This is a genomic window from Yoonia ponticola (genome assembly GCF_014199395.1).
Classification (GTDB): Bacteria; Pseudomonadota; Alphaproteobacteria; order Rhodobacterales; family Rhodobacteraceae; genus Yoonia; species Yoonia ponticola.
Window position 1 is genome coordinate 171991 of the sequence record NZ_JACIJM010000003.1, and the last position, 56502, is coordinate 228492.

General features: G+C 56.0%; 57 protein-coding genes, 2 tRNA genes and 1 other RNA gene (2 of these 60 cut by a window edge). 26 read left to right on the top strand and 34 right to left on the bottom strand.

From position 1 onward, the window contains the following. The 6 genes from FHS72_RS18600 to FHS72_RS05910 all read right to left on the bottom strand — a co-directional run. Nucleotides 1–253: the start of an NUDIX domain-containing protein gene (locus FHS72_RS18600; RefSeq protein WP_183527033.1), read on the bottom strand. Its footprint begins 863 nt before the window's first position; only the first 253 of its 1116 coding nucleotides appear in the window; it begins with the start codon at nt 251–253; its stop codon lies off the left edge, out of view. Further along, nucleotides 254–694 (bottom strand): TrgA family protein, encoded by a 441-nt coding sequence (locus FHS72_RS05890; RefSeq protein ID WP_183527035.1) that lies wholly within the window; start codon nt 692–694, stop codon nt 254–256. Nucleotides 695–846: 152 nt separating this feature from the next. After that, the gene (locus FHS72_RS05895) at nt 847–2268 is read right to left on the bottom strand and encodes an FAD-binding domain-containing protein (protein WP_183527038.1); all 1422 of its coding nucleotides are present in this window, start codon (nt 2266–2268) and stop codon (nt 847–849) included. Nucleotides 2269–2322: 54 nt separating this feature from the next. Then, nucleotides 2323–3306 (bottom strand): acryloyl-CoA reductase, encoded by a 984-nt coding sequence (gene acuI / locus FHS72_RS05900; protein WP_183527041.1) that lies wholly within the window; start codon nt 3304–3306, stop codon nt 2323–2325. A 28-nt stretch (nt 3307–3334) separates the two neighbouring features. Beyond that, nucleotides 3335–4042, bottom strand: coding sequence for a DUF1326 domain-containing protein (locus FHS72_RS05905; protein WP_183527044.1), 708 nt, complete (start codon nt 4040–4042; stop codon nt 3335–3337). A 13-nt stretch (nt 4043–4055) separates the two neighbouring features. Next, nucleotides 4056–4727: a DUF2182 domain-containing protein gene (locus FHS72_RS05910; protein WP_246414518.1), complete on the bottom strand. Its 672-nt coding sequence runs from the start codon at nt 4725–4727 to the stop codon at nt 4056–4058. A gap of 142 nt (nt 4728–4869) precedes the next feature. Here FHS72_RS05910 and FHS72_RS05915 point away from each other — a divergent pair, with 142 nt between their 5' ends. Further along, nucleotides 4870–5622 carry a FadR/GntR family transcriptional regulator gene (locus tag FHS72_RS05915; RefSeq protein ID WP_183527050.1) on the top strand — a complete coding sequence of 251 codons (753 nt, stop codon included), beginning with the start codon at nt 4870–4872 and terminating at the stop codon, nt 5620–5622. Nucleotides 5623–5712: 90 nt separating this feature from the next. Then, on the top strand, nt 5713–6168 hold the full coding sequence (locus tag FHS72_RS05920; protein WP_183527053.1) for a DUF3617 domain-containing protein: 456 nt from the start codon (nt 5713–5715) through the stop codon (nt 6166–6168). Nucleotides 6169–6258: 90 nt separating this feature from the next. On the opposite strand, the gene ssrA is transcribed toward FHS72_RS05920, so the two are convergent. Then, nucleotides 6259–6612: a transfer-messenger RNA gene (gene ssrA / locus FHS72_RS05925) on the bottom strand. A 266-nt stretch (nt 6613–6878) separates the two neighbouring features. Between ssrA and FHS72_RS05930 the strand changes: the two genes are divergently transcribed. Next, entirely contained in the window at nt 6879–7562 is a 684-nt protein-coding gene (locus tag FHS72_RS05930; protein WP_183527055.1) for a Crp/Fnr family transcriptional regulator, read from the top strand. 3 nt (nt 7563–7565) lie between these two features. Here the strand turns inward: FHS72_RS05930 and FHS72_RS05935 are convergent, their stop codons facing one another. Both FHS72_RS05935 and cls read right to left on the bottom strand, forming a co-directional pair. Further along, nucleotides 7566–8279: an endonuclease/exonuclease/phosphatase family protein gene (locus tag FHS72_RS05935; RefSeq protein ID WP_183527056.1), complete on the bottom strand. Its 714-nt coding sequence runs from the start codon at nt 8277–8279 to the stop codon at nt 7566–7568. Next, complete coding sequence (gene cls / locus FHS72_RS05940) at nt 8276–9754, bottom strand: cardiolipin synthase (RefSeq protein ID WP_183527057.1); 1479 nt, start codon at nt 9752–9754, stop codon at nt 8276–8278. The genes FHS72_RS05935 and cls overlap by 4 nt, the downstream gene beginning before the upstream one ends. 96 nt (nt 9755–9850) lie before the next feature. Between cls and FHS72_RS05945 the strand changes: the two genes are divergently transcribed. Then, nucleotides 9851–11020, top strand: coding sequence for an AI-2E family transporter (locus FHS72_RS05945; protein ID WP_221235357.1), 1170 nt, complete (start codon nt 9851–9853; stop codon nt 11018–11020). A 6-nt stretch (nt 11021–11026) separates the two neighbouring features. Here FHS72_RS05945 and FHS72_RS05950 read toward each other — a convergent pair whose 3' ends face one another. From FHS72_RS05950 to FHS72_RS05975, 6 genes are all read right to left on the bottom strand, one after another. Further along, entirely contained in the window at nt 11027–11974 is a 948-nt protein-coding gene (locus FHS72_RS05950; protein WP_183527059.1) for a YihY/virulence factor BrkB family protein, read from the bottom strand. 63 nt (nt 11975–12037) lie between these two features. Beyond that, the gene (locus FHS72_RS05955) at nt 12038–13243 is read right to left on the bottom strand and encodes a DUF3618 domain-containing protein (protein ID WP_183527060.1); all 1206 of its coding nucleotides are present in this window, start codon (nt 13241–13243) and stop codon (nt 12038–12040) included. Continuing rightward, on the bottom strand, nt 13233–13631 hold the full coding sequence (locus tag FHS72_RS05960) for a phage holin family protein (protein WP_183527061.1): 399 nt from the start codon (nt 13629–13631) through the stop codon (nt 13233–13235). Before FHS72_RS05960 ends, FHS72_RS05955 begins: the two co-directional genes overlap by 11 nt. Next, nucleotides 13628–14170 carry a hypothetical protein gene (locus FHS72_RS18450; protein WP_246414520.1) on the bottom strand — a complete coding sequence of 181 codons (543 nt, stop codon included), beginning with the start codon at nt 14168–14170 and terminating at the stop codon, nt 13628–13630. Before FHS72_RS18450 ends, FHS72_RS05960 begins: the two co-directional genes overlap by 4 nt. A gap of 299 nt (nt 14171–14469) precedes the next feature. Then, on the bottom strand, nt 14470–14919 hold the full coding sequence (locus tag FHS72_RS05970; RefSeq protein ID WP_183527063.1) for an MgtC/SapB family protein: 450 nt from the start codon (nt 14917–14919) through the stop codon (nt 14470–14472). A gap of 79 nt (nt 14920–14998) precedes the next feature. After that, nucleotides 14999–17110 (bottom strand): catalase, encoded by a 2112-nt coding sequence (locus tag FHS72_RS05975; protein ID WP_183527065.1) that lies wholly within the window; start codon nt 17108–17110, stop codon nt 14999–15001. A gap of 380 nt (nt 17111–17490) precedes the next feature. On the opposite strand from FHS72_RS05975, the gene nhaC reads away from it, so the two are divergent. Further along, nucleotides 17491–18984: a Na+/H+ antiporter NhaC gene (nhaC, locus tag FHS72_RS05980; protein WP_183527068.1), complete on the top strand. Its 1494-nt coding sequence runs from the start codon at nt 17491–17493 to the stop codon at nt 18982–18984. 314 nt (nt 18985–19298) lie between these two features. On the opposite strand, the gene FHS72_RS05985 is transcribed toward nhaC, so the two are convergent. The 10 genes from FHS72_RS05985 to iscR form a co-directional block, all read right to left on the bottom strand. Then, nucleotides 19299–19375, bottom strand: a tRNA-Arg gene (locus FHS72_RS05985). Between the two features lie 141 nt (nt 19376–19516). Next, nucleotides 19517–20740 (bottom strand): cysteine desulfurase, encoded by a 1224-nt coding sequence (locus FHS72_RS05990; protein WP_183527071.1) that lies wholly within the window; start codon nt 20738–20740, stop codon nt 19517–19519. Continuing rightward, nucleotides 20737–21330: a Yip1 family protein gene (locus FHS72_RS05995; RefSeq protein WP_183527074.1), complete on the bottom strand. Its 594-nt coding sequence runs from the start codon at nt 21328–21330 to the stop codon at nt 20737–20739. Before FHS72_RS05995 ends, FHS72_RS05990 begins: the two co-directional genes overlap by 4 nt. Further along, the gene (locus tag FHS72_RS06000; RefSeq protein WP_183527076.1) at nt 21320–21829 is read right to left on the bottom strand and encodes a YIP1 family protein; all 510 of its coding nucleotides are present in this window, start codon (nt 21827–21829) and stop codon (nt 21320–21322) included. The genes FHS72_RS05995 and FHS72_RS06000 overlap by 11 nt, the downstream gene beginning before the upstream one ends. Next, nucleotides 21829–23112, bottom strand: coding sequence for a Fe-S cluster assembly protein SufD (gene sufD / locus FHS72_RS06005; protein ID WP_183527078.1), 1284 nt, complete (start codon nt 23110–23112; stop codon nt 21829–21831). The genes FHS72_RS06000 and sufD overlap by 1 nt, the downstream gene beginning before the upstream one ends. Beyond that, nucleotides 23112–23867: a Fe-S cluster assembly ATPase SufC gene (gene sufC / locus FHS72_RS06010; RefSeq protein ID WP_183527080.1), complete on the bottom strand. Its 756-nt coding sequence runs from the start codon at nt 23865–23867 to the stop codon at nt 23112–23114. The genes sufD and sufC overlap by 1 nt, the downstream gene beginning before the upstream one ends. Before the next feature lie 87 nt (nt 23868–23954). Then, nucleotides 23955–24374, bottom strand: a complete 420-nt coding sequence (locus FHS72_RS06015; protein ID WP_183527081.1) for a hypothetical protein — start codon at nt 24372–24374, stop codon at nt 23955–23957. 211 nt (nt 24375–24585) lie between these two features. Beyond that, nucleotides 24586–26109 carry a Fe-S cluster assembly protein SufB gene (sufB, locus tag FHS72_RS06020; RefSeq protein WP_183527083.1) on the bottom strand — a complete coding sequence of 508 codons (1524 nt, stop codon included), beginning with the start codon at nt 26107–26109 and terminating at the stop codon, nt 24586–24588. 25 nt (nt 26110–26134) lie between these two features. Next, nucleotides 26135–27166 carry a cysteine desulfurase family protein gene (locus FHS72_RS06025; RefSeq protein WP_183527085.1) on the bottom strand — a complete coding sequence of 344 codons (1032 nt, stop codon included), beginning with the start codon at nt 27164–27166 and terminating at the stop codon, nt 26135–26137. A gap of 90 nt (nt 27167–27256) precedes the next feature. Next, on the bottom strand, nt 27257–27721 hold the full coding sequence (gene iscR / locus FHS72_RS06030; protein WP_183527087.1) for a Fe-S cluster assembly transcriptional regulator IscR: 465 nt from the start codon (nt 27719–27721) through the stop codon (nt 27257–27259). 175 nt (nt 27722–27896) lie between these two features. Between iscR and FHS72_RS06035 the strand changes: the two genes are divergently transcribed. The 9 genes from FHS72_RS06035 (at nt 27897) to FHS72_RS06075 (ending at nt 34598) form a co-directional block, all read left to right on the top strand. Continuing rightward, nucleotides 27897–28550 carry an alpha/beta hydrolase gene (locus FHS72_RS06035; RefSeq protein WP_183527610.1) on the top strand — a complete coding sequence of 218 codons (654 nt, stop codon included), beginning with the start codon at nt 27897–27899 and terminating at the stop codon, nt 28548–28550. 3 nt (nt 28551–28553) lie between these two features. Beyond that, nucleotides 28554–28853: a hypothetical protein gene (locus tag FHS72_RS06040; protein ID WP_246414523.1), complete on the top strand. Its 300-nt coding sequence runs from the start codon at nt 28554–28556 to the stop codon at nt 28851–28853. Next, nucleotides 28850–29287 (top strand): hypothetical protein, encoded by a 438-nt coding sequence (locus FHS72_RS06045; RefSeq protein ID WP_183527089.1) that lies wholly within the window; start codon nt 28850–28852, stop codon nt 29285–29287. Before FHS72_RS06040 ends, FHS72_RS06045 begins: the two co-directional genes overlap by 4 nt. Further along, a complete protein-coding gene (locus FHS72_RS06050; protein WP_183527092.1) occupies nt 29284–29880 on the top strand; it encodes an HD domain-containing protein in 597 nt (198 codons plus the stop codon). Before FHS72_RS06045 ends, FHS72_RS06050 begins: the two co-directional genes overlap by 4 nt. A 172-nt stretch (nt 29881–30052) precedes the next feature. After that, the gene (locus FHS72_RS06055) at nt 30053–30916 is read left to right on the top strand and encodes a CPBP family intramembrane glutamic endopeptidase (protein WP_183527095.1); all 864 of its coding nucleotides are present in this window, start codon (nt 30053–30055) and stop codon (nt 30914–30916) included. A gap of 85 nt (nt 30917–31001) precedes the next feature. Next, nucleotides 31002–33191 carry a DEAD/DEAH box helicase gene (locus FHS72_RS06060; RefSeq protein ID WP_183527098.1) on the top strand — a complete coding sequence of 730 codons (2190 nt, stop codon included), beginning with the start codon at nt 31002–31004 and terminating at the stop codon, nt 33189–33191. Nucleotides 33192–33625: 434 nt separating this feature from the next. After that, nucleotides 33626–33949 carry a TfoX/Sxy family protein gene (locus tag FHS72_RS06065; RefSeq protein ID WP_183527101.1) on the top strand — a complete coding sequence of 108 codons (324 nt, stop codon included), beginning with the start codon at nt 33626–33628 and terminating at the stop codon, nt 33947–33949. A gap of 64 nt (nt 33950–34013) precedes the next feature. Beyond that, nucleotides 34014–34421: a DUF4112 domain-containing protein gene (locus FHS72_RS06070; protein ID WP_183527104.1), complete on the top strand. Its 408-nt coding sequence runs from the start codon at nt 34014–34016 to the stop codon at nt 34419–34421. Beyond that, on the top strand, nt 34422–34598 hold the full coding sequence (locus FHS72_RS06075) for a YqaE/Pmp3 family membrane protein (RefSeq protein ID WP_183527107.1): 177 nt from the start codon (nt 34422–34424) through the stop codon (nt 34596–34598). A 61-nt stretch (nt 34599–34659) separates the two neighbouring features. On the opposite strand, the gene ndk is transcribed toward FHS72_RS06075, so the two are convergent. After that, on the bottom strand, nt 34660–35082 hold the full coding sequence (gene ndk, locus FHS72_RS06080; protein WP_183527110.1) for a nucleoside-diphosphate kinase: 423 nt from the start codon (nt 35080–35082) through the stop codon (nt 34660–34662). A 124-nt stretch (nt 35083–35206) separates the two neighbouring features. Between ndk and FHS72_RS06085 the strand changes: the two genes are divergently transcribed. From FHS72_RS06085 to FHS72_RS06095, 3 genes are all read left to right on the top strand, one after another. Continuing rightward, nucleotides 35207–37057 (top strand): ABC-F family ATP-binding cassette domain-containing protein, encoded by a 1851-nt coding sequence (locus tag FHS72_RS06085; RefSeq protein WP_183527113.1) that lies wholly within the window; start codon nt 35207–35209, stop codon nt 37055–37057. A 70-nt stretch (nt 37058–37127) separates the two neighbouring features. Then, the gene (locus FHS72_RS06090; protein ID WP_183527116.1) at nt 37128–37760 is read left to right on the top strand and encodes a MarC family protein; all 633 of its coding nucleotides are present in this window, start codon (nt 37128–37130) and stop codon (nt 37758–37760) included. 16 nt (nt 37761–37776) lie between these two features. After that, nucleotides 37777–38352 carry a retropepsin-like aspartic protease family protein gene (locus tag FHS72_RS06095; protein WP_183527119.1) on the top strand — a complete coding sequence of 192 codons (576 nt, stop codon included), beginning with the start codon at nt 37777–37779 and terminating at the stop codon, nt 38350–38352. A 108-nt stretch (nt 38353–38460) separates the two neighbouring features. Here the strand turns inward: FHS72_RS06095 and FHS72_RS06100 are convergent, their stop codons facing one another. Next, complete coding sequence (locus FHS72_RS06100; RefSeq protein ID WP_183527122.1) at nt 38461–39225, bottom strand: HpcH/HpaI aldolase family protein; 765 nt, start codon at nt 39223–39225, stop codon at nt 38461–38463. Here FHS72_RS06100 and FHS72_RS06105 point away from each other — a divergent pair. The 3 genes from FHS72_RS06105 to FHS72_RS06115 are packed head-to-tail and all read left to right on the top strand — an operon-like array spanning nt 39224 to nt 41696. Continuing rightward, nucleotides 39224–39367, top strand: coding sequence for a hypothetical protein (locus FHS72_RS06105; protein WP_183527125.1), 144 nt, complete (start codon nt 39224–39226; stop codon nt 39365–39367). The two genes, FHS72_RS06100 and FHS72_RS06105, sit on opposite strands and share 2 nt — an antisense overlap. A 21-nt stretch (nt 39368–39388) precedes the next feature. Next, on the top strand, nt 39389–40720 hold the full coding sequence (locus tag FHS72_RS06110) for a GH1 family beta-glucosidase (RefSeq protein WP_183527128.1): 1332 nt from the start codon (nt 39389–39391) through the stop codon (nt 40718–40720). Between the two features lie 10 nt (nt 40721–40730). Next, nucleotides 40731–41696: a glucokinase gene (locus FHS72_RS06115; protein ID WP_183527131.1), complete on the top strand. Its 966-nt coding sequence runs from the start codon at nt 40731–40733 to the stop codon at nt 41694–41696. Here the strand turns inward: FHS72_RS06115 and FHS72_RS06120 are convergent. The 3 genes from FHS72_RS06120 to guaB form a co-directional block, all read right to left on the bottom strand. Beyond that, complete coding sequence (locus tag FHS72_RS06120) at nt 41693–44020, bottom strand: ATP-binding protein (protein WP_425511110.1); 2328 nt, start codon at nt 44018–44020, stop codon at nt 41693–41695. The genes FHS72_RS06115 and FHS72_RS06120 overlap by 4 nt on opposite strands. An 84-nt stretch (nt 44021–44104) precedes the next feature. Continuing rightward, a complete protein-coding gene (locus FHS72_RS06125) occupies nt 44105–45274 on the bottom strand; it encodes an RsmB/NOP family class I SAM-dependent RNA methyltransferase (protein ID WP_183527134.1) in 1170 nt (389 codons plus the stop codon). A 70-nt stretch (nt 45275–45344) separates the two neighbouring features. Continuing rightward, complete coding sequence (gene guaB / locus FHS72_RS06130) at nt 45345–46793, bottom strand: IMP dehydrogenase (protein ID WP_183527137.1); 1449 nt, start codon at nt 46791–46793, stop codon at nt 45345–45347. Nucleotides 46794–46945: 152 nt separating this feature from the next. Here guaB and FHS72_RS06135 point away from each other — a divergent pair, with 152 nt between their 5' ends. The 5 genes from FHS72_RS06135 to FHS72_RS06155 all read left to right on the top strand — a co-directional run bounded on the left by FHS72_RS06135 (nt 46946) and on the right by FHS72_RS06155 (nt 50935). Beyond that, nucleotides 46946–47605 carry a hypothetical protein gene (locus tag FHS72_RS06135; RefSeq protein ID WP_183527140.1) on the top strand — a complete coding sequence of 220 codons (660 nt, stop codon included), beginning with the start codon at nt 46946–46948 and terminating at the stop codon, nt 47603–47605. Nucleotides 47606–47745: 140 nt separating this feature from the next. Continuing rightward, complete coding sequence (locus FHS72_RS06140) at nt 47746–49785, top strand: ASKHA domain-containing protein (protein WP_183527144.1); 2040 nt, start codon at nt 47746–47748, stop codon at nt 49783–49785. Nucleotides 49786–50000: 215 nt separating this feature from the next. Next, a tRNA-Gly gene (locus tag FHS72_RS06145) sits at nt 50001–50074 on the top strand. Nucleotides 50075–50112: 38 nt separating this feature from the next. Next, nucleotides 50113–50463 carry a RidA family protein gene (locus tag FHS72_RS06150; protein ID WP_183527147.1) on the top strand — a complete coding sequence of 117 codons (351 nt, stop codon included), beginning with the start codon at nt 50113–50115 and terminating at the stop codon, nt 50461–50463. Between the two features lie 16 nt (nt 50464–50479). Continuing rightward, nucleotides 50480–50935 carry an acyl-CoA thioesterase gene (locus tag FHS72_RS06155; protein ID WP_246414526.1) on the top strand — a complete coding sequence of 152 codons (456 nt, stop codon included), beginning with the start codon at nt 50480–50482 and terminating at the stop codon, nt 50933–50935. On the opposite strand, the gene pgi is transcribed toward FHS72_RS06155, so the two are convergent. From pgi to zwf, 3 genes are read right to left on the bottom strand one after another with little or no spacing between them, the layout of a single operon-like run. Then, entirely contained in the window at nt 50932–52530 is a 1599-nt protein-coding gene (gene pgi, locus FHS72_RS06160; protein ID WP_183527154.1) for a glucose-6-phosphate isomerase, read from the bottom strand. The genes FHS72_RS06155 and pgi overlap by 4 nt on opposite strands. Nucleotides 52531–52533: 3 nt before the next feature. Next, a complete protein-coding gene (gene pgl, locus FHS72_RS06165) occupies nt 52534–53205 on the bottom strand; it encodes a 6-phosphogluconolactonase (protein ID WP_183527157.1) in 672 nt (223 codons plus the stop codon). 4 nt (nt 53206–53209) lie between these two features. Further along, a complete protein-coding gene (gene zwf, locus FHS72_RS06170; RefSeq protein ID WP_183527159.1) occupies nt 53210–54661 on the bottom strand; it encodes a glucose-6-phosphate dehydrogenase in 1452 nt (483 codons plus the stop codon). Nucleotides 54662–54955: 294 nt separating this feature from the next. Between zwf and FHS72_RS06175 the strand changes: the two genes are divergently transcribed. Then, entirely contained in the window at nt 54956–55948 is a 993-nt protein-coding gene (locus FHS72_RS06175; RefSeq protein WP_183527161.1) for an LLM class flavin-dependent oxidoreductase, read from the top strand. A gap of 43 nt (nt 55949–55991) precedes the next feature. On the opposite strand, the gene FHS72_RS06180 is transcribed toward FHS72_RS06175, so the two are convergent. Beyond that, nucleotides 55992–56502, bottom strand: partial view of an HNH endonuclease gene (locus FHS72_RS06180; protein ID WP_183527163.1) — the 3' portion only. It continues 74 nt past the right edge of the window; only the last 511 of its 585 coding nucleotides appear in the window; its start codon lies beyond the right edge, outside the window — the gene reads right to left on this strand; it ends in the stop codon at nt 55992–55994.

Genomic DNA, 56502 nt, shown 5'->3' on the forward strand with positions numbered 1-56502 from the left:
TGGCTGATATAGGGTTGTAATCAAACGGTATTTCATAAGCATCCAGCCGTGCGACTTCAGCAGCGGTCAGATCATCCAGCACCATCCCATCCACGGATGCGCCAACACGCGCTACAATCGCAGGCAATGGCGACCTGCGTTGTTCGACCAGCGCATAATCGTGCAAAATAGCAGGCGTGACCGCGACATTCCGCGCCAGCAACCGTTCCCGCAAGACAGGATCAAGCAGCGTTCCGTAAATAAAAACAGTCACTTATGACCACCGCTTCGCAACAAATTCGACCAACAATCCGCAGACGACAGCGCCCACGACCATCACGATACCCAAATCCATGCACGCAAACTGAACGGCATAGTCACCCATAATCTCGAACACACCGACGACGGCTTCAACGGGGCCGTCATACGCGTGGCGCATCGACTTTGAGATCATGTCACTGAAAGACATCAAGAAAAACACCCAGAACAACATCGCAACAGCCGTTGTGATCCCGTTGCTGACACCGGACGAGACGCCTTTGCCTGCCCGCGTACCTGCAAAAATCCACCCGACGAGCACCCCGATGCCGCCGTTTAACGGAAACCAATAGCTGGGCTGGCGGGCCTCCTCGAAATAGGCAGTCGCGGTATAGGCAAAGGCAAGGCCAAGCAGCCCAAAGCAAATAGCGGCCATAAGGCGAGCTGAGGTTGGCATGATCGGTGTCTCCCTGTGTGGCCCCGCCAATCGTTGCGGTCTTGTGCCGCTTTGGTCAGGGTCATCTGCGTTGGGATGTTTGTCCGCTATGACGGGGCGCAGCACAAGTGCGTCAGATAAAACTTCCCCATGCGTTGCCAGATCGCCAACCCTTAGAAATCGCGCGACTGATACGCATCCAGCGCACGTTTGCGGCCCACATCCACCGGAACAACCGGTTCAGGATACGCATCCGACGCTGACAACCCCCAAGCCTTTGGTATCGCGTCAAAATATGACAACGCGGTGTCCGATGGATCATCTTCACCTTCGGCAATCCACCGCGTCGCGTAGGTCCGGTTCTTGTCAAACTTGTCCAACTGCGTCACCGGATTGAACACCCGAAAATATGGCGTCGCATCAGGCCCCGACCCCGCCGACCATTGCCAGCCCATCGCATTGCTGGCCGGATCCCAGTCAATCAGGCAATCCGCAAACCAATCCAGCCCGATTTTCCAGTGGCACAACAGATGCTTCGTCAAATACGACGCCACAATCATCCGACCCCGATTATGCATGGTCCCCGTCACATACATCTCGCGCATCGCCGCATCGACAAAGGGAATTCCCGTCCGCCCTTGCTTCCACGCAATCACCTCTGGCGACGTTTCATCAGTATTCCATGCGAAACCATCCCAATCTTGCTTCCAATTCTCGCTCTCGATACGCGGCGTGTGGTGCGACAAATGATAGGCAAACTCGCGCCACACTAACTCTTTCAGAAAAACCTCAGCGTCCGATTTTCCATCGTGCAACGCCCGCCACCCCGCGTGCCAACACACAAGCGGCGAAATCTCACCATAGGTCAGATTTTCAGATAGCCCGGACGTGCCCTGCACCCCCGGAATATCCCGTTTTGCCTTATAATCCGCGACACGTTCCGCGATAAATTCATCCGACCGATCACGCGCCGCAGCTTCGCCGACGGTGCAATGCCCTGCTACAATGTCACCGCCACGATGCATCGCAGCACCCATATGCCAGTCGTCCAAATTATCCGATGCAGGCCAATCATTTGGTCCCAAAATCTGTTCTGGCGCAGGCAATGGCGCCGCTAATTCCCTTCCACGTACAGTCTTCCACATAGGTGTGAAGACTTTGTAAAAGCCGCCCGTTTTTGTCTCGACGGTCCAAGGTTCAAACAACAAATGCCCTGCGAAACTTTGTGCGTCGATCCCGTCATCCTTGAGCGCCGATTTCACTGCTGTATCGCGGGCCTTCGCCGTCACATCATACTGTCGTGACCAATAAACCGCATCCGCGCCTGTCTGAGAAATCACATTAAGTATGACCTCTAATGCATTGCCATGACGCAATATTAACCGACTTCCAAGTGCAGCCAGATCATCTGCCAAAGCACGCACCGACATCCCCAAGCGCATACGCGCCGCCGCACCCTGACCTGAGGCGACTTCATCATCAATAAACAACGGAATAACCGGACGGCCCGTGGCACAGGCCGCCGTCAGGGCGTTATGGTCGCCAAGCCGTAAGTCACGGCGGAACCATAGAATAATCGGGCGCAAGTCTGTCACAGCAATTCCTTCTTTTGCAACAAACTAGCGCCCCCAGAGAAACGTCAAGGCTCGCTAGGCGTTCACATCAACGACAACGCGGCCCTTGATCTGACCTTTCAAAATATCGCGCCCCAGCGCAGGCAGATCGCTCAGCGTCGCAGGCTGCACCATCGCTTCAAGCTTATCCATCGGCAAGTCTTTTGCGATCCGGCCCCATGCGCGCAGGCGGTTGTCATAAGGCTGCATCACGCTGTCAATGCCCAGCAAATTAACGCCGCGCAGCAAGAACGGGATCACCGTCGCGGGCAATCCGGCACCGCCCGCAAGGCCTACCGCGCTGACCGACGCGCCGTATTTCATCTGGCCCAGCACCCGCGCCAGCATCTCGCCACCGACGGCATCGACGCAGCCAGCCCATGTTTCGGCTTCAAGCGGGCGTTTTGTGGTCTCGTTCAAGTCCTCGCGCGCAACGATCTGCGTGGCACCAAGCGATGTCAGATAGTCCGCCGTTTCGGGCCGCCCCGTGACCGCCGCCACCTCGTGCCCCAAGCCCGCTAAGATCGCAGTCGCCACTGATCCCACGCCGCCAGCGGCCCCCGTCACCAGCACAGGTCCGCCCTTGATCCCGTGATCTTCCAACGCCATCACGGCCAACATCGCGGTTAATCCGGCGGTGCCAACGGCCATCGCGCGGCGCGTGTCCAAACCTGCGGGCAATGGCACGAGCCAATCGGCTTTCACGCGGGCTTTTTGCGCGTAGCCGCCCCAATGGGCCTCGCCAACGCGCCAGCCGGTTAACACAACTTTATCGCCTGCCTTGTAGCGCGGATCATCCGATGCCTCGACGGTGCCAGCAAAATCGATGCCTGGCACATGCGGATAATTGCGGACTAATCCGCCGCCCGGACCGAGGCACAGCCCATCTTTGTAGTTCACGGTAGAATATTCAACGGCGACCGTAACCTCGCCTGCAGGCAGGTCATCTAGGCCAATCCGGGTGATCTCGGCAGAGGTCTTACCCTCGTCATTTTTGTTCACTATCAATGCGTTAAACATCGTTCTTCCTTATCTTATATCCGGTGCGTTAGGCGCGCGGCCCTTTCCAATCAATCGGGCAAATTTCCGCGGATTTACCGCCAAAATCCCAGACACGACCATAGTCGCGGACCCGCGATTTTGTGCCTTGCGCGGCGATAATCTCAGACCCCATCCAGTATTTCGAGTTGCTGACAACCACCGGTTCATCAGGATTTTTACCTGTAATCATCTCGATTTCACCTTGGATTTTGCGTCCAATGTAGATGCCGCGTTTCGTGCCATCGCGGATAATATCGACCTTTTCACGCTCGGCCCCGATGATTTCAGAGACCAACATCGTGAACAGGCCCGTCGTGCCACCCGCCTGCCCAGAGAAGATTTTCAGCAGACCGTCGTAGGCTTTTTGTGTGGATCTTTCATCGACATATGCGGCGACCTTCCAGTTACCTTCTGCCATGCGACCCGGAATATCGACCAGCAAACCGACGTTCAGACCGGACAGGTCTTCGCCTTCGAAGTGACCGTCATCAATCGCGATGCCCATCCATGCGTGGCAATGCCCTTCGGTCGGGGGATGCGCGCCCAGCGACACGACGCAGGGGCAGAACGTCGTGCAGGAACAATTCAGGAAAAGCTCGCCTTTGATCGCCCAATCTGTGGGCTGCATTTTGCTGCGTTTGGGGTTGGCCATGCGTTGGTCAATCCGCTGCGAAATCGCAATCTGATCCGAAGGTTCTCTTGTCTTTTCAACCATGTCCGTCCCTTTCTTAAAGTAAAACGAGCAGCACGCCCGCCCCAATTAACACCACGCCCGCAGGTTTAATTAATCGATGACCAATCTGCGGTAGTTTCTCGAAAATCATGAATAATGTGGCAAGGCCCATCCACAGCAGGCTCATCACGCCGCCGACAAATCCCAGCGCCATAAAGCCCCAGCAGCAGCCCACGCAGAACGCGCCAAGGCCCAATCCCATGCGTACACCGCCAGCAAAACCGGTTTTCCAGTGGCCCAGAAAATAGGTCATCGGGCTGTGACAAACGCCGTGGCAGACTTCTTTTGCGCGGGTGAACTGGAATGCGCCGACGACAATCAACAGGCCAGATATAAACCACCCTGTTGTGGAAATCCCAAGGCTATCAACGACTTGCAAGCTGACAAGAAGGGTTTGCACGACACTGATCAGCGCCGCAAACCCGACCCAAGTCACAAAATACCCCAGCAGAACACCAATCCATCCGGCCCGCGTTCCGTCCGCACTGCGCATCAGGGCTTCATAGGTACGCAGCGTCGGGATCATCGTCGGCAACATCATCGCCGCCATCATGATCGCCCACATCGGAAACAGCGCCCCGAAACTGGTCATGACCATCATATTCATGCCCACAGGCCGCCCGATCACGTCAACACCGGACATCCGCGCAAACATGAACATCGTCATCCAAGATACTATTATTGCGGCAAAAAATAGAATCCAAAGGATTGATCTGAATGAAATCTGAAGTGGTGAAGTGGTCACGATTTGCCGCCTCCCAACGCAAATGCTTGCCAAAAGATATGTCAGACGTTTAATTGTCTGACAAATGAAAATTGACCCAAGCAGCAAAATTGATCTCTCTGCACAGATTGCCAAGGCGATCCGTGACGGCATTATTGCGGGCACTTTGCCTGTGGATGAACGGCTGCCGTCCGAGGCGGAATTGGCCGATCAGTTCGCCGTGTCCCGCCCCACTGTGCGCGAGGCGTTGAAACGTCTGGCGGCCCAAAGCCTGATCCGCACGCAGCGTGGTGCAACCGGTGGTGCCTTTGTAAACCGCTTGCGGTTTGAAGATGCTTACGGCCAGCACGTCACGACCTCTACCCTGCTTTTGTCAATGAATTCAGTCAGTTTCGAGACGGCCTGCGAGGCGCGGTTCGCGCTTGAACGTGCCTGTGCGCCGCTGTCAGCCAAGCGCCGCACCGCCGATCATCTCGCCACCATGCGTGCCGAAACCCACCGTCAGGCGCAGCCGGGTTTGAGCGATGAAGCGTTCTGCGCGTCAGACGTCGCCTTCCACCGTGCGTTGGTCGATGCTGCCGGAAATCCGGTGTTGTCCTACCAGTTAGCGGGCGCTGTTGAGGCGATGCAGCCGCTGATGAATATGATTACCTTTACCGCTCGAAATCGCGCGACCATCGTCGAGATTCACACCGAAATTGCAAATGCACTAGACGTGCACAATGCGTGCACAACCGATGCACTGCTGTGTCAGCTTGCAGATTACACGGAATCGCTGGGGAAACGGGTTTTTGCCACGCATAACGCCGCAAAAAGTGACGGATCGGCGGAGGCGTAATTCGATCTGCGCGCGGGTGCCATGTTTTTGGCTGATTTTGGCAATAGACCGACGGTGCTGCGTTTCACACATCAGACCGAGCCTGTCACTATGAAAATCGTTAACCATTATTTTACCGCTGTCATACTGCTTCTGAGCGCCAGCCAAGCTGCCGCAGATCGCGTCATTCAGGTCGAAGCGGGATTGTGGGAATACACGCACAGCTTGGAAATCCCCGGTTTGTTGGCTCCGATGGCAAACCCAAAAACCGAATGTATTTCCGCAACCGAGGCACGGCGCAATTTGTCGGACCTACTGGGTGAATTGTCGCGGGATGCCGGATGCACGGTCACTAATTTGAAAGACAATCTGAATACCGTGAAATTCGATCTGACCTGCGATCCGCACCTTGATCGTGTGACAGTTGGTGCGCGTGGGAATCTTGCGTTCAGATATGGCCGCACGGCGATCACGGGCAGTGCTACGGGCGTGATTTCAGTTGGCGGTGTTGAGGTGGACGTCAACGCAACAGCCCAGGCGCGTCGCGTTGGTCGGTGTGACGGCTGACTGGGTAGCAAATGCACAAGGTTTTGCGGCGTCTTAAGACACCTATCAGCGGCACGAGAACCAGCTAAACATTAACAATGCAGGGGTGTTAGTGCAGGTTTCTGTTGCCAGGTACCTGCGAACCCCGCCCTACGACGCTAATCGCAAGGAGTTAAGTTTCAATAGGTAGGACTGCTTACGCAGCCATCGCCATTGGAGCACGATTGTCATTTGCAATTGTACAGTTTGTACCGATATCGGTGGTAACTCACCGAGATAAAGACACGCCCGTTCACAGTCCGTCGATCCTAATTCAGCCCCATAATCCCCCAAATGAGAGGATGTATGGTGGAGCTGCGGGGAGTCGCACCCCGGTCCGGCCCGGCTAATAACACGCTCGTTTATATCCATAGTCCCCGAAGAGACATCTTAGATATGGGCCCTGTGGTCCGTTTGTGCAAGGTGGGCTGTGACTAATTTTTTCAATTTACGTGGTGCGGCACTGGAACTTTGCTGCCTTAGACTGGCCCAAACCCAGAATTTCGCCGGATTGTCGCGTAAGCGACAGGTGATTCATAAACCATTGTTATATTGATCAAACGTGAGTGAGTAAGACATTACACCATTGGTCGTATTGTCGGGTTCGTGTCTGTATATTTTAGTATAATACTTTTTAAAATTTCTAGCCAATGGCACAGGCGCGACCCCAACATACTCACACGGATTTGCCGATGAAAAACACGATCCGCTTCCCGCATCTACTCGATTGCGATATCTTTCATGACCTCAGCGAAGAGCATAAAGCGGACTTTTTGAACCAGTTTTCTGTGCGAACTTTTGCCAAGCGCACCGCGTTTTTGCATCAGGGCGAGCATCCGGGGGGGATGTTCCTGATTTCGCATGGCTCTGTTGAGGTGAGTTATCTCAGCGAAGACGGGTATCAGACGATCATTTTTCATGCGGGCCCCAAGGATATTCTGGGCGCGATAGAGGCGCTGGCCGCAAAGCCGTGTGCTGCGACCTGTGTCGCGATGCCGGATACTTGCGTGCTGTATTGCCCAACGCCCCTGCTGTTTCAAAAACTTCAGTCGCCCGTGATGATCCGCAATGTCGCGATGCTGGCGTTCAAGATGATCGAGCGCGACAATTCCAGCAAAGCGATTGACCAGCATTACACCGTCGAGCAGCGGATTTGCAGCCATCTGTGGCAGCTGTCAGCACAGGGCAACAACGACATCCGGCAAAGCCAAAGCTATTTGGCCACGATGGTCGGCTGTTCGCGTCAGACCGTGAACAAAGAGCTGGGTGCGTTGCGCGAACACGGCATTATCGCGTCAAGCAAGGGCAAGATCACGGTGCTGGATCGTGATGCCTTGCAGCGCCGCATTTCGAGCATGGCGCAGAATACGGGTTAACAATTATGCGACATGATCCGTGCCGAATTTCAGATCGGCCCAGATCGGGAGGTGGTCGGACGCGCGGTTCATATCGCCCGCGGGGACCACGCCCATGTCCAACACTTTGATCCCCGTATCCACCACAAAGCGGTCGAGGTTCAAACGCGGTCTGGCTGTGTGAAACGTCGGACCCGGTGCGATTTCATGCCAAGGCGCGTCGTGCGGCACCAGCTTGTCCTTGTCGCGCCCGCGCCATTCGTTGAAATCCCCGCCCAAGATCGCAGGCCCGCCGAAACTGCGCACGGCATCCAGCGTGTGGGCCATTTGGCGGATGCGATCCTTTTGGCGCAACCCCAGATGCAGTGACCCGATGGTAAAGTTCACATTGGCGCCCGAAATCGCGGCAAGCACACCGCCGCGTGGCTCTAACCCCGGCAGGTCCATTGTATGCAGCCGCGAGAAAGAGAACCCCTGCCCCAGCAAGATTGCGTTGCCGTGATGACCGATTGACGGTGTGAGCGGATCAGCGTCGATCGCCGTCCAGCCCGCCTGTGCCACCATATCCAGCGGCAGTGCGGGCCTGCGGGGGGCGAGCCGCTTGTCGCTTTCTTGGAGCAGGACGATATCGGCTTTGAGGCTGGCGATCACGTCGAGAATACGCTCGGGGGCGCGTTTCCAATCCAGCCCCACGGCCTTGCGAATATTCCAACTGACGACGCGAATTGATCCGGTCACAACAGCGGTCCGAACAGGCGTGCAACTGGCGCCAGCACCCGCACATGGCGCGGTGGTGGATTGGCGACGGGTGTTGCATTGGCGAAATCGGTTGTCAGCATGGCCTCAACTTGGTGTGCGAAATCTTTGTCTTCGATCAACGCGGTTTGTTCAAAGTTAAGCAAGGCCGACCGGATATCAAGGTTAACGGTGCCGATGGAGGCGACGTTGTCGTCGATCAACATGACCTTGGAGTGCATGAAGCCGGTTTGGTATTCGTAGACGTCGATGCCTGCGTTAATCAGGGTCATCGCCGCGTTGCGCGACGCGTACCACGCGAGAATATTGTCGGACGGTGCGGGGATCAGGATGCGGACGTCGACGCCGCGTAGCGATGCCAGTTGCAGCGCCGATAGCAGATCGGTGTGCGGCACGAGGTACGGTGTCGCGATCCACAGACGGCGGCGGGCCAGATTAACCATACCGCACAACAACAAACTGCCGCGTTCCAAGGTGTCGGTGGGGCCAAAGCCTGTGATTAGACCACGATGATCGCCTGCGGGTTGTGGTGGTGGCAGGTCCGCGAGGTCTTGTTTCGTGACACCCTTCCAGTCGGCGGCGAAAATGTCGCGCAACTGCGTGGCCATTGGCCCATCAACGCGGACATGGGTGTCGCGCCAACTGTCGAATTTATGGCCGCCGTCTATGTATTCCTGGCCGACATTCAGCCCGCCTGTGAAGCCGATCACGCCATCAACCACGACCGCCTTGCGGTGGTTGCGAAAGTTAATGCCGATCCGTCCCAAGGCCATATGCGGGCCGGGAATGCCGCGCAACTTGATGCCTTCGGCCTCTAGCACCTGCACGTAACGGTAGCCCAAAAACAGCGATCCGATGATGTCGCACAGGACATGGACCTGCACGCCACGACGGGCAGCCGCGATTAGATGTTCGCGCAGCGCAAGCCCGAGTTTATCGGCGCGCATGATGTAGAACTGGACGAGAATTTCATGCTCTGCGTCGTCAATCGCTGCAAAAATCGCATCAAATGTGTCTTGGCCGTCGATCAGCAACGTGACCTTGTTGCCTTCGGTGACAGAGGTGCCTGTGACGCCAGTCAACTGCCCTAAATGACCTTCGGACGGGACAGGCAACGGCATTGCACGTGGCAGTTTCGAGCGCGTTGAAAGGCGTGAAATCCCGCCAAACACTGCAAATGCCGGCAGTGCAAGCAACGGGAATGACACCAAGAACACCACCCACGCAGCAGCGCCTTGCGGTGTGCGGGCGGTTGTCAGTGCTGCACGCGCTACAAAAATTCCGACGATGACGAGCACGATTTGCGCCCAGATTGCGTACACTACCATTGCGCGAATACTATCATAGATACAGGGGCCTAAATACAGGGGCGTCACGCGGATCATACCGACATCAGTGGTGAAGGAAAGCGGTGTGATTTGGTGCATTTTGCGGTAAGCGGAGATCGCCCCGATCATCTGATTGCTTCTTTTTCACAGTGCAGACATAGTTCTATATAGGTTTCCTAAAGTTGTTATCAGTTTCGGCCAGTTGCTTTCTTATACCGCGCAAACATGACCAACATTTTAACACCAAAATTTGCGTATCATCCCGACGCCGGATTGATGCAGCAGTTAAAATCACAAATTGATAACAAGGGGCTACACGCGATGAATGACATTCAAAAAATCAAAAACCTTCTTGTTTTTATGTCGATCATTTTGGCGTTTGCGGCCCTGTATTTCGCGCGGGATATGTTTTTGCCCATCGTGATCGGGGTGATTGTGGCGCTGACGCTGAGCCCTGTCGTGCGCAGCTTGGCGCGGCTTGGTGTTCCGGAACCATTGACCGCGATTGTACTGATATTCGGGGCGGTTTTGGTGCTGTTAACGGGGACTTATCTGCTCAGCGGTCCTGTGTCGGAAATTATGGATAATGCCCCTGAAATGGGTCAAGAATTGCGCGAAAAATTGCGCGGACTTGCGGCATCGCTGGAAAGCGCACAGCGGGCGAGCGATCAGGTCGAGGACCTTGCAAACGGGAACGATACGACGCCGGTTGTGACGCTTGAGCAGCCCGGTTTGTTGGCATTTGCTGCGAGCAGTATTGCGAATTTTATGGGGCTGACGATTGTTGGTCTGATCTTGGCGATGTTCATTCTGGCGTCGGGAAATCTGTTCTACGTCAAACTGGTCGAAGCCTTTCCGAATTTCTCTGACAAACGTCGCGCGATCAAAACGGCACGCGATATTGAGCAACAGATTTCGCGGTATTTCCTAACGATTACAGTGATTAACGCGGCCCTTGGGGCGAGCATTGCTGCCGCGATGTATCTTGTTGGCCTGCCAAATCCACTGTTGTGGGGCGTTATCGCCTTTGCCTTGAATTTTCTGCCATTTGTGGGGGCCGTGGCGGGTGCATTTTTGGTGGCAGCGTTTGGCATCCTGAGCTTTGACACGCTATTGGCGGGCCTTTTGCCCGCCGCGATTTATCTGGTGCTGACGTCGATTGAGGGCCAGTTTGTCACGCCGAATATCCTTGGCCGCAGGCTAGAGATGAACACCGTTTCGGTTTTCTTAACCGTGATCGTCTGGAGTTGGCTCTGGAGCGTGCCGGGCGCGCTGATGGCTGTTCCGTTTTTGTTGCTACTCAAGGTTATCTGCAACAACGTGCCGAGCCTGTCCGTTCTGGGTAATTTTCTGGGGCCAAAACTGGCGCAGGATGTGGAAGCCGAAGCGGATTAATCCGGTTCACGCGCCTTCCGCGTGACCTAGATTGTCGGCCTTTTCAGCGCCGCGTGTGCCCATCTGCTGGTCCGGCCCAACAGTTGTGTCGTGGGTTGTCTGCGCTTCCATTTCCGCGTTCAACTCTGCACCCAGCAGCACGATGAAGGCTGAAATCCACAGCCACATCAGCAGGATAATGACGCCCGCCATGCTGCCAAAGGATTCGTTGTAGCTGCCGAAATTGCTGACGTAGATCGAAAATCCGACCGATGCGCCGATCCAGATCACGCAGGCCGCAATCGCACCTGTTGAGAGCCATGACCATTCGGCGTTGTCGCGTGACGGGCCGTAGCGATACAGCACGGCAAGGCCCGTTACTGTTAGCAAGGCGAGAAGCACCCAACGCGAGAACGCCAGCACCGTATCCAGCCACGCGGGAAGTGCCATGAGGTTGAGGATCGCGGGCACAGCAAGTGTCGCAAGCAAGCCTACAATAAGCCCGAGGATCAGGAAAAGTGTGAGGCCAAGCGTCCAGAGGGTTTTCTTGATAAACCCGCGTGTCTCGTTCTCGTCATAGGCGACGTTCAGCCCTTCCATCAGGCTGCCCATGCCTTTTGACGCCGAATAGATCGCCAGCAACAGACCGACGATAAACGCGATTCCTAACCCGGTTTGTTCGGACTCTGTGACAGCGACAGCTTGGTCGAGAATGATCTGCGCCGCCTCTTTGGGGATCATTGCGGTCAGAGTTTCGAGTTGTGCGGTGACTGCGGCGGGTTCTAAAATCAATCCGCCAAGCGCCATAAGCGCTGTAATTGCTGGGAAAATCGCCAGTAGCGCATAAAATGCAACGCCCGCCGCGATCAGACCGACGTGATCTGATGCCATCTCGTCCTTTACGCGCAGGACAATGTCTTTCCAGCCCTTGGCAGGAATTGCGGTTGGGCTTTCAGCGGTGCGACCACGCGTCATTTGGGGATCTCCTGTGAGTGGATCAGCCCGCGCGTGACGCGCGGGCTGATTGGTTTGGGCAGATTACGCTTGCGACTTTTTCACGTCGCCAACGTTCTGTTTTTTGGCTTCGGCCTCGGCTGCATCAACGACGCGTTGGCCTGCTGATTTGGCTTTGTCAGCCACCGCTTGGGCGGCTGTGTCCGCCGGAGCCGCATCATCAGCCGCTTTTTTGGCATCGCCGACGATATTTTTGGCCTCATCCGTCGCCGCTTTTGCGACGCGACCGAGTTTCTGCTTTTCTTCCGCAAAGATACGTTCCGCGTCGTGCATCAACTGGTCGCTTGTCTCGCCGAGGTACTGATCTTCGACGCGGCTACGTGGCAGGGCTGCACCCACTGCTGCACCCAAGGCTAGGGCAAGCGCACCCGCGATCAGCGGTTGGTCCTCGAAGATGTCAACTGCACGGTCACGGCCCTGACGGGCATAGTGAGACGCCGCATTGCGGGCCTCGATGGCCTTTTCACGGGCGGCGATGACGCGGTTGCGTGCTTCTTCGCTCAGGTTTTCGGTGCCTTCAGCCAAACGCGCACGAAGTGCTGCTGCACGTTCTGAAGCTGATGATGCGAGATCATGTGCGCCGTCTGCTACGGACTTTCCGGCATTCGACACGGCACTTGCAGCGTTCTTGGCTGTTTCAGCAGCCGATGAACCCGCGTTGCGTGCAGCCTGAGACGCGCCGGACGCTGCCCCTGCAATGCTTTCGCCTGCGCCGGATGCGGCATCACGGGCTTTGCTTGTCAGGCCCTGTTTGTCGTCATTATCAGCAGAGCGCATCCACGACGGCGCGTCATCGTGGCTTTCGTGACGGCCGGAATAATATGGCTTCGTGCTATCGCCCGGTTGTGGACCCATGGTGTGGCTTGGTTCGCCCACAGCACGGTTGGGATAGCCGCCGCGCACCTCGCGATCATAGTCGTAGCGATCATCATTGTAGCGTGACCGTGCGTAGCCGCGATCATAGCGGTCGCGTCCACCGGTCCGATCGCCCATCATCAGCCAAGCGAGGCCAGCACCCGTCACGGCAAGTGCCAGCGGATTGCGTTTCACCGCGTCGGACACAGAGCGTCCGATGTCGCCGCCATGTTCGCGGAATTGATCCGAAAACTGCCGTGCGACGCTTTCGATCGAAAACCGATCCTGAAGATCATCAAGCGTATCGGTTAAACCTGCGCGTTCACGTTCGATTTCGCGTTCGATTTCTGCGGGGCTGCGGGTATCATTTGTCATCGTAAACCTCCTTTACGGCCTGCGCGTCGCGCTTTACGTTTTTAGCGGTCCGCGACGGTGCAAGACTGCTGAGTTTCAGATCATTCGTGCCCTTGTTGAGCATCGCGTAGGCGATCAGTGCAAAGATCACACCGACGATCAGCGCGGACCAACCTGCAGCGATCCCCACTTCGGTCAGTGCGGCGACCAATGCTGCGGACAGCACGTTCAGCGCGGTCAAGGCGACAACAAGTGCGCCCACGATAAAGCCAATCGCCATGCCCGCCGTTTTGAGGTTTTCATTTACCTCTGCGCGGGCCAGATCGACCTCGCTGCGGACAAGGGAACTAACATGTGCCAATGCGTCACTGAGGAGCCCCCCAGTGGATTTATTTGGTGCGGTGGTCATACATTACCCCCCTCGTGTGGTCTGTTGATTGTCGGGCTTTGAACGGCACCTGTTGGTGCTGCCGGACGCGCGTTTTGATTGTGCGAGCTGGTGTTGCTTGCGTAGCCTGACTGGCTGTCGCTTGACGCTTTGGCAAAGCGGGTTGCGGCAAAACCGAGCAAGGCTGCACCACCGAGGAACACCATCGGGTTACGCTTGGCAAAGTCGCTGACTGCGCCAACCATTTCGCCCATGTCCTTGTCGCGCATCGCATCGGACGCATCCGCTAGACCGTCTGCAATCTGGCTGAATGTGCGTTCTTGCGGTGAGCCGCTACGCATTTCTTCGGCAGCAGTCCGCAGCGCAGAGGCTACCCCGCCGACTTCGTCGGCAGCAGCGCTTTTCGCCTGCCCTGCGTAGTTTTCAGCTTCGGCTGCGACGTTTTCTGCGACACCTTGTGCGCCAGCTTTGATTTCTTTTGTTGCGGCGTTTGTCGCCTCTTTGGCTTTTTCGCCAAAAGATTTATCAGCGCCGAAATTGGAATTATCCGTAGTCGTCATGATGACCTCCTTTGATTAAAATGCGAGATTGATGATGGCCAAAACGATCACGATCAGGCCGATAAGATAAAAGATGCGGTTCATTGAATTTCTCCTGATTGTTGATTTGTCTGTCGTTGGAAAATCAACACATTGGACCGCGTTAAGTTCCGTGTTTTTTTGACGAAAACGTGTTCGCAGTGCGTTTGACGCGCTCATTTGTGTGATGAAACGGTTTTGTTTTTATGGTGGTTTTTCATCGGAAAACGGAACGGCCAAGGCCGCGCGCATTGGCTTTGCGAGACTGCAAAATAACGCTGCTATTTCTTGTTGATGTTCCGAATATGCAGCCAGTCGAAAAAGTTAAGAACGATAAAGATCAGCGCCGAAATAAATGCCGCTTCTTTCAAAAACCCAAGCCCGCAAGCGATGCCAATTGCCCCCACAGCCCAAATCGCAGCGCCGCTGCGCACGCCTTTTAATCGTCCATCATCGCTGGGCGACATGATCGCGCCCGCGCCGAGAAATCCGATGCCGCCGACGATGCCTTGGATTAATCGTGTGGGGTCAATCGAGATTGCAGCGTCTTCGGCCATGCTGCTTAACGCGAAGCTGAGGGTCACTGTCATCAGCGCCGCTGATCCAATCGCGACAAGCACGTAAGCCCCTGCCCCCAATGGTTTTCCTTTGATCTCGCGATCTAGTCCCACGACAAGGCCACATCCGCTTGCAAACAGAACGCGCAGGACAAATTCGGAAAACTCGATCATTTGGTGGGCCTCGCGGTTGGGTTATGTGAAGGGCGACCGTGCTGGCCGCCCTTTTTAGATTTGGCTCGTTCCGGTTGCTTTATTGAACGCGATCCCAGAAACGCAGCGCACCACAGGTTTTGACGAAATCAGCGCAATCGTCGGATTTGCTGATCTCGATCACCCCGTCGTCGAGTTTATCGACGCCCGCCGCGCTAAACAGGTCTTTTGCGTCACCCGCCAACGCGATGTATTTCGCGTGGGCAAAGGCGTCAGCGGCAAACCCTTTTGCGGGGTGCATTGCGCTCAATTTCTTTGCGCCCTCCGCCGATGCCATCACCGCAACCGCATCGTATAACACGGAGGGTCCGCCATCTATTTTCTGGTCGGCTGGCACACGTTCGCCTTGGGATGTTTTGATGCCGCCGATGGTGGGGGCGATGATTTCGGTCATGCCGCCCGCATCTTTGACTGCCTCTTGCAGTGCCGAGAGCAGGTCGCCGTCGATCCCATCGGTCAGCAAAATGCCCAGTTTGCGGCCCTGAAAACTGTTCGGTCCGTTTTTGAGGATCGACAGCGCGTCTGATGTTTTCAAACCTTCGACGACCTTGCGCCGTGGCGTTTGTGCTTTGGGCAGCGTGTCGAAACCCAGCCCATCTGCTACAGCCTGAGCAAGATCAGCGTCGATATTCGGCAAATGTGCGACAACACGTTCGCGGATTTCCAGCACCTCGCATTTGGACAACTCGAAGATCAGCGCGTCTGCGATATGGCCTTGTTCGACCTTTGTTTGGCTTTCGTAGAATTGACGGGCTTGGCTGTAGTGGTCTGCAAAAAGCTCTGCGCGCACTTTGCGTTTTTCGCCTTCGACCTCTTCGGGATATGACTTAAATCCTGCGTCCTGATCGGCACGCGGGCCGCCGTCTTTCCAACTGTTCGGCTCGTAATTGGCGCGTCCTGCCGGATTATGCATCGCCATATGTCCGTCCTGCTGGAAGTGTGCATAGGGACATTTCGGTGCGTTAACAGGGATATGGGTGAAGTTCGGCCCGCCCAGACGTTTGATCTGCGTATCGAGGTAAGAGAAATTGCGGCCCTGCAGCAGCGGGTCGTTTGTGAAATCAATCCCTGGCACGATGTTCTGGGTGCAAAATGCGACCTGTTCGGTTTCAGCAAAGAAGTTATCGACAACACTGTCCAGCACAAGGCGGCCAATGATGCGGACTGGCACGTCTTCTTCGGGGATCAATTTGGTCGCGTCCAGCACGTCGAAATCGAATTTGTCGGCAAATTCGTCGTCGAAAACCTGTACGCCCAGTTCCCATTCCGGAAAATCGCCAGCTTGGATTGCGTTCCACAGGTCGCGGCGGTGGTAATCGGGGTCCGCGCCGTTAATCTTGACCGCCTCGTCCCAGAGGACCGATTGTAGGCCCTGTTTCGGTTTCCAGTGGAATTTCACGAAATGGCTTTTGCCGTCTGCGTTCACGAAACGGAACGTATGAACGCCGAACCCTTCCATGAACCGGAAAGAGCGCGGGATACCACGGTCCGACATGGTCCACATCACCATGTGCATGGCTTCGGGCATCAACGAGATGAAATCCCAAAAGTTGTCATGCGCGGATTGGGCCTGCGGGAAGGCGCGGTCGGGGGCTTCTTTGACGGAATGCACGAGGTCGGGGAACTTCATCGCGTCTTGGATAAAGAACACGGGGATGTTGTTGCCAACGATATCCCAATTGCCTTCTTCGGTATAAAGTTTCACGGCAAAACCACGTGCGTCACGCGCCAGATCCATCGATCCTTTGTTCCCCGCGACGGTGGAAAAACGGACGAAAGCCGGTACTTTGCGCCCTTTTTCCTGCAGCAAGTGCGCAGAGGTGAGTTCGGGGATCGCGTCTGTTGTCTCGAAATATCCGCGAGCCCCGTAGCCGCGCGCATGCACGACGCGTTCAGGGATGCGTTCATGGTCGAAATGGAACATCTTCTCGCGAAACTGGAAGTCCTCAAGCAAAGCCGGACCGCGCGCACCCGCTTTAAGAGTATTTTGATTATCGGAGACAGGCACGCCCTGTGCCGTGGTCATGCGCGGACCACCCTGTGCATGCTGGTGCGTCTCACCACCCTGCCCCACGGTTTCAGCTCGCTTGGCCGTTTGGTTCGTTTTTTGAGTTTCAATAGAAGGGCGGAATGAGGGCGTTTTGTCAGTCATCTATTTTCTCCAGCGATGCAGTTGGGTGCGCGATCATGCGTGCGGTTGGTAGAACGCATGGGGCGTCACGTGATCTTTTGAGGGCTTCAACTGGATTAATGCGTGGGAATAAAAAAGGTTCCCGACTTTGGGGTGAAGGGTTGTTTGGACGTTTTAAACGGGTCGCCACTTGACACGTTTTTGGACATATCTGTGGGCGAACTTTACGGTGAAGAACATAACGATTTGCTGAGAGTAGCTTGCTGCAAACCCACTCTCACCCAACCTGCTTGTTTTGACTCATTGGCGCGATATCATTAGGAATGATCGAGAATACAGCATGTTACGTATGAAAACGCCTGTCAGGCTAAGATAGGCAGAGACATAGGAATACAGACACGATGGATGACAAAGACCTCCCCCCTCTCCCATTAGCCCTTTTGCCAGTCGTTTTAACGCTGGGATTGCTGGCGCTTCAGCTATTTTATTATGGTGACTTTACACCGCACATCCCTTTGATTTTGGGCCTTGCGATCACCTCCTTGCTGGGGGTGCTGCGCGGACAGGGGTGGATGGATATTCGCGAGGGTATTTTCCACGTGATCCACGTCTCTATGCCGTCCTTGGCGGTGTTGATCGTTGTGGGCATGATTATCGGGGTCTGGATTGCATCCGGCACCGTGCCGACGTTGATTTACTACGGTCTGACCTTGCTCACGCCGTCGATCTTTTTGGCAGCGGCGATGATCCTTTGTGCGGTTGTCTCACTGTCGCTCGGCACAAGCTGGGGCACCGTAGGGACGATTGGTCTGGCGTTGATGGGCATTGGTGCGGGCTTTGGCATCCCCGCCTATTGGACGGCGGGCGCTGTTGTGTCCGGTGCGTTCTTTGGCGACAAGGTGTCGCCGCTGTCGGATACCACCAACCTTGCCCCTGCTGTGACGGGCACAAACGTCTTTGACCATATCAAGAACATGTTGCCGACGACGGTGCCTGCGATGCTGATTGCCTTGGTGATCTACGTCGTCGTGGGGTTCATGCTGATGGGTGACACTGTGGGTGATATGACGAGCATCAGCAGCATCACCTCTGGCCTGTCCGAGCGGTTCAATCTTGGGCTGGTGCCGCTGCTTCCCGCGCTTGTTGTGATTGCGTTGGCACTGATGAAAAAGCCGCCATTGCCGTCCTTGTTTGCGGGTGTGCTGGCTGGTGCGATTGTCGCGATTTTCTGGCAGGGTGCGGGCGTGCATGACGTGTTCGCTTTTGCGCAATCGGGCTATGCGATTGATACGGGCATTCCGGACATTGATAGCTTGCTAAATGCAGGTGGTATCCAGTCGATGATGTGGACCATTTCACTGATGCTGATTGCCCTCGGGTTTGGTGGCGCGTTAGAGCGCACGGGCTGTCTTGAGGCGATCATCATGGCGATTATCAGCCGTGTGAAAAGCTTTGCCGCCGTTCAGACGTCCGCGATTGGCACAGCCTTTGCGACCAATATGGTTGCTGGTGATCCGTATATTTCGATTGCCTTGCCGGGCCGGATGTTTGCGCCGCTCTACCGTGGTATGGGCTATTCGACGCTAAACCTAAGCCGTGCGGTTGAGGAAGGTGGCACAATGATGAGCCCGCTGATCCCATGGAATGCGGGCGGTGCCTTTGTCATCTCGGCGCTTAGTCTGGGTGTGATGGACGGAAACCTGACCAATCTTCTGTATATTCCGCTTGCTTTTGCATGCTGGACGGCCCCTGTGATCGGGATATTCTATGCCATGACGGGGATGTTTTCACCGATGGCCTCGGACGAAGATCGGGCTGAATGGTCAAAGCAGGATGAAGACGTCATGGATCTTGGCGATCACGAACTTGCTTACGACGAGACGGCTGCGACCTGATATGAAGACCAAGCGGGACTGCTGTGCGCATCGTCGCAATCACGGTCCCGCTGACCACATCGAACCTAGCATCACACGCACCCAACAGATGCCAGCACGATCCGCCTTGAGCAACGGCAGCTGACATTGCAAGCGGCCTTGGCTGATCGTAAAGAACCTCTTTGCCCGCGTGGCTAAACGAAGAAGTCCGAACCCATAAAAGGCAAGCACAATGTCTTACCCTCAGGATGCTTTCGCAGTGCAGCAAAAACAGGTCGTTTTATTGCGCTCGATTTAACGAGCAACAAAATATACGTCGATGAATTAAGGAAATGTGGTGCACCCAGCAGGATTCGAACCTGCGGCCTCTGCCTTCGGAGGGCAGCGCTCTATCCAGCTGAGCTATGGGTGCCTGACGTTGACGTAGCACCACGCGCCGCCCCTCGCAACAGTCAAAATCATGCATTGTGCGAAGTTTTGACAGGAACGTGCCGCGTGGGGCGGGATCGAATTTTCTGGAAAATTCGTCCGATTTTTCGCGAAAAATCGCGGCCTAGGCGAATAGGTCGTGGCAGAGTTCGAGCGCATCGACCAGCGCGTCAACGTCGCCAGTTGTGTTGTACATCCCCATCGACGCGCGGCAGGTCGCCGTGACGCCCAAGTGGTCCATCAGCGGCATTGCGCAATGGCTCCCTGCCCGCACCGCCACACCTTTTTTGTCCAAGACCGTCGAGATGTCATGCGCGTGCGCCGCGCCGTCCAGTGTGAACGAGAAAATCGCGCCTTTGGTAGCCGAATTGCCCTGCACTTGCAGCCAGTTCAACCCGCCCAATTTCGCGTTCGTGTAGTCGCGCAGCGCGTGTTCGTGGGCCGCGATGTTGTCCATGCCGACGTCCATCATGTAGTCCAGCGCCACGCCCAGCCCAATCGTTTGCACGATGCCGGGGGTGCCTGCTTCGAACTTCATCGGCGCGTCGTTGTAGTCGATTCCGTCGCGGCGCACGTCTTTGATCATGTCGCCGCCGCCCAAGAACGGGCGCATCTCGGCCATGCGCTCTTTGGTGACGTAAATGCCGCCAGAGCCGGATGGACCGTATAGTTTGTGACCTGTGATCGCGTAGAAATCGCAACCGATATCTTGCACATCGACCGGCAAATGCACGGCTGCTTGCGACCCGTCGACCAGTACCGGTACGCCTTTGGCACGCGCACCTGCGCAGATCGCTTTGACGTCAACAAGCGTGCCAAGCACGTTGGACATATGTGTCACGGCCACCAGTTTGGTTTTCGGTCCAATCGCGTCGATCACCGCCTGCGGGTCCAGATCGCCGTTCGCGTCCACATCGACCCATTTGATCACAACGCCTTGGCGTTCGCGCAGAAAGTGCCACGGCACGATATTCGCGTGGTGTTCCATGATCGACAGCACGATCTCGTCGCCCGCCTCCAAGCGCGGCATGGCCCAACTGTAGGCGACCATATTGATGCCTTCGGTGGTGCCGGAATTAAAGATGATTTCGTCTTCGGAACCCGCATTCAGGAATGTCGCCAGCTTGCCGCGCACGCCCTCGTATTTGTCGGTTGCCAGATTGCTGAGGTAGTGCAGCCCGCGGTGCACGTTTGCGTATTCTTCGGCGTAGCCCTTGGTGATCGCGTCGATCACGACCTGCGGCTTTTGCGCAGAGGCCCCGTTGTCCAGATAGACCAGCGGTTTGCCGTTCACTGTGCGTGACAGGATCGGGAAATCCGCACGGATCGCATTGATGTCATAGGTCATACCGGACCTCCTACAAAGGCGGCACCGCCGACGAGCAAAAGTATAAAGCTAAGCCCGAAGACAAAGCCAATGATTGAGACGGCAAAGAGGCCGAACGCTTTGCCCAGACTGTCAAACCCGTGCAGGACATTCAAGAAGTGCAACAAGCACCAAATTTGCAAACCAAAACCCACCAAACTGACGAGCGTTGCCACCGCTGGTGCAATCAGCACCGCGAAAAACTGGATCACCACGAGGAATAACACGATGGTCTGGAACCATGTCATCACCAAAAGGGTGCCGCCGAACGACCCCTTCCCGCCCATCGCGAGCCCTGCATAGTAGAGCACAAAGATGAACACGACCGTCATTGAGCCCATGAAGAGCGCATCAACAAACGGACTTCCGCCCAGATTGGACAGCATTTCAGGACGACCGGGGATCATGCGTTCTGCCGTGACCAGCATCACCGTCAGGATCGTCACAAGTGCCAACATCATCCAGCCCACAGAATGCGGCACACGTAGTCGCGTGATCTGATCGGCCATATTGGCCGGATCACGTAGCGATTGTCCGATGAGGGTCAGGATAGTGGGCAGATCAAAGCGCATGGGTTTCGCCTTCGGCCACGCGGAAACATTGCGACCAGATGACGAACAGTGCGACGCCCCAAATGACGCCTACGAGATTGGTCGCAGCCCCTGCCCCGATCAGGCCAGCGGTGAGGCCGTGTAGTAGACCGACGGGCGTCGTCGCCAGAAACGCCCAGAACAACGCAAGACGTGCGCTGTAATGTGTGCCTTTTGCCTTAAATATTTTGGCCACCAGATGCGTAATCGCCGCAATGATATAGAGCCCAAGCGGCCACACGATCAGCATTGCGAAGAACGCAATACCTGCGTTCATCTGAAATTCAGACGCTCCGTCTGGACCCAAAAGCTGAAGCTCTTCGACACGTTTCAGGCGCGGCCATTGCGCGACATAAAGGATCAGACAAGCGGCCATCACATAAGCGATGGCCCTGTCTTCACGTTGTCCATGCGCCAGCAGCTCGCGCATCACAACACGCGGGCTGCGCCATGTGCGCATGATGTCGGTCGTAACGGCCATCAGCCGTGCCGAGCCAACCAGCCTTCAAGCCGGTCGCGCAACTCTTCGGCCAAAGCCTCGTCTGCGATTTCGTCCAACGCTTCGGCCAAAAACGCCAATGTCAGCAAGGTTGTCGCCTGTTGCTCTGGCACACCGCGTGAGCGCAGGTAGAACAGTGCTGTCTCGTCAATCGCACCCGTTGTGGACCCGTGTGAACAGGCCACGTCATCAGCGTAGATTTCGAGTTCAGGCTTGGCGAGGAATTGTGCATCTTCGTCCAAAAGCAACGACTGGCTGATCTGGTAGCCGTCAGTCTTTTGCGCACCCGCTTTCACAAGGATCTTACCTTGGAACACGCCTGTCGCCGCGTTGCGCAGCACCTTTTTGAACACCTGACGGCTTTCACCGTTCAGCGCGTCATGGGTGATGAACACGGTGTCGTCGTGGTGAAAGTCCTTGCCGTCGCCGACACAGACACCACCAACATGCACAACAGCGTCGTCGCCGATTATATCGGCCACAAATTCGTTGCGTGTCATTTTACCGTTCATTGCAAGCGTGAAGGACTTCAGCGTAGCTTCGGTCCCGACACGCGCAAACAGATGCGTCGCAACCGCGCGGTTATGCGCACGGCCTTGTGGGCGGACATGGTGCAGGGTTGCGTTGTCAGCGACATCGACCTCAAGCACGACATTGCTGCGCGCACCCGGTGTGCCGGTTTCCAACAGCGTCAGTTCTGTGCCTGCGTCAAGTTTCACAACATGGTGCAGCACAACATCGGACGCATCCGACGACTGGCGGTAAGAAATATGCAGTGGTTTGCTAGGCTTACCCGTCACATGGAGACAGACACCATCTGTCGCAAATGCCGTGTTCATGATCGCCAAAGGACGGTCCACAGGGTTTTGTCCAGCGGTTTCCAACTGACCATAAAGCCCCTGCGCCCAATGCACATCAGCCGCTTGAGCATCAACCAACCGCGTGATTTCAACGCCTTCCAGCGTTGGATCATCGGATGCGTCGGCGTCAAACACACCATCAACAAAGATCAGGCGTACCTTGTCTTTGTCCATAAAGATCGGCGTGTCGGTCCGCAGGGCTTCACTCGGTGAAACCTCGGCGCCTACCAGCAAAGCCGGATCAGTATAGCGCCAGTATTCGTCGCGTTTATGCGGCAAGCCCATGGCGATCAGACGGTTCAGCGCGTCTTGGCGGGCCGTCGTGGCCCATGCACCGCAGGCGGGCATCGCCATGCCGATCAAGCGGTCTTTGGTCGCGTCTGCTTTGATTTGTGGCAAAGCCATTAGGACACCTCTGCCAAGATATCGGCGTAACCGTTGTTTTCAACTTCCAGAGCCAGCTCTGGGCCGCCTGTTTTGATGATACGACCGTTGGCCATGATGTGCACAACGTCCGGTTTGATGTGGTCAAGCAAACGCTGGTAGTGCGTGATCACGAGGAACGAACGGCCCTCGGAGCGCAGCGCATTCACGCCTTCGGACACGAGTTTCATCGCATCAACGTCCAAACCGGAATCGGTTTCATCCAGAACGCACATTTTTGGCGCAAGCATCGCCATTTGCAGGATTTCGTTGCGCTTTTTCTCGCCACCGGAAAAGCCCACGTTGACAGGGCGTTTCAGCATGTCAGCGTCGATTTTCAGATCTTTCGCACGGGCGCGGACTTCTTTCAGAAAGTCGCCAGCGGACATTTCTTCTTCGCCACGTGATTTGCGCTGTGCGTTTACGGCTGTGCGCAAAAACGTCATGTTACCAACGCCCGGAATTTCCACTGGGTATTGGAACGCAAGGAATAGGCCCGCGGCGGCGCGCTCTTCCGGGTCCATGTCGAGCAGGTCAACATCTTCCAATGTGGCGGACCCGTCGGTCACTTCGTAGCCGTCTTTGCCGGACAGCACGTAGGACAATGTGGATTTACCAGAGCCATTTGGCCCCATGATCGCGTGCACTTCACCAGCGCCGATTTTAAGATCGACACCTTTGAGGATTTGCTTGTCCTCTTCTTCGAGTTGGACGTGCAGGTTTTTGATCTCAAGCATAGTTATCTCCTTGGAAGACGTAGAAAGGCCGCGTCAGGACAGTGTCCTGCGCGGCGTGTTCGTGTGATGACGCAGATGCGCCAGATGTTAGATTGTAATGCTGGTGCCCGCGATGTTCAGCGACATCGGATCGGTTGCAGCGAGAATTTGATCCACAAAGTCCTGCGAAAAGACCATCGCGAATTGATCGGGTGCAAGCCAGACGGCGTTGTGCATCGTCATGGCGGCCAATGCGGCCCCCGCCATATGCCCGACCATGTGTTTGAACGACTTCTGACGGACGATGCCGCCAATCGTAAAGGCCATGACACCCGCCATGCCCAATTCGAAGATCAACGCGTTGGGAACGCTGGGTTTGATGTCCAGAAACGCGATCTGCAAATAGCGGGCGACAATCAGACACAACGCACCCAAGATCATCGCCATCAAAATGCGTGACACCGTCACTGGTGGCGTTTTGCCGTTTGCCAAGATGCGGTCGCGCCCGACCCGCTTGGGGATTTTCATGCCCGTTTCCGGATCCAAGTAAAACGTGTTGCGCGGATTGTTGATGCTCTTGACGCGAGCTTGAAAAATAGCCGTCTGTTCTTGCGTGGCCATGATATGTGACACCTGTCCCGTTTCGTCCCCACATCTGGCTAGCAGACAAAGTGGGGCAAAAACGGGGCAAGGCCGTGGCCGCGGTGCGGCTATATGTCAGGCAAGTGACAGTCATAATTTAGCCAACCGACCCTTCGAGGCTGATCGCAACCAAGGCTTGTGCTTCCATCGCGAATTCCATCGGAAGGGCTTGCAGCACTTCTTTGGCGAACCCGTTGACGATCAAGGCCACGGCCTCTTCTTCGTCCATACCGCGCGAGCGGCAGTAGAACATTTGATCGTCGTCGATTTTCGATGTGGTCGCTTCGTGCTCAACCCGAGACGAGTTATTCTTCACCTCGATATACGGCACCGTGTGTGCGCCGCATTTGTCGCCAATCAGAAGGCTATCACACTGGGTGTAGTTCCGGCTGTTCTTGGCTTTAGGGTGCATAGAGACCAGACCCCGGTAGGTGTTCTGTGCCACACCCGCAGAGATACCTTTGGACACGATCCGTGACTTGGTGTTTTTGCCAAGGTGGATCATCTTTGTGCCCGTGTCGGCCTGCTGGTGATTGTTAGCAATGGCAATCGAATAGAATTCGCCTTGGCTGTCGTCACCGCGCAGAATGCAGCTTGGATATTTCCACGTGACAGCAGAACCGGTTTCGACCTGTGTCCACATCACCTTGGAACGATCACCACGGCAATCGGCCCGTTTGGTCACAAAGTTATAGATGCCGCCCTTGCCGTTTTCATCGCCGGGATACCAGTTTTGAACGGTGGAATATTTCACTTCGGCGTCTTCTTCGATGATGATCTCGACCACAGCCGCGTGCAGCTGGGCTGTGTCGCGTTTCGGCGCAGTACAGCCTTCGAGGTAGGATACATAAGACCCTTTGTCAGCGATGATCAACGTGCGTTCGAACTGGCCTGTGTTTTCCGCGTTGATGCGGAAATACGTGGACAGCTCCATCGGACAACGAACACCCGGCGGGATGTACACAAACGACCCATCCGAGAACACGGCAGAGTTCAACGTCGCGTAAAAGTTGTCGGACGGCGGCACCACTGTGCCAAGGTATTTCTTGACCAACTCAGGGTGGTTCACAATCGCTTCGGAGATTGAACAGAAGATCACGCCAGCCGCTGCCAGCTCTTTCTGAAATGTCGTCCCGACGGACACGGAATCGAATACCGCATCAACTGCAACCTTGCGGCCCTCGGCAGGTGGGGCATCGGCGCCCTCAACACCCGCAAGGATCGCTTGCTCCTTCAAAGGAATGCCGAGTTTCTTGTATGTTTCCAAAAGCTTGGGGTCAACGTCGTCCAAAGACTTCGGCTTTTCCTCCATGCTTTTTGGACGGGCGTAGTAATAGATATCTTGGAAATCGATGTCAGGATAGTTGACCATCGCCCAAGTCGGTTCTTCCAACCCCTGCCAGCGTTCAAACGCGGACAGACGCCATTCGGTCATCCATTCCGGCTCATTATTCTTGCCCGAGATCAGCTTGACGATATCGGTGTTCACGCCTTTAGGGGCGTATTCCATCTCGATTTCGGTTTCCCAGCCGTACTTGTAATTTCCTGACAGCGCAGACACCGCATCTACGGTATCCTGATCCACACCATCTTTGACCTGAACTTCATCCAAAGCTGTCATCGCATCATCCTTTTCCCTACGGGCATTACGCCGCAGTCATCCGTCGTTTTTTCCGCGTCCATGCATCTGCAAAGCGCAAAATCTCATCTTCCGTCGTGTCAATTCCCAGCGAGACCCGCAAGGAACACGACGCCAATTCATCCGTATAGCCAAGTGCTGGCAGAACGCCGCCAACCTTGACCTTTCCGCTCGAACAAGCCGAGCCCGCAGACACCGCAAATCCAGCCAAATCCATCGCCATCACTTGCGTCTCACCCTTCCAGCCGGGGCTGAGGAAACACGAGGTATTTGGCAAACGCGCAGCATCCTGACCTACAAAGATAGTATCGGGGGCTGCGTCCTCAATGGCCTTTTCTAGAATATTTCTAAACTGCGCAACCTGATCCCAACGCCCGTCAGTCAAATCTTTTTGAGCTTCCTTAGCGGCAGCTGCAAAACCCGCAATCAAGATCAGATTTTCAGTGCCAGACCTACGACCCATTTCCTGACCGCCACCCTTGATTTGGGCCGGAACATCAGCGCCCGCGGGCACAACCAAGGCGCCAACACCCTTGGGGCCACCGAACTTATGGGCCGACAAGATCGCAGCCCCAACGCCGGACCAATCAAACGCAAATGCAAAACGGCCAAACCCTTGGGTAATATCCGTGACGGCCACGCCATCCACATTTTGTAGCAAACCGGTCTCGGAATTGGCCAGTTGCACAACCGACACCGCAGGATCAGTGACCTGCACAATACTGCCCGCAACAGGCAAACTCGGATCAATCCACGCCGCAACCGCCGCATGCTCTAATCCAGACCCCACCAGATCACGCCCAGCCAGCGCCAAAGCAGCAGCCTCGGTCGCCCCCGATGTGAACACGATATCAGCGCCAGCGGCACCTAACGTCTCGGATAAATCCGCGCGGCACTGCTCAAGCAACCGCTTGGCGGCACGGCCTTCGGCATGGACCGACGACGGATTACCGACCAAATCCATGGCCGCAATCATCGCGGCGCGGGCTTCGGCACGCACAGGCGTCGTCGCGTTATGATCCAAATAAACCCGGTTCATGATCCACACATTTTCATTTCGCCAAAACAACTCTCGCCGAAGGCCGCGATTTTTCGCGAAAAATCGTCCAAATTTTCTGGAAAATTTGACCTAGCATCCCTCGTCCACCACTTCGAAAAGCGCGGGCACTGCGGGACATGGTGCCAGACCGTTACCCACAACATCAGACAAACGCGCTTGATGTAGGAAGACATAGACATGCGCGCTCAGCCCTTCCCAGAGACGGTTCGACAGCGATTGCGCCCGTGATCCCGACGCGCCGCCAGAGGCACCTGCCCCTTTGTGCATCGCACTCACGGTTTCATCGACAGCCGAAAGAATATCAACAACGCGGATTTCCGACGCCGGATGCGCCAGCCGATAACCGCCGCCCGGTCCGCGCACAGACAGAACCAGATCAGCGCGACGCAACTTCACGAACAATTGCTCAAGATACGCCAGCGATATGTCCTGCCGCTTTGAAATCTCGGTCAAATTGACCAAAGCCCCATCCGGTTGCAGAGCCAAGTCAGCCAGTGCGACAACCGCATACCGTCCTTTTGTGCTCAGCTTCATCTAAAAATCCCATCAGGTTAATTACATTGACCTTTCGCAACTGCGCTATTAGGTCAAAACATCAATAACTGGACCATTTGGCCCAAGTTTAGAATCTTTCTAAGGTGACTGAGCGTTTTCGTCAAGAATTCACGTGACGATTTCCGCAGCCGCCGCGAACAAAAGACGGATGCATATGCCCGAAGTAATCTTCCCCGGACCAGAAGGCCGCCTAGAAGGCCGCTACCACCCGCAAAAAGACCGCGATGCCCCTATCGCAATCGTTTTGCACCCGCATCCGCAGTTTGGCGGCACGATGAACAACCGCGTTGTTTATAACCTGCACTACGCCTTCTATAAGATGGGCTTTACGGTGCTACGTTTTAACTTCCGTGGTGTTGGCCGGTCCCAAGGTGAATACGATCAAGGTGTGGGCGAATTGTCTGATGCGGCGTCAGCGCTCGATTATCTGCAGTCGATGAACAACAACTCCAAGCATTGCTGGGTTGCTGGTTTCTCGTTCGGCGCGTGGATCGGCATGCAATTGTTGATGCGTCGTCCAGAGATCACAGGCTTTATCTCGATTTCACCGCCTGCGAACATGTATGATTTCAGCTTCTTGGCCCCTTGCCCCGCATCTGGCTTGATTATGAACGGCTCAGCCGACCGCGTGGCCCCGCCGCAAGATACTGTGAACCTCGTCAATAAATTGCACGAGCAAAAGGGTATCACCGTGACGCACAACACGATGGAAGGTGCTGGTCACTTCTTTGAAGATCCGCACATGGACCCGATGATCGACACTGTCACAGATTACGTGCGTCAGCGTTTGACCGAAACCACACGGTAAATCATGTCAGAATATACCGACAACACCGCCAACGAACTTGCCGATAAGGCGCTTGCCGAAGCCGAACTATGCGGTGACGACAAGATCGTGGACCGGATTGGTGAAATCCTTGGGGCGTCGTCCCAGTCACTGGAAGAAGCCTATCTGACCGCAATTCGTGTCCGCCGCGCTGAAAAGCGGGCGCGGGCGTTGCTGGCGGATAGTGCGGCAAAACGGGTGGCCGCAACAGCGGCTGCCCTCGCGGCTGAAACGCCAGACGCAGATGCACCATCAGACGACGACGGTGCAACCGAAATCGCATGATTTACGCCCAAGCTGACTATTTCCGCATTCCCTTGCTCGACGGCCAATTTGGTGTCGGGCAAGTGTTTGAGGTAGCAGCGGGCGACGAAAACGCCCTATTTTGCGGCATTTCAACCATCCGCGCCGATACGACCACCGATATTGCCCCGTTTGACTTGCCCGACGTTATTGCAATGGTCCGTGTGCAGGACACCGCGATTGCGGGTGGCGACTGGCCCTTGGCGGGCTTTAACCAAATCCCCCGTTTTCGCAGTGTGCTGAACTATAATGGCGCAAAAGCGCTGGGTTTTCCCGATATGCCTGTGCTTGAACCTGCTGTGATCGAAGCCTTCACCAACGCTGTGCATGGCCTGTATCCGTGGGACGCATTTGGCCCCCTGTTCGACCAGATCAAACGCAGCGATTTAGACACGCCACCAAAGGCCATCCGATGACAGATCAATCATCCGCCCGTATCGCCGCACAATTCGCATTTCTGACCGAAGCTGACAGGCTGAAGTCGGTGCTACGCGCCACAAAACTCTGCGACGGGTCGCGGTTTGAGAATACGGGCGAACATTCGTGGCATGTCGCCCTTTATGCGCTGGTGATGGCTGAACATGCCGCCAAGCCAGTTGATGTCAGTCGCGTCATTAAGATGATGTTGATCCACGATCTGGTGGAAATCGACGCAGGTGACACGCCGATCCACAGTGCTGCGGCCCTTGATCCGGCTTTGCAAGCGGCTGAGGAACAAACGGCTGCTGATCGCATTTTTGGCCTGTTGCCTGCCGATCAAGCCGCCGATTTCCGCGCCCTTTGGGACGAATTTGAAGCGGCAGAGACCGACGACGCGATTTTTGCTAAATCCATCGACCGCGTGCAGCCTGTGATTTCCAACCTCGAAACAGGCGGCCAGTCTTGGTTGGAGTACAACGTCTCGCGTGACCAGCTTGAACACCGTGTTGGTGGTAAGGTCAGTCGCGGCGCACCTGCGCTGTGGACGGCCCTGAAACAGCGGCTCGATCTGTGGTTCAACGCACGTTAAAATCCGTATTTCATCAATAAAGTAAACGCCTTACACGGCGAAGCTTATCCATCACATCAAGGTCGCGGTCACGCAATCGCTATCGCGGATTAGCGCTTTGCTGCCGATGCTTGGTTGTGGGTGGATTGGAAAACTGCAAAAGAACGCCAGACCTTATTCGTTGGATACCACTATGATCCGTGCCTTTGGTAAACGTCATCCGCGCAGAATTGCTCTTGTTGCATTCAGTTTGCTGACTGCGATCTATGTCTTGCCTTACGTCTTTTTGGGCGCGGTTGATGTGACCGAAGGCACCGGCGTGTTGACCTTTGACGCGCTGACTGGCGGGGTCATTTGGCAGATCGTTTTGACGGTACTTATCTTATGTATGGTGTGGGCCGTGGGCTGGGACGATATTACTGGCCTGCGCGGGCCACGCGACAAGGCGGGCATGGCGTCCGCTTATTGGATCGGCGCCTACCCCGCGATTGGCGCGATCACCTTTGCCACGGCGTTGTTTTCGGCGGATCACGTATCCAGCCCGATTGCTGTCATCGCAGTGGTGCTGACGTTGAACCTGTTTGTCGGCATGTCCGAAGAGATCATGTTTCGCGGCATCATCTTTGGCGCGATCCGTGAAAAGCATACGCCGTTCACTGCTGTTTGCGTGTCATCTATCGCCTTTGGCTTTTTGCATCTCGTGAACCTCGGGATGGGTCAGGCGTTTTCGCTGACCGCATTCCAAGTGCTAAACGCCACCGTGCTCGGCGTGTTGTTCTGTGCGCTGCGCCTGCAAACCAATAGCATCTGGCCACCGATTTTCCTACACATGATCTGGAACAGCTACGTGATGCTAGGCCAAGCTGTGGTCGAATCCAGTGCAGAGCCCCTGCCCGACGCCGCCGCCTCTACGCAGCTACAGCCCGCAGCCTTGATCCTGCCGCTGCTTGTGCTGCTTGTCGCGGTGTGGGTATTTTACCGTTATACGCGACGTACCGGGCATTCGCTGTTTCGCCACGTCCCAAAATCGACTATGATTGATACGATACGCGCTTAGCAGCCCGCGCGACCCGCTTTACCCCTAGACACGCGGATGCAACAGGCATAGGGCGCAACACTTATCTATCAGCGGAACGCACCTTATGATCTCGACTCTCGCAGCAGCCCTTGAAAAACAAGGCTACGACACCCTCACACCTGTGCAGGAGTCTGTCACCAATCCTGAGTTGGAAGGCAAAGATCTGCTGGTGTCCGCCCAAACCGGCTCTGGTAAGACCGTGGGCTTTGGTTTGGCCATTGGGCCGACCATCCTTACGGAAGACGGCACTTTTGGCCCAGCTGGCCGTCCCTTGGCACTTTGTATTGCCCCAACACGCGAACTTGCCCTGCAGGTAAAGCGCGAATTGCAGTGGCTCTATGCACCTGCTGGTGTTGTGATGGCGTCTACTGTTGGCGGGATGGACTTCCGCGACGAAAAACGTGCGCTGGAACGCGGCGCGCATATCGTTGTGTCCACACCCGGTCGTCTGAAAGACCACATCATGCGCGGCACGTTGGATATGTCCGACATGCGTGCGATTGTTCTCGATGAAGCCGACGAAATGCTAGACCTTGGCTTCCGTGAAGACCTTGAATTCATTCTGGGCAAAGCCCCTGCGGATCGCCGCACGCTGATGTTCTCGGCCACTGTGCCGCCGATGATCGCAAAACTGGCGAAATCTTACCTGACAGATTCGGTACGTGTTTCGACCGTCACCAAAGAATCCCAGCACAGCGATATCGAATACCGTGCGCTGACATGTACGCAATACGACGCGGACAATGCGATTATCAACGCGCTGCGCTACTACGATGCGCCTAACGCGATCGTTTTCGCCAACACCCGCGCGATGGTCACACGCCTGACGACGCGCCTGTCGAACCGTGGTTTTGCGACCGTGGCCCTGTCAGGTGAGCTGTCCCAGCAAGAGCGGACACATGCCCTGCAAGCCATGCGCGACGGTCGTGCGAAGGTCTGTGTGGCAACGGATGTTGCGGCACGCGGGATCGATTTGCCGAACTTGGAACTGGTTATTCACGCTGAATTGCCAACCAACGCTGAAATTCTGCTGCACCGCTCTGGCCGGACGGGTCGTGCGGGTCGCAAAGGTATCTCTGCGCTGATCGTCACGCCGAAAATGCGTCGCCGTGCGGAAAACCTGCTCAAATGGGGCAAGTTGAAAGCCGAATGGGCATCCCCACCATCTGCGGACGAAGTTAAAGCCAAAGACGAAGAGCGTTTGTTGACGGATGAAGTCTGGTCATCGGAATTCACCGAAGGCGAAACAGAATTCGCCGCGAAATTGCTGGCAGAACACACGCCAGAAAAAATCGCCGCAGCTTATCTGCGCCTGTACCAAGGCAAGCAATCCGCACCGGAAGAGCTAACAGTCGTTGATCCGAACGCCCCTGCGGGCGGTCGCGATTCCCGTGAGCCACGCGAACGCAAAGAACGCGCACCGTTTGGCCCGTCCAAATGGTTCAGCGTCGATGTGGGCCGCGAAGGCAAAGCAGAAGCACGTTGGTTGTTGCCAATGATCTGTAAAGCCGGCGACATCACAAAGAACGAAATCGGTGCGATCCGCATTCAGCCACAAGAAACTTTTGTGGAAATTTCTGAAGCCGCTGTGCCGAACTTCCTGAAGGCGGTTGGCGGGGACATGAGCCTCGAAAACCAAGCCAAGTTGACGGCGCTTGACGGACCTCCGCAGATTTCCGAGCGCGGCGCACGTCCGAGCAAGCGGTCTTATGACAACGATAAACCACGCGGCGAATACAAAGGTCGCGATGACAAACCACGCGGCGATTATAAATCCCGTGATGACAAACCGCGTGGCGACAAAAGATTCGACAAACCACGCGATCACTCGGCGCCGCCCCCATCCCGTCAGGATGATATGGCACCTGTTGCAAAACCAGGTTCAGACGATACGGCACGCAAATCGCGTCACAAGAAAACTGATTTCAGCAAGCCAGCCCGCAAGGATCACGGCGACGCAGTTGTCGCCCGTGGACCAAAGCCGCCGTATAAACCACGCGACGGCGAACGCCCTGCGTACAAAGGCAAATCCGACGGTAAACCAGGTGGCTTTAAAGGCAAACCGAGTGCTGGCGGCGGCAAGCCCGGCGGCTTTAAGAAAGCCGACGATGGTCGTCCTGCGAAGCCACGTGCGTCTGCGAATGATACGTCCAAACGGTTTGTACCGCCGGGTGGAAAACCCGCTGGTCGTAAAGGTCCAGGCGGTAAAGGCGGCGCACAGCCACCAAAACGTGGCGGTCCAAAAGCGCGCTAATCTTAGCCGCCTACCCGTTATTTTGCCTGATTGTTTCTGTTTTAGGCAGATTCCACGTTTTTGACACATTTCAGACTCGGCAGCGCCACGTTGCCGAGTTATACAGTTTCTATCGGTAGTTTGTTTTCCTGCCGTACCTCTCTGCGATACGTCGCTGAGCTATGTTAGTGAGGATTTTGTTATGTTGAATACAACGCCTAAGGATACCCGCCAGACCCCGCCAACGGGGCAGAGTAAGCCTAAGCCACAAACCCCTGTTTATCGCGATTACGCCAGCATTTAAGAATTTCGGGAACGTCAGCGCGTTTTTCCCCCCTTTTCGACGTGCTGACATGCCGATAATGGCCAGTGGTGGTTTGGGTTTTAGTACTCTCCCGTTCTCTCCCACCCCGACCCCACTGGTCCTTTTTTTCCGTCCGGCATAGATTGCCGCCATGGCGAAAATATCCACCATCCGAAATCTTGGTCCTGTGATCGAAACGTCCTTAAACAAAGCGGGAATCATGACGGCTGAAGAGCTGCACGAGATCGGCGCAGATGCAGCCTATCGACGGTTGCTGGAACGCGGCACCCGCCCCCATTTCATCGGATTTTACGTGCTGCACATGGCGCTGCAAGGCCGCCCGTGGAACGATTGCAAGGGCGACGAGAAAAAGGCGTTGCGCGTTAAATTCGACAGCCTGAGCGCGCAAAGTTTTGACGCGACCCGATCCGAACTCGAAGCGTTTCTTGACCGCATTGGCGTCATTGAACTTTAGCCCCCCAAAGATTGCGCATGTAAATAGCCTTCACATGACATCAAAAGCATGCTATGTTAACGGCATGAACATACAATATGACATAGACGAAGAACTTCGCCGCCTGCGGGTTTTGGCAACGCGCATGGACGCATTATTCTACATTCCCGGCACCCGTATTTCCGTCGGCTTGGACAATATCTTGGGGCTAGTCCCTGTTGTAGGCGACCTTGCGTCTGCCGTGCCATCGGTCTGGATGATCCACCGCGCCTACCGCATCGGGGCCACACCGGGGGCATTGGCCTATATGACGCTGAACATTGTGCTCGACTTTGCGTTTGGGTCTATTCCAGTGATCGGTGACGCATTCGACGTTGTTTATAACGCAAACCTGCGCAATTATGCGGCCCTTGAGGCCAATTTGAACAGGCGTGCGGCCCGCGCTAAACCCGTCGGCAATGGGCAGCTGCCGGCTAACTCACAGGTGATTTAAATGTTTTGGATCAGATTAATCGTGATGGTCATTATCCCGCCGATCGGTGTTTTCCTGACCGTGGGATTGCGGGGCGCGTTTTGGTTGAACCTGCTGCTGACCCTGTTCTTCTACATTCCGGGGTTGGTGCATGGGGTCTATATCTTGACCCGATCCCTACCGCCCGAACACAGATAACCATCAGACACAAAAAAGGGCGCCTCACTGGGCGCCCTTTTCCGTCTATGTCTGCAAAGACTTAGCCAACCAGTTCAAGACCGGAGAAGAAGAATGCGATTTCTTCTGCTGCTGTTTCTGGCGCGTCGGAGCCGTGTACAGAGTTCTCACCGATGGACAGTGCGAATTCTTTACGGATTGTGCCGTCTGCTGCATCTGCTGGGTTCGTAGCACCCATAACTTCGCGGTTTTTCGCGATTGCGTCTTCGCCTTCAAGAACCTGAACAACGATTGGCTCAGAGATCATGAATTCGCACAATTCGCCAAAGAACGGACGCTCGGAATGCACACCGTAGAACTGCTGCGCTTGAGCAAGTGTCATCTGGATGCGCTTGGATGCAACAATGCGCAGACCTGCGTCTTCGAATTTCGCAGCGATCTTGCCTGTCAGGTTACGCTTTGTGGCGTCTGGCTTGATGATCGAGAATGTACGTTGAATTGCCATGTCGGGCCTCTTTCAGTGGATGCAGGCGGTCCCTGCGTTGAATTTCTGGCTGGGCAGTAGCATGCAGCGTACCCCTTGAAAAGCGGCGATTGACCCCGCGCTCGTGATCAGGCAAAGCAACCTTATGCTAAAGATATCAGACATCACATATTCCGTCTCTGGCCGCACGCTGGTTGAAAACGCAACAGTCACGATTCCGACCGGTCACAAGGTTGGGCTCGTGGGCCGAAATGGATCGGGCAAGACAACCTTGTTCAAGATCATTCGGGGCGAAATGGTGCTCGACACCGGCTCGGTCGATATCCCAAAAGGTTGGAAAATCGGCGGCGTCTCGCAAGAGGTTCCGGGCAACGAAGTCTCGTTGATCAACACCGTGTTGCGGGCCGATGTGGAACGCGAAGCATTGCTCGCGGAATCCGAAACGGCCACCGACCCGACGCGCATCGCGGATATTCAAACCCGTTTGGCTGATATCGACGCTTGGTCCGCTGAAGGACGCGCGTCCTCGATCCTCAAGGGTCTTGGTTTCACCGACGACGAACAACGCCAGCCTTGCTCTGCATTCTCTGGTGGCTGGCGGATGCGTGTGGCCTTGGCCGCCGTGCTGTTTTCCGAACCTGATTTGTTGCTGCTCGACGAGCCGACAAACTATCTCGATCTCGAAGGTGCGCTGTGGCTCGAAGCATACCTCGTCAAATATCCGCACACTGTTTTGATCGTCTCGCACGACCGCGAACTGTTGAACCGTTCCGTCGGCGGCATCCTGCATCTCGAAGACAAGGGCCTGATCTACTACACAGGTACTTACGATATGTTCGCCAAGCAACGTGCTGAAAAGCGGGCCCTTTTGTCGGCTGCGGCGAAAAAGCAGGACGCGAAACGCGAACACCTGCAAGCCTTTGTGGACCGGTTCAAAGCCAAGGCATCCAAGGCGAAACAGGCCCAGTCCCGCGTGAAAGCGTTGGAAAAAATGGAAACCATCCGCGCACCCGAAGACGTGGCGCGGACCGTGTTTACCTTTCCGAAGCCAGAAGAATTGTCGCCGCCGATTATCGCCACAGAATCTGCGGCTGTGGGTTACGGCGACACGATCATTCTGCACGACCTGAACCTGCGCATCGACCAAGACGACCGCATCGCGCTTTTGGGCCGGAACGGTGAAGGAAAATCTACGCTTTCCAAGATGTTATCAGGCAGACTTGATGTTGCGCGTGGCAGCATGCAGACCTCGAATAAACTGCGCATCGGTTTCTTTGCCCAGCACCAAGTTGACGAATTGTATATCGATGAGACGCCGTTGCAGCACCTTTTGCGTGAACGCGCCGAAGAAGGCCAAGCAAAATTGCGGGCCCGTCTAGCAGGGTTCGGCCTTGGTGCCGATCAGGCCGACACCGAAGTGCGCCGCCTGTCTGGTGGTCAAAAAGCGCGTCTGTCGCTGCTGCTTGCCACCCTGCCCGCGCCGCATCTGCTGATCCTCGATGAGCCGACAAACCACCTAGATATCGAATCGCGCGAGGCATTGGTTGACGCGCTGACCGCCTACACGGGCGCTGTGATCTTGGTCAGCCACGACATGCATCTGCTGTCGATGGTCGCGGACCGTCTGTGGTTGGTCAAAGACGGCCATGTGACGTCCTACGATGAAGATCTGGAAACCTACCGTAAGCTGTTGATCACGCCGGAAAAACCAAAGGCTGCGGAAAAACCAAAGCCGAAACCAAAGGTTTTGACCCGCGACGAACTGCTGGCTCTTAAATCCGACGTTCGCAAATCCGAAGAGCGCGTCAAGAAAATCAACGACATGCGTGACAAGCTTGCCAAGAAACTGGCCGATCCTGTACTTTATGAAGATGGTCGCAAAGGCGAGCTTGAAACATGGAACAAAAAGTACGCCGAGGTCATGAATGGCCTTGAGCGCGCTGAAGCCATGTGGATGCAGTCCCTTGAAAATCTGGAAAAAGCGCAGAAGTCTTAGGGACAGTAATCGCTTCTTTGGCTTTCTTTAAATCCCCGCCGGAGGCTCCCGCACTCACAAAAGGTAGCTCATGTCAGATTTACCCGCCCTCATCGCCGCGTTCACCACCCTGTTTGTGATCATTGATCCACCGGGCACAACGCCGCTATTTTTGGCGCTAACCCAAGGCATGACACCTGCTCAGCGCCGCATCATCGCGATCCGCGCGATTGTGATTTCCTTTGCGCTGATGATCGCGTTCATCCTGATTGGTGAGGCATTACTGGGCTTTATCGGTATTTCGATGCCCGCATTCCGCATCGCAGGCGGCATCCTGTTGTTCCTCACCGCCCTTGAGATGTTGTTCCAGAAGCGCCAAGCGCGGCGCGAAGATAACGCCAACGAGGCCGCAATCGAACACCAAGACGACCCGTCCGTGTTCCCTCTTGCCATGCCGCTGATCGTGGGTCCTGGGGCCATCACAACGCTGATCCTGCTCGCTGGCGAAGCGAAAAGTTTCACCGATTTTGCGTCTATCATCGGCGTCGTCGCTGCCGTTTTGATCTGTTTGCTTGGCTTCTTGTTCGCCTCGAACCTCGTTGAACGCGCCTTGGGCAAGACTGGATTGAACATCGTGACCCGTCTTCTGGGCATGCTTCTGGCCGCTTTGGCGATCCAATTTGTACTTGATGGTATCAGCCAGTCTTTTGGGATCGGGCTTTAGTCCCTATATCGATGTCATGAATACAGATCAGATCATACAACTGGCCTACCTCGGCCTGCTCGGCGCGGCCATTGTCGGCTCGTATATTTTTGCGAACAAAAGCAACCTTGGCAAAGTCGCGCAACAGGCTGCGATCTGGGGTATGATCTTTGTCGGCGTCATCGCCGCTGCTGGGCTTTGGGGCGATATCAGCCGCGATATTGCACCGCGTCAGTCGATTGCAGGTTCTGAAATCGTGCTGCCGCGTGCGAACGATGGCCACTATTACGTAACGCTGGATGTAAACGGCACCGATGTGGATTTTGTTGTGGATACAGGGGCTTCTCAGGTAGTCCTCACCCAAGATGACGCCCGCCGCATCGGATTTGCCCCCGACGATCTGCGTTATCTCGGCATTGCCCGCACTGCAAATGGACAAGTTCGCACCGCCGCCGTGAAACTGGATCAAGTCACCCTTGGCCCCTACACCGACACCGGTTTGCGGGCGACGGTGAACGAGGGGCAAATGGATATGTCACTGCTTGGCATGACGTACCTTGGACTTTACGACAGTATCTCGATCACCGATGGTAAATTTATTCTGTCGCGCTAAAGGAAACGTCATGATCCGTTTATTCCTCGTCTGTGGCCTGCTGACCGTGGCGGCATGCGCTTCCGCGCCTACCGCCTTGCCAGAAGATTTCAACGCCGACTTCGCGTTCTAGCGTAGCGCGTCCATCGTCGCCTTGAGCGCACGCCCAAAGATCGCGATATCCGCACCGATTCCGACGAATCCAACGCCGCGATCCGCGTAATAGCGGCTACGATCTGTCGCAAAGGTTAAGATACCGGAAATTTTGCCCGCCGCGTGGATTCGATCAATCATATGGTCAATCGCGGCCAGCACGTCTGGGTGATCCGCCTCGCCCGGATAGCCCATGTCCGCCGACAGGTCCGCGGGCCCGATGAACACGCCGTCCACGCCTTCGGCACCCGCAATCGCATCGATATTCGCAAGGGCTGCCGCACTTTCCGCCTGCACCAAAAGGCAGACCTGCGCATCGGCCTCGCGCACGTAATTGGGCATATTCCCGTAGTTTGACGCCCGCGCAATAGACGCGCCCATGCCGCGCATCCCGTGCGGTGGATAGCGCATCGCACGGCCCATCTCGGTCGCTTGCTCGCCTGTGTCAACCATCGGTACAAGCACGGTTTGAGCACCGATATCAAGGACTTGCTTAATCATCCAAGGCTGCGCGTCTGCGACGCGAACGACTGCATGCGTCGGCGTGGTGGCCAACGCCTGGAGCTGCGGCACCATATCCGACAGCGTCTGTGGGCCATGTTCGCCGTCGATCAGACACCAATCAAACCCGCTATGCCCCGCGAGTTCGGCCACCACATGCGATCCGGTATTCAACCAAATGCCGTATTGTGTTTCGCCCGCCAGCATCGCGGCCTTTAGGCCATTTTCAGGAACGTTCATGATCTACCTCGTGATATTTGGCCGCCATGCAGCCACAGACCTGCGCCAGTGGCAAGCCGTGACCCACTGCGTTTGGGAAAACAGGCTAGGCACATTCGGCCCCATGACTTATGCAAACAACGACATTGCACGAATCTCGTAACCATAATGCAAGGACACCATCATGAATTTCAGCCGCGCAGACTTTCCTGATGATTTCGTTTTTGGGGCAGCGACAGCAGCCTACCAGATCGAAGGCCACGCATTTGGAGGTGCCGGATCGACCCATTGGGACACGTTTTCGGCGACCCAAGGCAATGTGTTTCAGGCGCATAATGGCGCCGTCGCCTGCGATCATTATCACCGCTACGAGGCCGATCTGGACCTGCTGAAAAACGCAAACATGGACGCCTACCGCTTTTCCACAAGCTGGGCACGGGTGCTGCCTGAAGGGCGCGGTGCGGTGAACCAAGAGGGCTTGGATTTCTATGACCGTCTGGTCGATGCTATCCTAGCGCGCGGTTTAAAGCCGTTTCAGACGTTGTATCATTGGGAAATGCCGTCTGCACTGGCTGATCTTGGCGGCTGGACAAACCGTGATGTGGCGCAGTGGTTTGGTGATTTTACCGACGTGATCATGGACCGGATCGGTGACCGTGTTGAGAGTGTCGCGACACTGAACGAGCCGTGGTGCGTCGCATATCTGTCGCATTACATCGGCCACCACGCGCCCGGTTTGCGCGACATTCGTGCCACCGCCCGCGCCATGCACCACGTCAATTTGGCCCATGGCGAAGCGATGACCCGTCTGCGTGCCCGAGGTCAGAAAAACTGTGGGATCGTGCTGAATTTTGACCGCTCTGTCCCTGCCGATGACACGCCTAGCGCACTGGCCGCGGCGGACGTTCAAGACGGAATTAACAATCGTTGGTTTATCGAGGCGATCAGCAAGGGCACCTATCCGGACGTTGTTTTACGAGGGTTCGAGGGACATATGCCAAAAGACTGGCAGGACGATATGGCGCAGATTAGCCAACCCATCGACTGGCTAGGCGTGAACTACTACACGCGCCATCTGATCGCTGAAGACGCGGGTGAAATTTGGCCGGCGACGAAAAACATGGACGATCCGCTGCCGAAAACAGGCATGGATTGGGCCATTCACCCCGAAGGGTTACAGTATTTTCTGAACCGTCTCGCTGCGGGTTACGTCGGTGATTTGCCGCTATTTGTGACCGAAAACGGCATGGCTTGGGATGATGAAATCGTCGACGGGGCTGTGACTGATCCGGTCCGCGCGAATTTTGTGAACGACCATATTCTGGCGACAAAAGACGCGATTGCGCAGGGTGCGAATGTGAAAGGCTTTTTCTACTGGTCGCTTTTGGATAATTACGAATGGGCCTTTGGTTATGACAAACGATTTGGTATCGTTCACGTAGATTATGAAACACAGGTGCGCACGCCTAAGGCGTCGTATTACGCGCTGGCAACGGCATTGCGTCGCAACCGCTGAGACCAGATTTATGACACATCCCCAGAATAAATATGCGCTGGTCGCGGACATCGGTGGCACTAATACGCGGGTCGCGCTTGCTGACGGAACGCGAGTTTTGCCTGATACAATCCGGCGTTACGCCAACATGAACTTCGCGGGCTTAGAGCCTGTTCTACAACAATACTTGTCTGAAGAAGGTGATGTCTCACCCATCGCTACCTGCGTCGCAGTGGCTGGTCCGGTTCAAGACGGGCAAGCCACAATGACCAACCTCGATTGGACAATGACAAACGCATCGCTGGCCGCCGCGACCAATGCGCCGACCGTTGCGATTTTGAACGATCTGCAGGCGCAGGGCTATGCGGTCGGGCATATTGCTGACGAAAACCTTGATACGGTTCTTGCTGGTGATGCGGCGAAACCAACTGCTGCGAAATTGGTCGTTGGGGTTGGCACCGGATTTAACGCCGCCCCCGTGATCGAAAGCGCTGGGGGGCGTGTTGTCCCGCCATCCGAGAGCGGTCATGTGACACTGCCGACGCTAACGCCTGCCGACCGAGACCTCGCTGATTTTGTAGCGCAAATTCATGGATTTCCGTCTGTCGAAGACGTCCTGTCCGGCCGCGGCATTGAGAATGTTTACCGCTTTGTCACCACGCAAAAAGGCACACCCGCACAAATGAAGGCGCAGGCGATCATGGCTGCTTGCGATGCGGGCGACGCCGATGCGTTGGAAACTGTGGCGATTTGTGTGCGCATGTTGGGGGCCGTCTGTGGCAATCTCGCGTTAACGCTATTGCCTTTTGGTGGGATCTATTTGGTTGGCGGCGTGTCGCGTGCCCTTGCTCCGCACCTCGAAAAATGCGGGTTTGCAGCGGCATTCCAAGACAAAGGCCGCTTTGCCGACTTCATGCAGCAGTTCCCGATTTCGGTGGTCACTGATGATTATGCCGCACTGACGGGGTGCGCCGCCTACCTCGCGCAGATCGATTAATGTAACTGCCCCTGCACGGTGTTTGTCAGGTCGTTTAACGAGAACGGCTTGGGCAAGAATACCGAGTTCGGTATTTTCGTTTTGCCGTCACCGAACGCATCCTCGGCGTAGCCGGACACAAAGACGACCTTTGTATCTGGCCTGTCGCACAAGGCTTCGCGCACCCACGTTGGGCCGTCCATGCCCGGCATAATCACGTCCGTCACAAAAATATCGACGTTCAAATCGGGGTCGGACAGCAATTGCAACGCGGCCTCTGCGCATTCAGCTTCAATCACTGTGTAGCCACGCAAACGCAAGGCGCGAGACGCAAAGGCCCGCACGGGTGCCTCGTCTTCGACCAACAACACCACACCGTCCGACGTGGAGGTGAGCGGCGTCGGAACCGGCGCTTCGTGCTGGATGACATCGGCGATGGGCGCGTCGTGATGCGGGAACAACAGCGAAAATTGCGTGCCGCGCCCGACTTCGCTATCCGCGAAAATGTAGCCGCCGGTTTGTTTGACGATGCCGTAGGCTGTCGACAGGCCGAGGCCGGTGCCTTCGCCGAGACGTTTGGTGGTGTAGAACGGCACGAAAATCTTGGACATGATTTCGGGCGGGATACCTTTGCCTTCGTCGTTGACCTTTACCACAACATATTCGCCCGCAGGAACAAAAGCCCGGTCGCGTTCGATTTCACGGTCAAGGACTAGGTTCTCGGTGACAACTTGGATCGTGCCGCCGTCCGGCATGGCGTCTCGGGCGTTCACAACGAGGTTCATAAGCACCTGTTCTAGCTGCCTTTTGTCAGCTTTGATCGGTGACAGATTTGGATCGTGGTTCAGCGTGAGCGTTACTTTTTCCCCAACCAAGCGGTTCAGCAAATGCGTCAAGTCAGAGAGCGTATCGCGCAGATCAACGATCTCTGGTTGCAGGTTTTGCTTGCGTGAAAACGCGAGTAATTGCCCGACGAGGCTGGCCGCCCGGTTCGCATTTTGATGAATTTGTAGCAGGTCGCTATAATCTTGATCGCCTTGGTCATGGCGCAGCAACAACAGGTCGCAATGCCCTGATATTGCTGTCAAAAGGTTGTTAAAGTCATGAGCCACGCCACCTGCCAACTGGCCAATTGCATGCATTTTCTGGCTTTGAACGAACTGTGCTTCGAGCGATTTTAACTCGGTTACATCGTTCAAAACAGCGATCAAATGCGCGTCACTATCAACGCCGACTGCGTTCAAGGTCACTTGAATCACGTGGTCTTGGCGGTCACCTTTTCCTTGCAAGAATTGCGATGCTTGCCCTTCTTTGTTCTCGAATATTTCCTTGACCCAATCGTCTACCGGACGGCCAAGTCCGTCGAGCATTTCCGTCATGCGGCGGTTTTCGGTGGATTGCACGCCCAACAACATCCGTGCCTCGCGGTTGGATTCAATAATATCGCCTTTGCCGGACACTTTCATAAGCGGTACGGGCAGGTCTTCGATCACGCTCCAGCTGGTGGATACTTGTTTCTCCGTCCACGGCCCGATGGTGGTGGGTGGCGCTGGTAGCGCGTAGATTTCGCGGCGACCGGGTCCGCCTGACACCTCGGCCACGATGCAATCGACGGTGCCGCCGGTGGTTTTTATGCGGTGCAGATCGCCGGACCGGATCGGATCAGGCCCAAAAACATCTGAAACGGCGCGAGGTCTGCATTCCAATAGCCGTCGAAATGCGTCGTTCAAAAACAGGATTGCCCCGCTTTTTCCCACGGTCATCATCGGCAAGGATAGCGTCGCGGATGCCCGTTCTGTTTTCGCGCTGGCCTGTGCAAGGTCATCAAAGCGCCACAAGAACATCATTGGGCCGACGCGCGCCACGGACAGGCGGTATTGCCCTGCGCGCGTGACGATATCCTCGCGGGCAGAGGCCATCGTGATCGCCCGTGATTGCAAGCGGTACAGCACCGCATCGGGGTTCGCGATCACCGTGGCGAGCCGCGCCGCCAAAGATTCATCTGATGTCTCGGTAAATCGTTCGTTTGCCGCGTCGTTCGCGTAGGCGATCACGCCGTCAACATCGGTCAGAAACGCGGGGTTCAGGTCGTTGCTGACCAGTAATGGCACGGCTTCGCTAAGTAGTCGCTGCCGTAAAATCACCCGTCGCCGCGCCAATATGCCCATGACCGCCAAAATGCCCAGTGTGATCGCGGACACCATGAGGCCAAGTTCCACGACAAGGTCCGGCACCATGAATGATGCCCCCAGCAGAAACGGGATCGGGAACGCCAAAAGGACGGGATGCATCGCATGCGCCCAAAAGCTTTCAAACCCTAAAGGTCGCTTTGCATTCGCTTTCACGCGGATCCCTTCCCGATTCAATCTTCTACCTAAGTATCAAATCCAAATTAACTAAAAGTTAACAGAAGTTTTCGCGTCCCGCTTCTACTCAGATTTAGTGAGTTTACACAGGAAAAAGCCATCAGAGGTGTCGCTTGGCATTAATCGCAACGTATCTTGCGCGGTCCATTCGGGGTGATTTTCGGTGAACCGCGTGATAACCGCGTCGTTCTCGTTTGAGAACACCGAACAGGTCATATAATAAAGCGTGCCGCCGGATTTAACGTAGCTTGCAGCGTCTACAATAACGTCGCCTTGTAGTGCGTTGAAGTTGCTTAATTTATCTGGCGTGAATGACCACTTTTCTTCGGGATTACGCCGCCATGTGCCGCTACCACTACACGGTGCGTCAGCGATCACGACGTCATAGATTGCCGTCAGCACATCAGTCGTCACAACGTCGATTTGCACGCCTGCGCGGTCTGCACGGGGTTCGATATCTTTGGTCCGCTGTGTCGCCACGTCGTGTGCCGTCACGGCACAGTCGAATTGGTCGGCAATCGCGAGCGCCTTGCCGCCGCCGCCTGCACAATAATCCAGCACCTGTGCCCCTTTTGGCACGTCCATCGTTGCGACCGCGATCTGCGATGCCGCGTCTTGGACTTCGACCAAGCCGCTCTCGAAGGCCTCGGACAGCTTCACGCGGCGCGGGTTTGTGTCGACCTGCAAGCAGCCTTCCTGCGTGGGGTGTGCGCTGACGGTGATGTTCTCGGCGGCGAGTGCGGCAATCGCGTCCTTCACCGTCCCGCGCCGTTGGTTTACCCGCAGATAAAGCGGTGCGCGGTGGCGTAATGTTTCGGCGGCTGCGACCGCTGCGTCGCCCAGATCGGCTTGCCACACGGGCCAGAGCCATGCGGGTAGATCAACCGCGTCATGGTCCGAAATTCCGGGGTTTGCGGCCAGATGTGCCGCCTCGTCGTCGGTCAATGCGTCTGGCGCGTGACCTTCACCTGTGAACATCGCTGCAGGATCGCCGCCGTCGCTGGCAAACAAACCGATCATCAAGCCGCGTCCCGTCAAGCTACCGCCAAGTGCCGCACATGATCCGCGTTTGCGCAGCGCATCAAACACCAGATCGCGCAGTGCCGCGCGGTCTTTGGAGCCTGCAAAGCGGCTGTTGCGCCCCCAATCGGACAAAGCTTTTTCAGCCGTCCGGTCTGTCAGGATATCATCAAGTACGGTGATCGCAGCAGCGACGCGAGCGGCAGGTGTCATCGGGTATCCGTTATATTATGTGGGTGATATCCACGCCAAACATGTGTTTAGCGTGGATATGCGTCTGGACCTAACCGATCCGGTAGTTCGGGCTTTCGCGGGTGATTTGCACGTCATGCACGTGGCTTTCTTTCAGACCAGCGCCCGTGATTTTCACGAATTTACAGCCTTTGCGCATGTCGGCTACCGTCGCGTTTCCGGTGTAGCCCATTGCAGCGCGCAAGCCGCCAACCAATTGGTGCACCACGGCGGAGGCGGACCCTTTGTAAGGCACCTGCCCTTCGATACCTTCTGGCACGAGCTTGTCGCTGGCTGCGTCTTTTTGGAAATACCGATCCGCTGATCCGCGTGCCATCGCGCCAAGCGACCCCATGCCACGGTAGGATTTGAATGAGCGGCCTTGGTACAAGATCACTTCGCCCGGGCTTTCGTCCGTGCCTGCGATCATGGACCCGACCATCGCGCAGGACGCGCCTGCGGCGATTGCCTTGGCGAAATCGCCAGAGAACTTGATGCCACCATCAGCGATCACCGGAATGTCGCCCGCTGCTGCGGCGCAATCCATGATGGCCGTTAGCTGCGGGACACCGACGCCTGCTACCATACGGGTCGTACAGATTGATCCTGGTCCGATGCCGACTTTGACGGCGTCTGCACCTGATCCGATCAACGCGGTTGCCGCCTCGCCTGTGGCGATGTTGCCCGCAACAATCTGGACGTCGCCTGCGATCTTTTTGACACGTTCCACGGCCAATGCGACGCCTTCGGAATGCCCGTGCGCGGTGTCGATCACGATCATATCAACGCCTGCATCAATCAACGCTTCGGCCCGCTCAAAGCCGCTGTCACCAACACCAGACGCCGCGGCGGCGCGCAGACGCCCAAGATTGTCTTTACATGCGATTGGGTTCAGTACCGCTTGTTCGCTGTCTTTGAGCGTCAGAAGGCCCGTTAGGTTGCCAGCGTCGTCAGTGATCAAGAGCTTCTCGATCCGGCGCGCTTGCATCAAAGATCGTGCTTCGTCCAGATCAGCGGGTTCGCGTAGAACGGCCAGATCATCGGATGTCATCATCACGCTGACCGGCGTATTTTCATCTTGTGCAAACCGCATGTCACGGTTGGTGACAATGCCAACAACGCGCCCGTCTGGACCCACAACAGGAAAACCTGTGATCCGGTAGCGTTCCATCAGGGACCGCGCATCGGCAAGCGTTTGGTTGGGCGTCAGTGTCACTGGATTGTAGACCGTACCAGAGACAAAGCGTTTGACGCGCCGGATCTCTTTGGCTTGCTCAGCGATGCTAAGGTTTTTATGAACCACGCCCATGCCGCCTGCCTGCGCCATGGCGATTGCCATTTTGGACTCGGTCACTGTGTCCATTGCAGAGGACAGTAGCGGTATGTTCATCGATATGGATTTTGTGACCTGTGTGCGGGTGTCCGCAGTTGACGGCAGCACACTAGATGCCCCCGGCACAAGTAGTACATCATCAAAGGTCAGCGCCTCGCGAATCTCCATCGTCGTCTCCTTGGACATGGCATCGTTTGACACGGCCCTATCGCATGGATGTGACATAATCAAAAGAGGCAAAACGGGGAATGTCGCTTGTGGTCGCGTGATTTACTGACCATCAACGCCGGATGAACGCAAACGAACCAGTGAAACCAGACGTGAAACAGCGCCCCTCGTGGCGGCGTGCGCTCTGCTGGGTTGCTGGATTCGGGCTATGTGTTTTTGTGCTACATCTGATTTTGAACTGGTCGATGGATTTTGTCAGCGGGATGAACGCGATGTCCGGGTCCGGGGCGATGATCGGGCTGATCGCGGTGAGTTTGGTGATTTACGCCTTGCTGATTGCGACACCGTTTATGCCGGGGATTGAGGTCGGTATCGCGCTGTTGATGCTCAAAGGCGCATCGGTGGCCCCGTTTGTTTATCTCGCGACAGTCGTGGGGCTGATGGTGGCTTATGTGATCGGGCAGACAATTCCGCTGGCGTGGTTGCATAAGGTCTTCCGCGATTTGAGATTGAAAAAAGCCTGCGCATTTATTGACCGGATCGAGACAACGCCCCCTGCCGAACGGCAAGCCGCCCAACGTGCCTTGCTGCCTGCGTGGCTGGCAAAGCTGACGATTGACTACCGCTATGCGACGATTGGGCTGCTGCTGAACGTGCCCGGCACGTTTGCGATTGGCGGCGGTGGCGGCATCCTGATGGCCGCAGGTCTGTCGCGCCTGTTCAGTGGCTGGGCGATCTTCGTGACGCTGCTGGTGGCCACCCTGCCCGTCCCGCTGGTGGTTTGGGTGATGGGTGTGTCGGTGCTGGGTTAAGGCACTATGTCACCGACGCCTGAGCGAAATGGCCTGCACCAAATCGAAAAATGCCGCTACGCATAATCATTATGACGGTATTGGCCATTCCGATCCCCGTCGTTGCGCGGTAGCCTGTGGCTAACAATACAGGCGGCACCATGACCAAAGATCCTCTCGTTATTTTCACGCCTTCGGGCAAGCGCGGCAATTTTCCGGTTGGCACACCGATCCTGACGGCCGCGCGTCAGCTTGGCGTTGATCTGGATTCGGTCTGTGGTGGCCGTGGGATTTGCTCAAAGTGTCAGATTGCGCCGTCGTTCGGTCAGTTCTCGAAACACGGGGTGACGGTGGCGGACGATGCCTTGTCCGAGTGGAACAGCGTGGAACAGCGATACGACGACATTCGCGGCTTGGCCAAGGGGCGGCGTTTGGGCTGTCAGGCCAAGGTGCAAAAGGACGTAGTCATTGACGTGCCCGAGACCAGCCAAGTCCACAAACAGGTCGTGCGCAAACGTGCAGAGGCTCGCGATATCACGCTGAACCCTACCACGCGGCTGTATTACGTCGAAGTCGAAGAGCCGGACATGCACGACCCGTCTGGCGATCTAGAGCGCCTGATCGTGGCGCTGCGACGCGATTGGGATTTGCCCGACTTAGAGGCTGATTTGACGGTGCTGAAGGCGCTGCAACCTGCGCTGCGCAAGGGCCAATGGAAAGTCACTTGCGCCGTGCATCTGGGCGACGACACATTTGCGCCAAGGATCATGCAGGTCTGGCCCGGCTACTTTGAAGGCGCGATCTACGGGCTGGCCGTGGACCTTGGATCGACCACAATCGCGACCCACTTGTGCGACCTGCACAGCGGCGAAGTTGTGGCGTCTTCGGGCATTATGAACCCGCAAATCCGCTTTGGCGAAGACCTGATGAGCCGCGTCAGCTATTCGATGATGAACGCATCAGGCGCGGTTGAGATGACCACCGCCGTGCAAGAAGGCATGAACGCGTTGTTCACCCAGATCGCCTCTGAGGCGCAGATCGACCGTAACCAAATTATGGACGCGGTGTTTGTGTGTAACCCTGTGATGCACCACCTGTTTTTGGGCATCGACCCGTTTGAATTGGGGCAAGCGCCTTTTGCTTTGGCCACATCGGAATCCCTGTCGCTGCGCGCGATAGAGCTGAACCTCAACATCCACCCCGCCGCCCGCATCTACATCCTGCCCTGCATCGCGGGACACGTGGGCGCGGACGCGGCAGCGGTGGCATTGTCAGAGGCACCGGACAAGTCCGAAGACCTTGTGCTGGTTGTGGACGTGGGCACCAACGCGGAAATCCTGCTGGGCAACAAAGACAAGGTGCTGGCCTGTTCATCACCCACCGGACCCGCATTTGAAGGCGCACAGATCAGTAGCGGCCAACGGGCAGCACCGGGTGCGATTGAGCGGGTCGAGATTGATCCGGTGACAAAACTGCCGCGCTTCAAGGTGATCGGATCAGACCTGTGGTCCGACGATCCCGACTTCGCGAAAGAAACCGCAAGCACAGGCGTCACTGGCATTTGCGGGTCCGGCATCATCGAGATGGTCGCGGAAATGCGGATGGCGGGGATTGTGGACGCGCCCGGCTTGATCGGGACGGCAGAGCAAACCGGATCGCCGAACTGTTTCACCGATGGCCGCACGCAAAGCTACCTCGTGCATGATGGCACCGCGACAGGCGGGCCGAAAATCACGGTCACAAACCGCGACATCCGCGAAATCCAGATGGCCAAGGCGGCGCTCTATTCCGGCGCACGCTTGCTCATGGATAAATTCGGGGTCGATAACGTGGATCGCATCGTGCTTGCAGGGGCATTCGGGGCGCATATCTCGCCCAAACACGCGATGGTGCTGGGAATGATCCCAGACGCACCGCTGGACAAGGTCACATCGGCAGGCAACGCGGCAGGCACTGGGGCGCGGATCGCCCTGCTAAACCGCGACGCACGGGCCGAGATTGAGGACACAGTGCATAAAATCCACAAGATCGAAACCGCGATAGAACCGCGGTTCCAAGAGCATTTTGTGAACGCATCGGCCATTCCCAACGCGGTTGAACCATTCCCGATTTTAAACTCGATCGTCACGCTGCCCACCGCGACACATAACACGGGCGGCGGGGGTGAAGACGGCGGACGGCGGCGCAGGCGGCGGGGTTAATTCAGGGGCCTACATGAGGGGCCAAGCTGGCGGCGCGATGTACAATGAGGCCAGCCCCCAAACGCCACGTGTATTGGTATTGGGGGCCAGCCCCCAAACCCCCGGGATTTAAAGAGCCAAAGAAGCAAAAGGCCCTCGCCCGTCGTTATCGTCAGTGACCTGCGTCGTTTTCGCGTTGACGGCATTCGCGGGCTTAGCTATTTCAATCCTAGCGCGCGGGTATGGTGAAAAGGTATCACGAAAGCTTCCCAAGCTTCAGTTACGAGTTCGATTCTCGTTACCCGCTCCAATCCCTTCCCGCATCATCTTTGACCAAAGGAAGACACCATGTCAGACATTACTCGTATCGATTCCGGCCCACGCATGAGCCACGCTGTTGTTCACGGCGGGGTTGTTTATCTCGCGGGCCAAGTTGGCGTCGAAGGCGCCTCTGTGACAGAGCAAACAAAGGCTGTTCTCGACAAGATCGACGCCCTGCTGGAGAAAGCCGGCACAGACAAAACCAAAGTGCTGACAGCCCAAGTTTGGGTTGCCAATATCGCCACCGATTTTGCCGATATGAACGCTGTTTGGGACGCTTGGGTCGCCCCTGGTCACGCCCCTGCGCGCTGGACTGGTGAGGCGAAACTAGCCACGCCTGGTTACTCTGTCGAGATCATCGTCACAGCGGCTGTCTAAGGTGACACTCCCGTTTTTGACACCATTGACCGAGGACCAGTTGCGGGCGCAGGACGTGCCTGCGCCTTGGTCTTTCGGCATGGCTGACCGTGTGCGTTTTGGTGAAATCGATGTGCTTGGTCACGTCAACAACGCCGCTTATCTGCGCTGGTTCGAAAATCTACGGATTCACTATTTCGAGGTTTACGGGGTTGCGACCTACGACCATATCCCACCGAAAATTGTGTTGCGAAACATCAGCTTGGACTTCAAAGCTGAAGTAAAACTGAACGATACTTATGTGCTGACAGGCCGCACGGTCGAAATGCGCACGAGCAGTTTTACCATGCATTATGGCGTTTATGTGCGTGGTGTTTTGACAACCACAGGCACTGCCGTGATCGTCAATTTGAACCAAGACAACACGAAACGTCCCCTCGCCGACAGTTTGCGCAGCACCTTGGCGCTGCGCGATGGTACTGTGCAGCTTTAGACGCCGTGTTTTTGCAGAAAATCGACAAGGGCGGCGGTTGAGCCGTCCTTGTTATCAGTCCCCGCCGTGCCCTCGACAACGGGTTGCAATGCAGTGGCGAGTTCCTTGCCCAATTCAACGCCCCATTGGTCGTAGGAATTGATGCCCAGTACCACACCTTCGACGAACACACGGTGCTCATAAAGCGCGATCAGTTGGCCTAAGACAAACGGCGTCATCTGCGGATAAGCGATTGTCACCGATGGCCGATTTCCGGGGAAGACGCGGTGTTTAGCTTGGCGTTCCAGCTCGTCACCGTCGAATTTAACCGCGACCTTTGCACGGGCCTCGTCCAATGTGCGGCCTGTCATCAAAGCTTCGGATTGTGCAAGGCAATTGGCGACCAAAAGCTGATGTTGGTGGTGTAAATCGTCTTCGTGACCACGTGCCGCGACCAAGAACTCGCAAGGCACCACCCGCGTGCCTTGGTGGATCAATTGGTAGAACGCATGTTGGCCGTTGGTGCCCGGTTCGCCCCAAACAACAGGACCGGAATTGACCGTCAGATCAGCCCCGTCCATGCTAACGCCCTTGCCGTTGCTTTCCATCTCAAGTTGTTGAAGATAGGCCGGTAAGCGGTTGAGATTGTTATCATAAGGAAGAACAGCCCGCGTCGCATAGCCGCAAATCTGGTTGTGCCAGATGCCCACAACGGCGAGCAATGCAGGCAGATTTTCGGACCAATCTGCGGATTTGAAATGTACGTCCATGGCTTGGGCGCCGCGCAGGAATGACTTGAACGCATCCGCCCCAATGGCGATCATCAGCGACAGGCCAATCGGCCCCCACAACGAATAGCGACCGCCGACCCAATCTTCAAACCCGAACACCCGCTCTGGCGCGATGCCAAATGCTGCGGTTTTGTCTTCGGCGGTGGAAAGTGCCGCGAATTGTGCGCCCGTGTCGGTCACGACCTCGGCCATCCACGCTTGCGCCGTGCGGGCGTTGGTCATGGTTTCAATCGTGGTAAAGGTTTTCGACGCCACGATCACCAGCGTCGTTGCGGGGTCACATGTGCGTAAAACGCCAGCGATATCAGCCGGATCCACGTTGGAGACAAAATGGCAGCGCGGCTCGTTGTGATAAGGTGCAAGCGCATTCACTGCCATGGCAGGCCCAAGGTCAGAGCCGCCGATGCCGATATTGACCACATCCGTGATCTTGCCGCCCTGCCCTGTGAACGCACCGCTGCGCACGTCTTCTGCAAAGGCGGACATGTTGGCGAGCGTCCGCAACACATCGGGCATCACGTCTTTGCCGTTTACCATCACCGCGTCGCCATCAAGGTTGCGCAAAGCGGTGTGCAGCACGGCGCGGCCTTCGGTTTCGTTGATCGCCTCGCCTGCAAACATCGCGTCGCGCTTGGCGGTGACACCTGCGGTTTCGAGCAGATCAATCAGCAGATCGCGTCCGGTTTTGTCGATATTGGTCTTGGCGTAATCCAGACGCATATCGCTGGCTATGACGCTGAAATCATTGGCTCGGTCCGCGTCTACCAGTTCAATAAACTTGCGATCTGCGACCGTCGCGTGATGCTTTTTAAGTGCGTTCCACATGTCTTATGCCTTTGCCCAGTGGACCATTGTCCCTTGCAAGATTGCCGCAACTGGCGCGTCCTCTGGCATCATGCCGGACGCTTTTTCCAAAGCTGCGCGTTTCTCGTCGCCGATGATCACGATGTGCCGTCTGATCGCGCCATTCAGCACGCTGGCGGACAAGGTCACGCGCGGTTCAGGCGCACCGGGCGCGCGCATTGGCACTAAGGTGGCGTCAGTCGTTAATGCCTCGTTCAGCTTGTCGGCGCCGGGGAAAATGCTTGCGGTGTGCATGTCTGCGCCCATCCCGAGCAACATGACCGAGATCGGCAAGTGCGGCGCGATGGCGTCGGTGAGGCCCGGAATGCCCTCTTCTGGGGTCTCAAACGGCGCGTAAAGCGGCAGATATTCCGCCGCCGCGGCCTTTTCGATCAACAGCCGTTCCCGCAACAAGCGTGTGTTCGACCGGTCGGATGTTTCCGGCACCCAGCGTTCGTCCGTCAACAGCACGCTCACCCTTCCCCAGTCCAAATCGACGCCACAGAGCGCGTCGAAAATCGGACCCGGTGTGGTGCCGCCCGGCACGGCAAATGACGCGCGGTCGTGGGTCAGCAATGCGTTTTTCAACTCGCCCGCCAAGACGTTGGCCAAGTCGATCATCATCATTTCTGCGTCAGGGTATTCGGTGAATTCCATCGGTCTATCCTTTGATTTCACGCCATTTTCTGCCGTCACGGTGCAGCAGCATCAAGGCGTCGTCAGGCCCGCTTGATCCGGCGGAATAGGTTTTAGGCACGTCGTTGCGCGCTTCCCAGCCTTCAATGATTGGGTCGGTCCAACCCCATGCGGCTTCGACTTCGTCGCCACGCATAAACAAAGTCTGGTTGCCGCGAATGACATCCATAATCAGGCGCTCGTAGGCGTCCGTGACCTCGACATCCGAGTCGCCAAGCGCCTCTGCGAAGGTCATATCAAGCGGCACGTTAACCAAGCGCATACCGCCCGGACCCGGTTCCTTGATTGTCACCTGAAGGTCGATGCCTTCGTTGGGTTGCAGGTGGATTGCGAGAATATTCTGCTGCTCTTCTTGGCCCTCAAAAATCGAGTGGCCAAGAGGTTTGAACACAACAGCAATTTCAGAGGTCCGCGCCTTAAGCCGCTTGCCGGTCCGCAGGTAAAACGGCACGCCGGACCAGCGCCAGTTCGAAATGTGGCACTTCATCGCGACAAAGCTTTCGGTGTGGCTGCGCGGGTTTTCCGCGTCCTCGCGATAGCTGGGTCCGTTCGCGCTATTTTCGTATTGCCCGCGCACGATGTGGTGCGGCATAATCGGCTCTAACGCACGGATAACTTTGAGTTTTTCGTCACGGACCTCATCCGCGCCAAATTGCGACGGTGGTTCCATTGCAATCAAGCAGAGCAACTGCATGAGGTGATTTTGCACCATATCACGCATCGCACCGGACTTGTCGTAATATGAACCACGCCCGCCAACACCGACGGTTTCAGCGACCGTAATCTGGATGTGATCGACGTAATGGTTGTTCCAAAGCGGCTCGAACAGCACGTTGCCAAAGCGGACAGCCATCAAGTTCTGAACGGTTTCTTTACCAAGATAATGGTCAATGCGGTAAATCTGGCCTTCGTCGAAATGTAGCGCCAGCACGTCGTTCAGTTTGCGCGCACTTTCCAGATCGCGGCCAAACGGCTTTTCGACCACAATCCTGCTGGTTGCTGACGCGATTTTGTGGCGGTGCAGGCGTTCTGCCAAATCGCCGAACAAAGACGGCGCGACCGAGAAATAGAAAGCTTGGACAACGTCGTTGCGGACCAATTCAGCCAGTTCGACCCAACCACCCTCGCCTTTTGCGTCAATTGGCACATATTCAATCTGCGCCAAAAATGCGTCTAAGCCGTTGCTGTCTTGGGATTCTTCGCCGCCAAATTCCAAAATCGCTTCTTTGATCATGGTGCGGTAGCCGTCGGAATCGATGTCAGAGCGTGCAGCCCCGATGATCCGCGATTCAACTGGCATTTGCCCTGACAAATATCGCCGGAACAAGCCGGGTAGAATTTTTCGACGGGCTAGGTCCCCTGTCCCACCAAAGATGACAAGATCAAAATCCTCGACCGGAATCACGCGCGCGACCATAGTATGCCCTTTTCAATTTCCGTTAGCGCTAACGTGTTCCGTTTAGCCGCCACTTGATGTGAAGTCTAGCAATCACTGTTACGAGCATCGCTGTTTTCGGTATCATCGACCCTAAGCCTTTGATTTCATTAAAACGACAGCCTTTTGACGGGTCATCGCGTTTTGGTCAGGTTAGCATCAATCTTCCCGATGTGGCAAACGCCAACCCTCCTGAGCCACCCGAATTTGGTTAATTTCTGCTGATATCTTGGCTTTGTACCGCGCGGTACATAGGTGAGCGGAAAGGAACTCGTTATGCAAAAATTCTCACTTCTCGATCTGTCGCCCATCCCCGAAGGCAAAACCGCAGCCGACGCGCTTGCGAATACCGCGGACTTGGCCGTGGCCGCTGAAAATGCTGGCTATCACCGTTTTTGGTTGGCCGAACATCACAACATGCCCGGAATTGCTAGCGCCGCCACGTCTGTTGTGATCGGTCATGTCGCGGCTGCAACCAAAACGATCCGCGTTGGTGCGGGCGGTATTATGTTGCCGAACCACGCCCCGCTGATGATCGCAGAGCAATTCGGGACGCTGGCGACGCTATTCCCTGACCGGATTGATCTGGGATTGGGCCGCGCACCCGGCACGGACATGGCGACCGCGCGGGCATTGCGGCGACACATGGCGCCGGACGATACGTTCCCAGATGATGTGCAAGAATTGATTGGTTATCTCCAAGATCCAACGGGCGCTGCGGCTGTTCGTGCGGTTCCGGGCGAAGGGACAAATGTCCCTGTTTGGATCCTTGGGTCCAGCCTCTATGGTGCGCAGCTCGCCGCGTATCTTGGGTTGCCCTATGCGTTCGCGTCGCATTTTGCGCCGGATATGTTGGAACAGGCGATTTCAATTTACCGCTCGACCTTCAAACCGTCAGCGACATTGGCCAAGCCGTATGTGATGGTTGCGGCTGGCGTTTGTGCCGCAGAAACCGAGGCCGAAGCAGATTACCTGCGGTCGTCGCAATACCTCGCGTTTGCGAATTTACGTACTGGTAAGGCTGGAAAATTACCGTTGCCCGTTGAGAATGTCGAAACGCAAATACCGCCGCAGGTCCTTGCACAGGTCAAACATGCGTTGTCATGTTCCGCATCAGGCACCGCCGATATGGTTCATGCGCAGTTGAAAGGCTTGATCGCCAAATATCAGCCTGATGAATTGATGGTGACGGGTATGATCCACGATCCGGCGGCGCGGATACGGTCGTTTGATATCGCGGCCAAAGCGTTGAACGACCTGCAGGCCTAATTGTGGGCTAGGATTTTCCGGTACTGGCGTGGATTGACACGATTTATGCTTCGAGTTCCGCATCCCAGTACAGGAAATCCAACCAGCTTTTGTGCAAGTGGTTTGGTGGGAATTTGCGTCCGTTGTTTTGTAGCTGACCTGTTTCCGGTTGGCGCGGCGGTTTGCGTAGTTTCATGCCCATTTGTTTCAGGCTTTTTGACCCTTTGCGCAGATTGCATGGGCTACATGCGGCGACCACGTTTTGCCATGATGTAATGCCACCGCTGGCCCGTGGAATCACGTGATCGAAGGTTAAATCGCCTTTGCTGCCGCAATATTGGCACCGGAATTCATCGCGCAAGAATAGGTTAAAGCGGGTGAAGGCCACCGTCCGTTGTGGTTTCACATAGTCGCGTAGCACGACCACCGACGGAATTTTGATTTCGGTAGAAGGGCTGTGCACCACTTCTTCGTATTCCGCGATGATATCCACGCGGTCGAGCCACGCTGCTTTTACCGCGTCTTGCCAAGGCCATAGCGACAGTGGGTAATAGGATAACGGCCTGTAATCGGCA

Excerpts from the sequence above, each read along its gene's own strand:
- pgl (WP_183527157.1), bottom strand. The coding sequence starts at position 53,205 with ATGGAATTCACCGAATACCCTGACGCAGAAATGATGATGATCGACTTG.
- FHS72_RS05990 (WP_183527071.1), bottom strand. The coding sequence starts at position 20,740 with ATGACCTATGACATCAATGCGATCCGTGCGGATTTCCCGATCCTGTCA.
- zwf (WP_183527159.1), bottom strand. The coding sequence starts at position 54,661 with ATGGTCGCGCGCGTGATTCCGGTCGAGGATTTTGATCTTGTCATCTTT.
- FHS72_RS06175 (WP_183527161.1), top strand. The coding sequence starts at position 54,956 with ATGCAAAAATTCTCACTTCTCGATCTGTCGCCCATCCCCGAAGGCAAA.
- FHS72_RS06105 (WP_183527125.1), top strand. The coding sequence starts at position 39,224 with ATGATCTACCTCGTGATATTTGGCCGCCATGCAGCCACAGACCTGCGC.
- FHS72_RS05955 (WP_183527060.1), bottom strand. The coding sequence starts at position 13,243 with ATGACAAATGATACCCGCAGCCCCGCAGAAATCGAACGCGAAATCGAA.
- FHS72_RS06125 (WP_183527134.1), bottom strand. The coding sequence starts at position 45,274 with ATGACACCTGCCGCTCGCGTCGCTGCTGCGATCACCGTACTTGATGAT.
- FHS72_RS06055 (WP_183527095.1), top strand. The coding sequence starts at position 30,053 with ATGATCCGTGCCTTTGGTAAACGTCATCCGCGCAGAATTGCTCTTGTT.
- FHS72_RS06065 (WP_183527101.1), top strand. The coding sequence starts at position 33,626 with ATGGCGAAAATATCCACCATCCGAAATCTTGGTCCTGTGATCGAAACG.
- FHS72_RS05945 (WP_221235357.1), top strand. The coding sequence starts at position 9,851 with ATGACCAACATTTTAACACCAAAATTTGCGTATCATCCCGACGCCGGA.
- FHS72_RS06140 (WP_183527144.1), top strand. The coding sequence starts at position 47,746 with ATGACCAAAGATCCTCTCGTTATTTTCACGCCTTCGGGCAAGCGCGGC.
- FHS72_RS06040 (WP_246414523.1), top strand. The coding sequence starts at position 28,554 with ATGTCAGAATATACCGACAACACCGCCAACGAACTTGCCGATAAGGCG.
- FHS72_RS06000 (WP_183527076.1), bottom strand. The coding sequence starts at position 21,829 with ATGGCCGTTACGACCGACATCATGCGCACATGGCGCAGCCCGCGTGTT.
- acuI (WP_183527041.1), bottom strand. The coding sequence starts at position 3,306 with ATGTTTAACGCATTGATAGTGAACAAAAATGACGAGGGTAAGACCTCT.
- sufB (WP_183527083.1), bottom strand. The coding sequence starts at position 26,109 with ATGACAGCTTTGGATGAAGTTCAGGTCAAAGATGGTGTGGATCAGGAT.
- FHS72_RS06035 (WP_183527610.1), top strand. The coding sequence starts at position 27,897 with ATGCCCGAAGTAATCTTCCCCGGACCAGAAGGCCGCCTAGAAGGCCGC.
- ndk (WP_183527110.1), bottom strand. The coding sequence starts at position 35,082 with ATGGCAATTCAACGTACATTCTCGATCATCAAGCCAGACGCCACAAAG.
- FHS72_RS06075 (WP_183527107.1), top strand. The coding sequence starts at position 34,422 with ATGTTTTGGATCAGATTAATCGTGATGGTCATTATCCCGCCGATCGGT.
- iscR (WP_183527087.1), bottom strand. The coding sequence starts at position 27,721 with ATGAAGCTGAGCACAAAAGGACGGTATGCGGTTGTCGCACTGGCTGAC.
- sufD (WP_183527078.1), bottom strand. The coding sequence starts at position 23,112 with ATGGCTTTGCCACAAATCAAAGCAGACGCGACCAAAGACCGCTTGATC.
- FHS72_RS06110 (WP_183527128.1), top strand. The coding sequence starts at position 39,389 with ATGAATTTCAGCCGCGCAGACTTTCCTGATGATTTCGTTTTTGGGGCA.
- FHS72_RS05920 (WP_183527053.1), top strand. The coding sequence starts at position 5,713 with ATGAAAATCGTTAACCATTATTTTACCGCTGTCATACTGCTTCTGAGC.
- pgi (WP_183527154.1), bottom strand. The coding sequence starts at position 52,530 with ATGTGGAACGCACTTAAAAAGCATCACGCGACGGTCGCAGATCGCAAG.
- guaB (WP_183527137.1), bottom strand. The coding sequence starts at position 46,793 with ATGGAGATTCGCGAGGCGCTGACCTTTGATGATGTACTACTTGTGCCG.
- FHS72_RS18450 (WP_246414520.1), bottom strand. The coding sequence starts at position 14,170 with ATGACGACTACGGATAATTCCAATTTCGGCGCTGATAAATCTTTTGGC.
- FHS72_RS05905 (WP_183527044.1), bottom strand. The coding sequence starts at position 4,042 with ATGGTTGAAAAGACAAGAGAACCTTCGGATCAGATTGCGATTTCGCAG.
- nhaC (WP_183527068.1), top strand. The coding sequence starts at position 17,491 with ATGGATGACAAAGACCTCCCCCCTCTCCCATTAGCCCTTTTGCCAGTC.
- FHS72_RS05970 (WP_183527063.1), bottom strand. The coding sequence starts at position 14,919 with ATGATCGAGTTTTCCGAATTTGTCCTGCGCGTTCTGTTTGCAAGCGGA.
- FHS72_RS06050 (WP_183527092.1), top strand. The coding sequence starts at position 29,284 with ATGACAGATCAATCATCCGCCCGTATCGCCGCACAATTCGCATTTCTG.
- FHS72_RS05975 (WP_183527065.1), bottom strand. The coding sequence starts at position 17,110 with ATGACTGACAAAACGCCCTCATTCCGCCCTTCTATTGAAACTCAAAAA.
- FHS72_RS05960 (WP_183527061.1), bottom strand. The coding sequence starts at position 13,631 with ATGACCACCGCACCAAATAAATCCACTGGGGGGCTCCTCAGTGACGCA.
- FHS72_RS05890 (WP_183527035.1), bottom strand. The coding sequence starts at position 694 with ATGCCAACCTCAGCTCGCCTTATGGCCGCTATTTGCTTTGGGCTGCTT.
- FHS72_RS06085 (WP_183527113.1), top strand. The coding sequence starts at position 35,207 with ATGCTAAAGATATCAGACATCACATATTCCGTCTCTGGCCGCACGCTG.
- FHS72_RS06090 (WP_183527116.1), top strand. The coding sequence starts at position 37,128 with ATGTCAGATTTACCCGCCCTCATCGCCGCGTTCACCACCCTGTTTGTG.
- FHS72_RS06095 (WP_183527119.1), top strand. The coding sequence starts at position 37,777 with ATGAATACAGATCAGATCATACAACTGGCCTACCTCGGCCTGCTCGGC.
- FHS72_RS05910 (WP_246414518.1), bottom strand. The coding sequence starts at position 4,727 with ATGACGATGTTCATGTTTGCGCGGATGTCCGGTGTTGACGTGATCGGG.
- FHS72_RS05930 (WP_183527055.1), top strand. The coding sequence starts at position 6,879 with ATGAAAAACACGATCCGCTTCCCGCATCTACTCGATTGCGATATCTTT.
- FHS72_RS05950 (WP_183527059.1), bottom strand. The coding sequence starts at position 11,974 with ATGACGCGTGGTCGCACCGCTGAAAGCCCAACCGCAATTCCTGCCAAG.
- FHS72_RS06115 (WP_183527131.1), top strand. The coding sequence starts at position 40,731 with ATGACACATCCCCAGAATAAATATGCGCTGGTCGCGGACATCGGTGGC.
- cls (WP_183527057.1), bottom strand. The coding sequence starts at position 9,754 with ATGATCGGGGCGATCTCCGCTTACCGCAAAATGCACCAAATCACACCG.
- FHS72_RS05915 (WP_183527050.1), top strand. The coding sequence starts at position 4,870 with ATGAAAATTGACCCAAGCAGCAAAATTGATCTCTCTGCACAGATTGCC.
- FHS72_RS06015 (WP_183527081.1), bottom strand. The coding sequence starts at position 24,374 with ATGAAAATCCCCAAGCGGGTCGGGCGCGACCGCATCTTGGCAAACGGC.
- FHS72_RS06025 (WP_183527085.1), bottom strand. The coding sequence starts at position 27,166 with ATGAACCGGGTTTATTTGGATCATAACGCGACGACGCCTGTGCGTGCC.
- sufC (WP_183527080.1), bottom strand. The coding sequence starts at position 23,867 with ATGCTTGAGATCAAAAACCTGCACGTCCAACTCGAAGAAGAGGACAAG.
- FHS72_RS06070 (WP_183527104.1), top strand. The coding sequence starts at position 34,014 with ATGAACATACAATATGACATAGACGAAGAACTTCGCCGCCTGCGGGTT.
- FHS72_RS06045 (WP_183527089.1), top strand. The coding sequence starts at position 28,850 with ATGATTTACGCCCAAGCTGACTATTTCCGCATTCCCTTGCTCGACGGC.
- FHS72_RS05995 (WP_183527074.1), bottom strand. The coding sequence starts at position 21,330 with ATGCGCTTTGATCTGCCCACTATCCTGACCCTCATCGGACAATCGCTA.
- FHS72_RS06100 (WP_183527122.1), bottom strand. The coding sequence starts at position 39,225 with ATGAACGTTCCTGAAAATGGCCTAAAGGCCGCGATGCTGGCGGGCGAA.
- FHS72_RS06150 (WP_183527147.1), top strand. The coding sequence starts at position 50,113 with ATGTCAGACATTACTCGTATCGATTCCGGCCCACGCATGAGCCACGCT.
- FHS72_RS06060 (WP_183527098.1), top strand. The coding sequence starts at position 31,002 with ATGATCTCGACTCTCGCAGCAGCCCTTGAAAAACAAGGCTACGACACC.